We start from the raw sequence: 55301 nt of genomic DNA on the forward strand, positions 1-55301 counted from the left end.
GGTGCTTCACGGCCGTCACCGGGATTTCCGGCTCGGGCAAGTCCAGCCTGGTCAGCCAGGCGCTGCTGGAGCTGGTGGGCGCGCACCTGGGCCAGGCCACCGCGCCCAGCGAGCCCCAGGAGCAGAGCCTGGAGGATGACGTGGCGCAGGCCAGCGGCGGCCAGGTCACGGCGGGCCTGGAGCACATCCGCCGGCTGGTGCAGGTGGACCAGAAGCCCATCGGCCGTACCCCACGCTCGAACCTTGCGACCTACACCGGCCTGTTCGACCACGTGCGCAAACTGTTCGCCGCCACCGATGCGGCCCGCGAGCAGGGCTTCGACGCCGGGCGCTTCTCGTTCAACGTGGCCAAGGGCCGTTGCGAAACCTGCGAAGGCGAAGGCTTTGTCAGCGTCGAGCTGCTGTTCATGCCCAGCGTCTACGCACCATGCCCCACCTGCCATGGCGCCCGCTACAACCCGCAGACCCTGGCGGTCACCTGGCAGGGCCTGAACATCGCCCAGGTGCTGCAGCTGACGGTGACCCAGGCACTGGCGGTGTTCGAGCAGCAGCCGGCGGTGCAGCGTGCCCTGGCGGTGCTGCACGAAATCGGGCTGGGCTACCTGCGCCTGGGCCAGCCGGCCACCGAGCTGTCGGGCGGTGAGGCGCAGCGCATCAAGCTGGCCACCGAACTGCAGCGCATGGCCCGCGGGGCCACCCTGTATGTGCTCGACGAACCCACCAACGGCCTGCATCCGCAGGATATCGACCGGCTGATGCTGCAACTGGGGCGCCTGGTGGATGCCGGGCATACGGTGATCGTGGTGGAGCACGACATGCGCGTGGTGGCCCAGAGCGACTGGGTGATCGACATCGGCCCGGGGGCGGGGGACCAGGGCGGCACGCTGGTGGCCTGTGGCACGCCGCAGCAGGTGGCGGCCAGTGCCCACAGCCGTACCGCGCCGTTTCTGGCCCGGGCCCTGGGCTGAGGCGGCTCAGGCGTCGAGGCTGCGCCGAACCTTGTCCAGCAGTTCGTGGATCTGGAACGGCTTGGTGACGATGTCCATGCGCTCACCGAGAAAATGCTGCCGGTCGATGGCGTTCTCGGCGTAGCCGGTCATGAACAGCACCGGCAGGCTCGGGCGCAGCATGCGCGCGACATTGGCCAGCTCGCGCCCGTTCATGTGCGGCAGGCCCACGTCGCTGAGCAGCAGGGCGATGCTCGGGTCGGCATGCAGTTTCTGCAGGGCGCTTTCGACGTCCGGCGCCGGGGTGCAGCGGTAACCGGCATCGGTCAGCACCTCGCAGACGAAACTGCGCACCACCGACATGTCCTCCACCACCAGCACATGCTCGCCGGCGGTACTGATCACGGTGTCGGGTGTGGGTTCGGTGATGCTCAACAGCGGGCTCTGGCTGGCCGGCAGCAGCAGCGTCACTTCGGTACCGCGCCCGCCGGTGCTGCGGATCTGCACGTCGCCGGCCGACTGGCGGGCGAAGCCGTAGATGGTCGACAGCCCCAGCCCGGTGCCCTGGCCGATGGGCTTGGTGGTGAAGAACGGGTCGAAGACCTTGCCGATCACCTCGGGGGCGATGCCGCTGCCGTCGTCGCGCACCGACAATGCCACGTAGGCGCCATCGGCCAGCTTGAGGTCGTCCTGGGTGTGCGCCGCGTAGGTGCTGATCCAGATGTTGCCACCCTGGGGCAGCGCGTCGCGCGCGTTGATCACCAGGTTGAGCACGGCGTTCTCCAGCTGGATCGGGTCTACCAGGGCCACGCTGAGGTGCTCGCTCAGGTTCAGGTGCAGGCTGATGTGTTCGCCGATGGTGCGTCGCAGCAGTTCCTCCAGCGAGCGGATGTGCTGGTTGATGTCGGCCGGGCGGGGGTCCAGCGGTTGCTGGCGGGCAAAGGCGAGCAGGCGGTGGGTCAGGGTGGCGGCCCCCATGGCGGCGCCCAGTGCAGCGTCAGCGTAGGACTGCACCTTGTCGACGCGGCCCTGCTCGATGCGTTTCTTGATCAGCTCCAGGCTGGTGATGATGCCGGTGAGCATGTTGTTGAAGTCATGGGCGATGCCGCCGGTAAGCTTGCCCAGTGCGTCCATCTTCTGCACCTGCAGCAACTGCGCCTCGGTACGGGCGCGCTCGGCCACTTCCTGGGCCAGCAGGGTGGTCGCGCTGTCCAGTTCGGCGCGCTGGGTGCGTTCGCGGTGGCGCTGTTCGGTCACGTCCTCGACGAAGATCAGGCTCGACTCGCCGCTGCGGTAGGGCGACACCTGCCACTGGGTCTCGCGCAGCTGGCCGTTGACGCGCATGTGCAGCAGGCCCTTCCAGCGGTCCCGGGTGCCGAGCCTGCGCAGCAGTTCGTCGATCACCGGCTGCTGGTCGTCGGCAAAGCACTCGACCAGGGTGTCGGGGCTCAGGTTGTCCTGGATCAGCTGGGCGAACGCCTGGTTGCATTCGTGCACCTTGAGCCCGGTGCCCAGCAGCGCGATGGGCGCGGCGGTGCTGACGAAGATCTCGCGAAAGCGCGCCTCGCTCTCGCGCAGCGCCTGCTCGGTGTCGCGTACCCGCAGCAGCGTGCGCAGGGTGGCCAGCAACACCTCGGGGTCGACCGGGTGGATCAGGTAGGCGTCGGCCCCGGCGTCCAGCCCGGTGATGATGTCGCCGGTACCGATGGCGGCCGCCGATACGTGGATCACCGGCAGCAACGCGGTGGCCGGGGTGGCGCGCAGGATGCGCACGATATCGAAGCCGCTCATGTCCGGCAGGTGTACATCCAGGATCAGCGCGTCGTAGGTCTGGCTGGCAATCAGCTCCAGGCCCTCGCCACCGGTGCCGGCCTCGTCGATGCGGTAGCCATGGCATTCCAGGCGCCGGCGCAGGGCATAGCGGGTGACGATGTTGTCGTCGACGATCAGCAGGCGGATGTCAGGCTTCATCACCAGGCTCCTGGGCCAGCGCCAAGGGGATCACTACGTAGAAGGTCGAACCGACCCCGGGTGTACTCTCGACCCCGACCCGGCCACCCAGCAGCGCCGCGAAGCGCTTGCACAGCGACAGGCCCAGGCCGGTGCCACGCAGGCGCTTCTGCAGCGGCGAGTCGATCTGTGCGAAGTCCTCGAACAGCGTGTCGTGCAGCTCGCCCGGGATGCCGATGCCGGTGTCGTGCACCGCAAAGCGGATCTGGCCGTCGTCTTCCAGTTGCGACGATACCCGCACTTCGCCACGGGCGGTGAATTTCAGCGCGTTGGAAATGAAGTTGCGCAGGATCTGCGCCAGCTTCTTGTCGTCGCTGTACAGGCGCGGCAGGCCCTGGGGCTCTTCGAAGATCAGGTCGACCGCCGAGGCATCGACGATCGGCCGGAACATGCCGCGCAGGGCCGCGAACAGGTCGAGCATGTCGAACCAGGCCGGCGAGATGGTGATGCGCCCGGCCTCGATCTTGGCCAGGTCGAGCAGGTCGTCGACCATGTCGCTCAGTTCGCGCGCCGAATTGCTGACGAAGGTCACCTGCTTGTGCTGCTCGGGGCTCAGCGGGCCGTCCAGCTCGTCGCTGAGCAGGCGGGCGATGCTCAGGATCGAACCCAGCGGCGTGCGAAACTCGTGGCTCATGTACGACAGGAAGCGGCTCTTGAGGTCCGAGGCCTGGCGCAGTTGCTCGGCCTGGATATCCAGCTCGGCATACAGGGCCAGCACGCCCTGGTTGGTTTCTTCGAGTTCGGCGCGCAGGGCGTCGCCCTCTTCACGCAGCCGCGCGATCAGCGCCTGCGCCTCGGTGTCGGCAAGGGTAGGGGAATCAGCCACTTAGGGTCTCCAGGGCAACAACCAGCACGGTGACATCATCGCGGCCTCGGCAGAAGTCGCGATGCAGCACGGCGGCGATCAGTGCCGGGTGCTGATGCATGAGGCCAGGATACTGCTGCAGGTCCCAGCGCGATTGCAGCCCGTCGCTGTAGAGCACCAGCAGGTTGGCATGCACATCAGCATAGTCAAAGGGGCGCACGCGACGGAATTGCCCGCCGACGATACCCGGGTGCGAGGCCAGGCCACGACTGCTACCGGGTGCGAGCAGGTGCGCGCCGATGTTGCCGACGCCGCTGAAACGCAGCGCGCCGCTGTCGTACTGGGCGAAGGCCGCGGCGCCGCCACGGGTGCCCTGCATGTTGACGTGCATCGCCTCGAGCACCTGCGCGGGGGCGGCGAACGGGGCCTGGGCAAAGGCCTGGGTGCCGGCGTGGGCGGCCCGTTCGGCGAGCTCGCCGTGGCCCAGCCCGTCGACCACCAGGGCACTGATGCGCTGGCCGTCGTAGGCCAGGTACCAGGCATCGCCACAGGCCGGGTCGTGATGCAGGCTGTGCTGGCTGGCGCCCCAACGCAGGTCGCAGGCCGCGCTGCTGCGTGGGTACAGGCGCGCCAGCACGGCGGCGCCACGGCTGTCGGCGTACACATCGAACACATCGGCCAGGCGCTTGATCGCGCCCAGGCCGATGCCCTGGGTACCGCCGGTGGAGAACCCGTCGGCCAGGCAGTGGTGCAGGTCGAAGCCTGCACCACGGTCGATGGCGATCAGTTCCAGCCCGCTGTAGCCGCTGTTGGGCAGCACCCGCAGGTGCAGTTCACCGCGCCCGGCATGCTTGAGCAGGTTGCTTGCAAGCTCGGTGGCCAGCAGCGCGGCGCGCCCGGCGTCGGTGGCATCGAAACCCTGCTGTTCGGCCCGGCGTTGCACGCTGCGCCGTGCATGACCGACCTGGCTCTCGTCTTCTATCGGTAGCACCTGGGTCAGGCTGCCCAGGATACTCAGGCCCATCGCAGAATCGTCACGCGCGTGCCGGCCCCGGGGGCGGTATCCAGTTCGAACTCGTCCACCAGGCGCTTGGCCCCGGTCAGGCCCAGGCCCAGGCCGCCGCCGCTGGTCCAGCCATCGGTCATGGCCAGCTTGATGTCGGGGATGCCCGGCCCTTCGTCGCGAAAGGTCAGGCGCAGGCCCTTGCGATGGTCCTTCTCGACCACCTGCCAGTCCATGTGGCCACCGCCGCCATACACCACGGCGTTGCGGGCCAGCTCGCTGACCGCCGTGACCAGCTTGGTCAGGTTGATCAGGCTCATGCCGCAGCCCTGGGCCAGGGTGCGCGCCAGTTGCCGTGCACGTACCACATCCTGCTCCAGCAGGATGGGCTGGGTGCCGCTTTGCTCGGCGCTCATTGCGGTGCAGCCGAGTTGTTGAGCAGGCGCATGCCGCGCTCGGCGTTGAGCGCGGTACGCACGCCGGGCAGGGTCAGGCCCAGTTCGACCAGGGTGATCGCCACGGCCGGCTGCATGCCCACCAGCACGGTCTGCGTGTCCATGATGCGCGACACCCCGGAGATGGTGCCGATCATGCGGCCGATGAAGGAATCGACCATGTCCAGCGCCGAGATGTCGATCAGCACGCCTTTGGCCGAGGTCGCGCTGATGCGCTCGGACAGGTCGTCCTGCAGGGTCATGGCCAGCTGGTCATGCATGTCGACCTGGATGGTCACCAGCAGGAATTCGCCGATTTGCAGAATCGGGATGCGCTCCATGGCTTCAGCCCGCCTTGGCGACGGACAGGCCCAGGCGATGCAGGGCCAGCTTCAGGGCGTCGGCCAGGTTGGCCTTGGTCACCACGCCCTGCAGGTCCAGGCCCAGGTGCACGATGGTCTGGGCGATCTGCGGGCGTACACCGCTGATGATGCAGTCGGCGCCCATCAGGCGGATGGCGGTCACGGTCTTGAGCAGGTGCTGGGCCACCAGGGTATCGACGGTGGGCACACCGGTGATGTCGATGATGGCGATTTCAGAGCCGGTGTCGACGATGCGCTGCAGCAGCGATTCCATCACCACCTGGGTACGTTGCGAGTCCAGGGTGCCGATCATCGGCAGTGCCAGTACGCCGTCCCACAGCTTGACCACCGGGGTGGACAGCTCCAGCAGTTCTTCCTGCTGGCGCTTGATCACCGCCTCGCGGGATTTCTGGAAGGTGCGGATGGTGTGCAGGCCCAGGGCATCGAGCAGTTCGGACACCTGCAGCAGCTGGTTGGCCAGTTGCGCCGGCTGCTCGCTGTACTCGCGCTGCAGCAGGGCGAACAGCGGGCCCTTGAGGGAGAAGATGAAGGTGGCGGTCTGCTGCGAGTCCTGGCCGAGCAGGGCGCGGCTATGGGAGAGCTTTTCCAGGAACAGGCGCACCTCGTCCCAGGCACCGGCGTTGAGGTTGCTGGCATCGCCGTTCTGCAGGCCGGCGTGCAGCAGGTCGAGAAACTCTTCGGTCTGGCGCTTGAGGTCGTCGGCCTTGAGGTTGCGCGTGGCACCCGACGCGTCCAGCCCGGCCAGCCATTCGGCTACCAGGGAGGCCTGGTGGGTGCGGATGGCGGTGAGGGTGACAGGTTGCAGTGCAGCCATTTGGACAAGCTCCTGAGCAGGGTAGGTAAGGCACATGCGCATCTGAGTGTGCAGGCCTGATTCTAGTTCGATATTGCCTTCATCAAATTTTTTGCAGGCCCTCAGCTCCCGCTGGCGGGGCGCGGTTGCAGCATCGGGTCGTAGGGGTTGAGCTGGCGCAGCGACTCGAGCAGGGCATTGGCTGTGTCCACCTGCCGGGCCTGTTGCAGATAATGCATCAAGGCCAGCCGAACATCACGGTTAAACGGTTGTTGTTGCAGGCTGCTCCACAGTTGTTGCATTGCCGGCTCGCGCTGCCCCTGATCGTGCAGGGCCACCGCCAGCACATACCCGTAGCCGGCGTTCTGCGGGGCCAGCTGCACGGCCTTGCGCAGCGCCACCAGCGCTTGGTCGCGACGGCCCTGGCGAATCAGGGCCAGGCCGTGGGCCTGCTGCAACAGCGCCGAGTCGGGGTGCTGGCGCAGGCTGTCTTCCAGCAGCGTGCGTGCTTCGTCCTGGCGGCCATGGCTGTCCAGCCACTGCACCAGGGCCACACGGGCCGGCAGGAAGTCGGCGTCGCGCAGCACCGCGCTGCGCAGGTACGGCTCGACCGCATCGGTGCGTCCGCTGGCCTGGTACAGCAGGGCCAGGTTGAGGTTGGCTTCGGCGCGTTCGAGCAGGCTCAGCTGCACGCTTTCGTATTCGCCCAGCGCCTGCTCGAACGCCGCCTGCGCCGCGCCCAGCCCGGCTGCCCGTGCCGGCAGCAGGGCGTAGGCGGCCGCGATGCGCACGGCCAGCACCGGGTCACGCAGCAAGGGGGCCAGCGGCATGCTTCGCTGTTGCGGGGGCAGCAGCGCGGCCAGGGCTTCCACCGCCGCGGCGCGTACCTGCGGTGCGCTGTCGCCCAGGGCGCTGCGCGCCGCCTGCAGGGTACGTTCGCTCGGGTAGTTGGGCAGTTCGGCGAGCAGGGTGGCGCGGCGGATCGCCGGCAGTTCGCTGTTGGCCAGTTGCGTCAGCAGCGCCTGGGCGGCACCGGGTTTGCCGCTGCGCAGCAGGTCCAGGCTGGCAGCGTAGGCCGGTGTGTCGGAGGGCCGGTCGGCGTACCACAGCGCGAACTGCTCGCTGACGCGCTGCCCGGCACTGCCCTTGTGACACCCCAGGCAGGCATCCGGCGTGCCCAGCGCCAGTGCCTGGGCCGGTGCCGGAATGCTGAAGCCGTGGTCGTGGCGATAGTCATTGACCATGTAGAACTTGCCGGGCATGTGGCAGCTGACGCACTGCGCCGCGGGGCTGCCGGGGGCATGGTGATGGTGCTCGGTGGCGGTATAGTCGCGGGCCTTGAGCCCGGCGCCGTCGACCCCGGCCACGCCGGTCTTGCCCGCAGGGTTGTGGCACTGCAGGCACACCCCGTCGCCCGGTGCCTTGAGCTGGGTGCTGTGGGGCTCGTGGCAATTGCTGCAGCGCACGCCCTTGGCGAACATCTTGCTCTGGGTGAAGGCGCCGTACTCGAACACCTCGTCCTTGATCTTGCCGTCCAGCTCATACAGCTCGCGGGTCAGGCGGCTGGGCAGGTAGTCGTCCATCAGGCGGCGCTCGTTGTGAAAGCCATCGCCCAGCGGCGCGCGGCGCGCATGGCAGCGGGCACAGGTCTCGACTTCGGCCAGGTTGCCACCCTCCACCAGGCTCTGCTGGAAGCCGGCATGGGCAACCTGCCTGGCCGGCTTTTGCGCCGCCCACGCCAGGTGCCCGGAGGCCGGGCCGTGGCACGCCTGGCACCCCACGCCCAGGCTGTTCCAGTGGCTGTCGAAGGTGGCGCTGGCAGCGTTGAAATTGCGCTTGAAGCCGGTGGTATGGCACTCCACGCACATGAAGTTGGCATTCTGCTGCGGCTTGCTCCAGTGCAGCGGGTTCTTGAAGTCCACGCCCTGGCCGGGGTACAGGTGAAACCACTGCTGCTGGCGCGTATCCCAGGCCACCCCGAGCGCCTGCAGGTGCCCGTCGCCGGTATCGATCAGGTACTGCTGCAAAGGCTCGATGCCGAAGGCATAGGCCACCTCGAAATCCTGGGGCCGGCCGTCGGCGCCTGGGGTGTTGACCCAGAAGCGGTCGCCCTGGCGAAAGAAGCGCGTGGTCTCGCGGTCGCTCTTGAACTGCACGTCGGCGAAATTGCCCAGCACGGTCTGGGCGGTGGCCGGCTGCATCGCCAACTGGTGATGGGAACCTTGCCACTGGCGAACCTGTTCGCCATGGCAACCCTGGCAGGTGGCTTCGTCGACCAGCGCCGGGGCGGGGCTGCTTGGCGCTGGCGGGGCTGGTGGCGTGCTCTGCGCGGCCACCGGCAGGTGTGCCGGGGCACGGTCGAGGGCGAACCAGGTGCCCAGCAGGGCCAGCAGGACCGCCCCGGCCAGCACCGGCCAGAGCAGGCTGGTGCCGCGCACGGGGGGCTGTTGGGGCGGCGTAACGGCGCGCTTTTTCGACATGCAGACGTCCATGCTGTTGGGGTAAGGGGCGCTTCAATCAGGCGGCGCGCTTCACGGCATGCCCAGGAACCAACGGTAGTACGGGTTGCTGCCATCTTCTCGCATCACGCCCTGAACCTGTCGCGCCCAGGTGTCGCGCTGGCCGCGGTAGGCGCTCAGGCCCACCTGGTAGAAGCGCTGCAGGCGCTGGCGCTGGTCGTTCAGGCGCAGGCTGGCCAGGGCATCGGCGCCTTCCAGCGGCACCGGGCTGCCCAGCGCCAGCAGGGCCGGCAACACCCGGGTGATCTCGTCGCTGCGCACCCAGGGGGCGTACTCGATGCGTGGCTGGTCGTCGGTGACGGCCGGGGCCTGTGCGGCAAAGCGCTCCAGGCCGGCGCGGTCGGTGACCCAGGTGGCCAGCAGTGCGGCCGGCGAGTCCACGCCCACCTCGGCCAGGGTGCGTTGCACGGGGGGTTGCGCCAGGCGCGCGCTGATGCGCGGCAGGTCCAGGCGCACCGGCTGCAGCGAGCCGACCAGCAGCATTTCATGGAACTCGGTGGTCCACAGCGAGGCATGCGGGAACACGTCGATGAAGCTGCGCACCAGGGCACGGCTGTCGTCGATGTTCTGGGTGGGCAGCGGCAGCCACTGGGCGACCAGGCCCTGGGGGTTGAGGCGGCTGGCGGCCAGCTGGTAGAAGTCACGCGAGTACAGGTTGACCACGCCGGCTGCCGAGGGGGGCGGTGGCTCCAGGGTGATCAGGTCGTAGGGCTGCGGGCTGGCCAGCAGTTCACGGCGCCCGTCGCGCAGGCGGATGTCCAGGCGCGCATCGTCGGCGGCGTGGTAGTTGCCCTGGAACAGCGTCGAGGCGTGCACCACCGCCGGCAGCAGTTCGGCCACCACGCGTTGCTCCAGGCCCGGGTAGCGCAGCAGGGCGCCGGCGGTGATGCCGGTGCCCAGCCCGATCACCAGCGCCGAGCGCGGCTCGCCGTTGTGGATCAACAGCGGCAGCAGGGCCTGCAGGCGCATGTAGCGCAGCGACGGCATGGCATCGCCGGTGTTGGACACGCCCTGGATGTACAGGCGACGAAAGCTGCCCTGGGGCTTGTGCTGTTCGACCACGGCGACCGTGGCGCCACGGCCTTCCTGATAGAACACCAGCTCGCCGCTGCGCGCGCCGGGCAGCAGGTTGGCCAGGCGCTGGGGTGGGGTGAGCAGGGCGGTCAGGAGGCTGGCCAGGGCAATGGCGTAGAGGGCGATGAATCTGGGTTGACTGAGCGCGCCTGTTCGCTGGCAAGCCCGCTCCCACAGGGTTCGAGCAGATCCTGAGCCTGTACCTGCAGGCGCCGGCCTTGCCGGCGAAGCGGCCAGGCCTGCCCCCACCACGACCGCGATTACCCCGACCCCTGCCGCCAGCACCGCCAGCACCCCCAGGCTGCGCACCAGCCCCAGCGCGGGCACCAGCACGAACCCGCACAGCATCACCCCGGCAATCCCGCCCAGGGTGTTGAGCGCCACCACCGCGCCCACGTCGCGCCCCGCATGGCCCGGCGCGCAGGCCAGGCGCAGCGCCACCGGAAACGCCGCCCCCAGCAGCGTGGTGGGCAGCAGCACGACGCTCACCGCGACCACCGCAAAGCGGGCACTCATGCCCGCCAGTGCGCTGCCGCCCAGGCCCAGTACCAGCGCTTCGGCCTGGGTCTGCGCACTGATCAGCCAGCGCCCCAGCCCGGCGATTTCCAGCAGCGCCAGCAGCCCCGCCGCACCGATCAGCACGGCAAAGGTGGCCCACGGGTCGCGCAGCCGCTCCACGCGCCGGGCAATCAGTGCGCTGCCCAGCATCAGCCCGGCCAGGTAGGTGGCCAGCATCACCGCAAAGGCGAAGGTGCGGGTGCTCATGAACTGCACCAGGGCCTGCGACCAGATCACCTCATAGCCCAGCGCAATGCCCCCGGCCACCGCGTACAGGGCCAGGGCCAGGCGCGCCGCCGGGCTGCGCGGGGCGCTGGCGGTTACCACGGTGTCGGCTTCGACGTCCGGTGTCAGGCGCAGCAGCCACAGTGCGCCGGCCCCGGCCAGCAGGTTGAGCACGGCGGCGGCACAGGCACTGCCGCGCACCCCCAGCAGCGGGATCAGCACAAAGGCTGCGAGCAGGGTGCCGACAATCGCCCCGGCCGTGTTGGCCGCGTACAGTTGCCCGCCGGCGCGTCCGGCCGTTGCCCCTTGCGCGGTCACGGCACGCACCAGCACCGGCAGGGTGCCGCCCATCAGCAGCGCCGGCAGGGCAACCAGGCTGAACGGCAGCGCCCAGGCCAGCAGCCCGATGCTGCCCTGCAGGCGGGCGAACAACCCGGCGCTGCTGCCCAGGGCCAGAGTGGCCGCGATGCCGACCACGGCCACGGCCAGTTCGAGCAGCGCATACAGGCGCAGCGGCCGGCGCAGCCGATCGGCGTGACGCCCCAGCCACCAGCCGCCCAGCGCCAGCCCGGCGAAGAATGCGCTGATGCCGGTGGTGATCGCATGCACTTCCACCCCCACCACCAGTGACAGCTGCTTGATCCACAGCACCTGATAGATCAGCGCCGCGCTGCCGGAGACCAGCAGCAGGGTCGCTGCCAGGTGCAGTGTGCGGGGTGGAGCGCAGGCGGCGGGGGCTTTGGCGTGTCGGGAGGAGCGGCTGGCGACCGGCATCAGGGCAAGGGGCCTTGTGGTGAGTGCTGGGAATACGCCCTCGCGGGAGGGACAACCAGTGCTTGAGCCTAGCAGCAGATTGGCGGGTTGGGCGGGTATCGCAGTCGGCAAAATGCCCCGTCAGGGACGAGGCATCCGTGTGCAGCTTGCCGCCTATTGCTTGCCTTGCTTCATCTTCTCCTCGATCTTCGCGTCCACCTGCTTGCGCACCTGGTCGACGCTGAAGCTGGCCGGGTGCTGGCTGGGTGGGTAGTCGATGAAGGTTTCCAGAAACACCGAAGCCTTCATGGTGGCGATGCCGGTCAGGTAGACGTTCTTCGCCAGCCAGTCGTTGTACTGGTCAGAGACCACGTCGGCGCGCTCATACGGGTCCATGCGCAGGTTGAAGATCTTCGGCACGCGCAGGCACACGAAGGGGTCCTGCCACACTTCGAAGCCGCCGGGGCGACGCTGTTCGCAGAACACCGCCTTCCAGTCGCCGAAGCGCATCGCCACCAGGTCGCCGTCGTCGTTGAAGTAGTAGAACTCGTCACGTGCGCCCTTGGGTTGCTGGCCGGTGAGGTAGGGCAGCTGGTTGTAGCCGTCCAGGTGCACCTTGAAGTTCTTGCCACCGGCAGTCGGTGCCCAGCCCTTGAGCAGCTTGTCCTTCACGCCGGTGTCACCGGCAGCCGCCAGCAGGGTGGGGAACCAGTCCAGGCCCGAGAACATCTCGTTGGACACCGTGCCTTCCTTGATCTTGCCCGGCCAGCGGATGATCGCCGGCACGCGGAAGGCGCCTTCCCAGTTGGAGTCCTTCTCGCTGCGAAACGGCGTGGTCGCCGCGTCCGGCCAGGAGAACTGGTTGGGCCCGTTGTCGGTGGTGTAGATCACGATGGTGTTGTCGGCGATCTTCAGGTCGTCGAGGGTCTTGAGCAGCTTGCCCACGTCGCCATCGTGCTCGAGCATGCCGTCGGCGTACTCGTTGCCGGGCATGCCGCTCTGGCCCTTCATCGAGTCGCGCACATGGGTGTACACGTGCATGCGCGTGGTGTTCATCCACACGAAGAACGGCTTGTCGGCGGCCACCTGCTTCTTGATGAACTCCTCGGCCGCGCCGGTGGTTTCATCGTCGATGGTTTCCATGCGCTTCTTGTTGAGCGAACCGGTGTCCTCGATCTTGCCGTCGGCGAAGGCGTGGATCACCCCGCGCGGGCTGAAGTTCTTCACGTAGGGGTCGTTCGGGTCCTTGGGCCAGTAGGGGCGCTCGGGCTCTTCTTCGGCGTTGAGGTGGTAGAGGTTGCCGAAGAACTCGTCGAAGCCGTGCTTGGTCGGCAGGTACTCGTCCTTGTCGCCCAGGTGGTTCTTGCCGAACTGCCCGGTGGCGTAGCCCAGCGACTTGAGTGCCTGGGCGATGGTGATGTCGCGGTCCTGCAGGCCCACCGGCGCCCCCGGTGCGCCGACCTTGGACAGGCCGGTGCGCAGTGGCGTCTGCCCGGTGATGAAGCTGGAGCGGCCGGCGGTGCAGCTGTTTTCCGCGTAGTAGTCGGTGAACAGCATGCCTTCCTTGGCAATGCGGTCGATGTTGGGGGTCTGGTAGCCGACCACCCCCATCGAGTAGGCACTGATATTGGTCTGGCCGATGTCGTCGCCGAATATCACCAGGATATTCGGCTTGTCGGCGGCACTTGCTGCCCCTGTCGCGAGCCCCATCACCGTGGCCGCGACCAGCGCGAGCTGCGGTGCCCATCTGCGTATGCGAGTCATCTGACTTGCCTCCCTTTCGCCATTCGAGCCGCCCGCAGGCGACATGTCGGTTGCATCACTGCTTTGCTCGTTACCGCGTCACTGCGATTGCGGGGTGGAGGCAGGCTCGAACGGGAATACCCGGGCCCAGTCGGCCGCCATGTCCACGATTGTCCATTGCTGGCGGCGCGCTTCGTCCAGCGCCTTGTCCAGCCGTCCGACCTGCGACTGGCGGTCGTAGGCCCATTCACGTTTCGCGTCGGTGTGGTGCACCAGCCCCATGAAGCGCGGGCCCTTGCCGGCGGCGGTCCATTGCAGCATCTGCAGGTCGCCGTCGGAGTTGCCGAAAGCCAGGATCGGCCGGCGCCCGATGATCGCGTCGATGCTTTCGGGCTTGCCCGGGCCGTCATCGTTGTGCGCGATCCTGGCGGTACGCAGCAGGGCCGGCACGCCGTCGACCAGCTGGTATTCGGTGACGAAGCTGGAGCCGATCACCTGCTCGGGCGGCACGCCGTACACCTCGTCGGCGAAGGCGCGCATGAACGCGGTGTCGCCCCCGGAGACGATGTACACCTTGAAGCCCTGGCTGCGCAGGTAGTCGAGCAGCTCGTGCATGGGCTGGTAGATCATCTCGGTGTAGGGGCGCTGGTGGGTGGGGTGACGGGCCTTGGCCAGCCAGGCCCTGGCATGGCCGATGAAGGCTTCGGTGCTGACCCCGGTATGGGTCACGCCGATGATTTTCAGCAGGCCGTCCATGCCGGCGGCGGCCAGGGCCTTCTGGTCGTTTTCCAGCACCGCCTTGAACGGCTGGGTGGTCTTCCACTCGGGGTGCTCGGAGGCCATGCGGCGGATCTCGTCGAAGGCGAACAGCACCTGGAAGTAGGCGGGCTGTTCGCTCCACAGGGTGCCGTCGTTGTCGAACACCGCGATGCGTTGCGCGGGGGCCACGAACTGCGGGTCGCCCTCGCGGGTGACGCTTTCGACGAACTGCACGAGGGCGGCCCTGGCGGCGCCCTGGTGCCATGAGGGCAGCGGCGCATCGGCCTGGGCCGACAATGGCCAGTGCAGCAGCAACACCAGCAGCAGCCACCCACGAACACTCGGACTGGATTTCATCGCGACTCCCTGTTCTGCATTGGATTGAGCGGGCGCAGGCCGTGGCGCGCGGGCGCGGCAGGCTGGCGCGGTGAATGCCGTGCATGAAGCTGTGCAAGTTCGGCCTTGAGCGCAGCGAGCAGCGTATCGGGGGCGCCGTCTGCGCCGTAGCCGCGTCGCAGCAGCGCCAGCAGGGTGGTGTCGTCGGCCGTGGCCAGGCGCACGCTGCCCTGGCTGCGCCTGAACCACAGGTATAGTGCAGTGAGCTGCGGCGGATGCCTGGCCAGATCAACGGGCACCTGTTGCCATGCATGCTCGGCAGAGGCGAGGCGACGGGCCTGGCGTCGGGCCTGCCAGTGCCGCCAGCGGGCCAGCCAGGTCGGCCCGCGGCTACGCCACACCCGCCACGCCAGGCCCAGTGCCGCGAGCACCAGGGCGGCGCCGAGCCAGTGCCGCGACAGGTGCAGGCGGCCCTGCTGGCCAAGACGCTGCAGATCGTCGGCCACCGAGAACACCGGGGTGTAGGCAGGGCCGGCGCTGGCGGTGAAGGGCACGGCGGGCAGCGTTGTGCTGCGCAGGGCTTGGTCGGTGGTGCTCCACCAGTGCACCTGCACGGCGGGCAGCTGGTAGCTGCCGGGCTGCTCGATGCGGTAGCTGGCGGTGTCGATGCGCTGGCCGCCCACGACGTGGCCACGGCCATCGTCGAGGGCCTGCACCTGGGGCGTCTTGAGGTAGAGGCTCAGGCCCGGCACAGCCTGCAGCGCCGTCACCGGCAGCATCAGGCTCGGCGCGCCCTGGGCCTGCAGGGTCACGCTGCGGGTGAGGCTGTCACCCACCTTGAGTGTTCTGCTTGCCGGGTTCACCTGCTGGTTCAGGCTCAGGGCGCTGGCCACCAGCACCGCCTGGCCCGGCTCGACCCCGGCCGGCAGTTGTACGCGCAGGTGCAGCGCCGCCGTGGTGGCGCTCAGGGCGGCCGCGGCATTGCCCGGCCGGGCCGTCACGGTCAGTGCGGGAATGTCCAGGGTGCCGGCCTGCTGCACGGTGATCGGGTACAGGTAGCGCATGCCGAACCAGGTGCTGCCGTCCAGGTTCAGGGTCAGGTGCTGGGCCTGGTCGCCGGGCGGGGTGACCAGTGCGCCGGGCACGCTCAGCGTCGGCAACTGCGGGGCGCCGGTGAACCAGGTGTCGGTGAGCACGTCCAGCTGCAACTGCACGGTTTCACCTACCACTACGCTGTCGCCCCCCAGCAGTTGCGCCTGCACCCGCAACTGCGGGTCGGCGGCAAGCGCACAGCTGCACAGCAGCCAGGCCAGGAGCAGGCCGACAAGCCTCATGGCGCCCCCCTGGCAGCCTGGTCCTGCAGGCTGAACTTGCGCTTGAGAAACTGCGCGGGCGAGGTGGTGAGGTTCTGCAGCCACAGGGCGTCCGAGGTCGCCTGCGGGGTCTGCACCTGCTTGCTCGGGCCCTTGCCGGCCGGCTTGTCGAAGGCCACCTGGTCGGCCTGCACCTCTGGGGCGTTCTGCTGCGCCGACTCGGTGTCCCTCTGCAGGGCGATGGCCAGGGCGAGGTTGGCCTGGGCCTCGGCAAACCCCGGTTGCAGGGCCAGTGCCTGGCGATAGGCGGCGATGGCCTGGTCGAACTTGAAGCGGCGGGTGTAGATATTGCCCAGGTAGAAATAGGCCGGTGCGGTGTGCAGGCGCGCGAAACTGGCCAGCGCCAGGTCGTAGTCGGCCCCTTGGTAGGCGGCAATGCCCTTCCAGTAAGGGTCCTGAAAGTGCGCCGCCGCGGCGGGCAGGTGGTGATGTTCGAAGGCCCAGCGACCCTGCTGGTCGGGGGTCATGAATGCATCCACCAGGGCATTGGCGCGCGCCCCGTCCGGGGCCAGCACCAGGCCCAGCAGCAGGCACGCGCTCCAGTTCAGGCTCCAGCCGCGGCGGATGCACAACAGGGCGATCAGCAGCAGCGGCCAGCACAGCCAGTAGCCGGCGTCTTTCCAGCGCAGCTGCTGGCTGGCCGGGTCGGCGTCGGCGAAGTGCTGCTGGGCATGGGCCTCGATCCAGTCCAGGTCGTCATCGTCGAGGGTCAGGCTGCCCAGTGGTGCATCCAGCGCCCTGGCCAGCTGTTCGAGGCCGGCCTTGTCGAAGCGGCCCAGTTGCGGCCGGCCGTTGCTGTCGGTGCGTGGCTGACCGTCGGCGCCCCTGACCAGGCCGCCATCGCTGCTGCCCACCGCCAGCACCAGCACCTGCAGCAGGCTGGCGTCCAGGGCCTTGCCCAGCGGGGCCAGTTGCGTGGTGTCGGCACCGTCGGTGAGCAGCACCAGGGTGGCGGGGCCGGGCTCGGCGGCGATCAGTTGACGGGCCAGCGCCACCACGGCCAAAACGTTCTTGCCAGGCTGTTCGATCAGGTCGCTGCCCAGCGCCTGGATGAAGCTGTCGAGCAGCGCCGGGTCGCGGGTGGGGGGCAGCACCAGGTGTGCGCTGCCGGCATAGGCGATCAGCCCGGTGGCTGCGCCCTGGCGGCGTTGCACCAGGCTGTGCAGCTTGTGCTTGGCGGCCTCCAGGCGGGTGGGCGAGAGGTCGCTGGCGTCCATCGAGCCGGACAGGTCCAGGGCCAGGATCAACGGCGCGCGGTTGTCGAGAAACTGCGGGCGGTCCTGCTCCCAGGTGGGGCCGGCAGCGGCCAGTGCGCCGAGTGCGAGCAGGGCCGCCAGCAGGTGTATGGGGCGAATGCGGTGCCGGTCGTGGCCGTCCATGCGCAGGTGCGCCAGCAGTTGCGGGGCGATGCTCACGTTCAGCGCCTGGCCGCGCTGGCGGCGCCAGGCCAGCACCAGCAGCACGGCGGGCAGCCAGAGCCACAGCCACAGCGGGCGCAGAAAATGCAGGTTGTTCAGGTCAATGTCCATGCGCGGGCGCCTCCACTGGCAGGCGCCTGCGCCACCACGCTGCCGCCAGGGCGAGCAGGTGGTACAGCGTCAGGAGCAACAGGGCCGCGCCCAGCGGCAGCCAGAACAGGTCGCGCTTGGGTTGGTGGCTGTAGGTCTTCACCGCGTGCGGGGTGAGCGTGTCGAGGGTGGCGTACACCTGTTGCAGGGCATCGCGGTCCTGGGCCCGGAAGAACTGCCCGCCGGTGACGGTGGCGATCTGCTGCAAGGTCGGCAGGTCGACCTTGGCCTCGGCTTCGGCCTGCGGGTCGCCGATACCGATGGTATGGATCACCACCCCGCGGGCCGCGGCGATCTGGGCGGCGTGGGCGGGGGTGATGGCGCTGCTGGTGTCGTTGCCGTCGGTCAGCAGGATCAGCACCTTCTGCGGCTCGTGAGCCTGCTCCAGCAGCTTGAGGCTCAGGCCGATGGCATCGCCGATGGCGGTGTTGGGCCCGGCCATGCCGACGTCGGTCTGCTGCAGCAGGATCGACAGGCTGGCGTGGTCCAGGGTCAGCGGAGCCTGGGCGTAGGCGCCGCTGCCGAACACCACCAGGCCGAGACGGTCCTGCTGGCGCCTGGCGATGAAGTCGGCGACCACCGCCTTGACCGCGCTGATGCGCGAAACCGGTTTGCCGTCGGCGTTCTTGAGGTCGACGGTCTGCATCGACTGGGAGATGTCGATGGCCAGCATCAGGTCGCGTACCGGTGCCTGGTGCTCGATGGGGGGCTCGACCAGCACCGGGCGTGCCACGGCCAGGCACAGCAGTGCCCACACCAGCCAGTGCAACAGCAGCTGCCAGCGATTGGCCAGGCCACCGGGCAGGCGCGGACGCTGCCCGGTGGCCTGGCTGATGGCCTCGAAGAACGGTACGCGCAAGGCGCTGCGGGCTTCCTGATAGGGCGGCAGGTAGCGGTAGCCGAGCAAGGGCAGCGCCAGCATCAGCAACAGCCAGGGGTAATCAAGCTGCCACATGATGATGCTCCACCCAGTCGCGGCTGTAGCCCAACAGCGCTGACGCATCGATTTCGTGCAGGCGGCTGTCGGGGGCATAGGCCAGCTGCGCCAGTTGCCAGGCGAAGTCGGCGGGCAGCGGGGTGCGTGAATGGCTCACCAGAAACGCCTGCCAGTCGGCGGCATGCAGCGGGGCCACGGCCGGAGCCTCGGGCATCGACAGGGCCACGCGCTTGAGCAGCTCGGGCACTTCGCGCAGGGCCTGCACGCGCCGGGTTTGATCTGCCATTGCCTGTTCCAGCTGGCGCAGGCGTGCCAGGGCTTGGCGGCGGTAGCGGTCGCGCTGCCAGCGGCGCAGGCGCAGCGCCGCCCACAGCACCAGCCCGGCCAGCAGCAATGCCGCCAGCAGCGCCCAGCCCCAGGTTTGTGGCCAGTAGCTGACGGCGGGCGGCAGCGCCAGCTCCTTGAGCTGGTCGACGCTGGGCACTGGCGCGCTCATGCCGGTGGCCTGCGCAGCTTGCCCAGTTCCATGCGCAGCTGTTGGGCGGCAGGCAGGGCGGTGCTGAACATCAGCAGCGGCACCTGGCTGCGGCGCAGCATCTGCGCCACGTCGTGCAGGCGGCCACTGAGAAACTCGCTCAAGGGTTTGTGCACCTGACGCCGCTCCACCGCCAGCTCCACCTGCAACTGACCCTGGGTCACCAGCAGGCGCCCCTGGCGTGGCAGGTCGAGGGCCAGCGGGTCGTAGACCTGCAACGCGATCACGTCGTTGTGGGTACGCAGCTGGCGCAACTGATGCAGGGTGCGTTCGCCGGCACCGGCGAAGTCGCTGATGAAGCAGATCAGGCAGTCGTGCGCGGCCAGCGCCAGGCAGCGCTGCAGGACTGTGTCGAGGCCGTGCGCAGCATCGCCATCGGGAACATCTGCCGACAGCGCCTGGTTGAACTGTGCGGCTCTGGCGCAGATCGCCTGGACCCGGCTGCGGCTGCGCAGCGGCGCCAGGTATTCGATGCGGGTGTCGTCGAACAGCAGGGCGCCGACCCGGTCGCCTGCCGCCAGCGCGATCCACGCGCACAGCGCGGCCAGTTGCGCGGCCAGCGCCGACTTGAAGCTGACCTGCGAGCCGAAGAACATCGACATACGCTGGTCGAGCACCACCAGCACCGGGCGGTCGCGTTCTTCGGTGAAGGTGCGTACCACCGGCGTGCCGGTGCGCAGGCTGGCCCTGCAGTCGAGATGGCGCAGGTCGTCGCCGGGCTGGTAGCGGCGCAGCTCGTCGAAGTTCAGGCCGCGCCCGCGCAGGCGCGAGGCGTGGCTGCCGGCCAGCACGCTGGCCCTGGGCTGGCGCGCCAGAAAGCTCAGGCCGCGGGCATCGAACGCCAGCGCCATCAGCTGCGCCAGCGATACGTAGACGTGCCCGTCGGGTTGCTGCGCCGGTGCTGGCATATGCGGTCCTCAGGCCGGGATGGCCACCTTGTCGAGCAGGCGGTCGAGTACCTCGCTGCTGGTCACGCCGTCAGCCACCGCGTCGTAGCTCAGTTGCAGGCGATGGCGCAGCACCGGGTGGAGCATGGCGCGCACGTTGTCGGGCGAGACGAAGTCCTGGCCCTGCAACCAGGCATCGGCGCGCGCGCAGCGGTCCAGGCCGATGCCGCCGCGTGGGCTGGCGCCCAGCTGCAGCCAGCGCGCCAGGTCGGCGTCGTAGTCGGCGGGGTGGCGGGTGGCGTTGACCAGTGCGATCAGGTAGCTGTCGATGGCCGGGGCCACGTGAATGGCCGCCACTTCCCGGCGGGCCTGGAAGATTACCTCCTGGCCGAGGCTGAAGCTGTCGCTGGCCGCCTTGGCCGCCGCCCGCTGTTCCTCCTGGCGCAGCAGTTGCAACACCTGGCCTTCATCGGCCGGCGCGGGGTAATCCAGCAGCACCTTCATCAGGAAGCGGTCCATCTGCGCCTCGGGCAGCGGGTAGGTGCCTTCCTGCTCGATGGGGTTCTGGGTGGCGATCACCATGAACAGGTCGGGCAGCCTGTGACTGGTGCCGGCTACGGTGATCTGGCGCTCTTCCATGGCTTCGAGCAGCGCCGCCTGCACCTTGGCCGGGGCGCGGTTGATCTCGTCGGCCAGGATCAGGTTGCCGAACAGCGGGCCGGGCTGGAAGCGCACCTGGTGCTGGCCCTCGACCTGTTGCAGCACCTCGGCGCCGGTGATGTCGGAGGGCAGCAGGTCGGGGGTGAACTGGATGCGGCTCATGCGTGCATCCAGGTGCCGGGCCAGGGCCTTGACCGTGCGGGTCTTGGCCAGGCCCGGCAGGCTCTCGAGCAGCACGTGCCCGTTGGCCAGCAGGCCCACCAGGATCTGGCGGATCACCTGGTCCTGGCCCAGCACCGAGGCGGCGATAGCGGCGTGCAGGGCATTGATGTCGGTGAGGGCGCTCATGGGCATTCCTTTGGGTCGGGTGGGTTCACCATGGCGCAGGCACCACGATGAACTGCACGTTGCTGCCGACGTATTGCGGCTGGTACCAGGTGGCGCCGCAGTGCTGGTAGGCCACGCCGTTGGCGACCACCGACACGCAGTCCGGCGGTACCTCGGCCACCTGGGTGCCGATGGCGATGGCCGTGGCAGTGGTGGCACCGACCACGGCAGCGGCGGCCCAGGGGTGATACCAGTCGTCCGGGTGCGGCGGTGGCGGCATCGGGCCGGGGCCGGGCGGGTGAGGGCCCGGGCCCGGTGGATGCGGTGGCGGGCCCGGTGGGTGCGGCCCAGGGCCGGGCTGCGGATGCGGAGGCGGCGCCGGGTGGGGCGGCATCGGCTGCGGATGCGGGGGCATCGGGTGCGGCATGGGCTGGTAATGCGGCGGCGGGGGGGCGAAATGGCCGCCCCCGGCGTGATAGGGCACCACGAAGGTACGCCCGCCACCGCCGCCGCGCAGTTGCCAGGCGTCGGCCATCAGCGGTGTCAGCAGGCAGGCGCTCAGGCCCAGGTGCAGGCAGGTACGCAGTGGCGTCATGGCTGGCGGCCCTCGTTCGGTTCGCGCAGCGGCACCGCCACGGCCTTGGCCGGCGGGGTGAAGTCGAAGGCTGCCGGGTTGATGGGCGTGCTCAGGTCCCAGTCGAAGGTCACGCTATGGCGCGGGCGCTCGGGGTCGTCGCGGCGGGTGATCATCAGCTTGCACGGCAACGGCTGCGCGCCTTCGCGTAGCCACAGTTGCCAGTCGATGTCGGGCTGGCGGAACACGTAGTGGGTACAGGCCTGGCCGTCGAGGGATTCGCTGCCGATCAGCGTGGCCTGGGTGATGCCGACCTCTTTCGCGGTCTGGGCGTTCCAGCGGAACAGGTCGGCCAGCGGCAAGGTGATGGCGTAGCGCTCGCTCAGTTGTCCGAGCAGTTGCTCGATGGTCGCCGGCGCCGCGCCTTTGCTGTAGTAGCCATGACGACCGTCATACAGGGTGAACTGCTTGCCGTCGTAGAAGAACTGGCGCGCCGCCGAGCCCTGGTCGACGCTGACGAACAGCTTGTCGGGCTGGCGGGCGAGCACCTGGGTGTGGTGGGTGAAGGTCACCGTGGGGCCGCTGTCGAGTTGCTGGTCGGTTTCGCTGCGGGTGCTCAGGCTGAAGGCCTGCAGGCGGTGCAGGTAACTGCCCATGTTCGACAGCGCGGCCAGGGCCCTGGGGTCGAGCGGGTCGGCAGCCTTTGCCAGGGCCGGCAACAGGGCCAGCAGGGCCAGGCAGGTGAGTCGGTGCGAACGCTTCATCAGGCCTCCCATGGTTACCAGGCGTAGTTCAGGCGCAAGGTCCAGGTGTTCACATCGGGTGAGCCGGTACGTTCGGACACGGTGTCGGTGTAGGCGATCAGGCCACCGAACTGCGGCGAGAGCATGAAGCCCAGGCTGGCACCGACCAGGGTGTTGGCCTGCTTGTTGTCCTGGTTTTCGCCGTTGATGCGGGTTTCGCCGCCGAAGCTGTAGGTGGCGTCGAGGGAAGCCCACAGGCCGCGGTTGATGGTGTAGCTGTAGTGGCCTTCGACGGCATACAGCGGTTTCTGCTCCAGCTTGTTGTCGCCCAGGTAGTCGTCGTTGTCGCCGAACAGCGAAACCCAGGTGTTGACCTCCAGCCAGGTGGGGCCGATGGGGTGGCCGAAGCCGATTTCGGGTTTGACCACCCAGCGGTTGGCGCCGATGTTGATGACGCGGTTCTTGGCGTAGTCGCCATTGGGCACGGTGAGCCATACGGCGCCGGTCATGAAGGTTTCCGGGGTCCAGCTGGCGAACTCCTCGGCGGTCAGCGCCGGGCCGCCGAAGAAGTTGTGGGCGAACACGATCTGGGTGTCGCCCATGCCGCCGTTGTGCTTGGTGCCATTGAAGAAACGTGCATCGTCGAACGAGGCCGACACGTCGGCGTATGGCTGCACCAGCTGGATCGCGCTGTTGCGTCCGTCGATGCTGAACGAGCGCGCCAGGCGCAGGATGTAGAGGTCGGCATCCAGGGACAGGCCGTCGATGGGCAGGGCGGTGTCGATCGGGGTGTTGGTGTCGATGCGGTTGTAGTAGCCGAACACCATGTTCAGGTCGATCGGGATGTTCTGCCAGTCACGCGCGTTGTCGGCCTGCACCAGCAGCGGCGCGCCACTGAGCACGAGCACCGGCAGGTAACGCAGGACAGGTCGGGTATGCATGGTGGTGCTCCTTCAATTGAACGCACAGGGTGCTGGCTGCCGGAGGGTCCGGTCGTGGGCTGGCTACTTGCCGAAGGTCACGTTGAGGCCGGCGAACACGGTGAACTGCGGCAGGCCGTCACCTTTCTTTTCCACTGTCCACTGCGGCTCGATGAAGGCGTTGAGGATGTTGCTGCCGGCCTTCCAGGCCTTGCCCACGCCCAGCCCCAGCGGGATGTAGTGGGTGTCGTTCTTCAGGTCGAAGGTCCAGGTACCGGTGGAGCGCAGGTACCAGCCCTTGGGCAGGTTGTGGATGATGAAGGGCTGCAGGGTGGCGGTTTCGACGTGGGCGCGGTCATGGTCGCCGGCAAACGAGCTCTGGTACTGCACCAGCGCACCGAGCAGCCCGCGTGGCGAGGCGTCGATGGCCACCGCCGCCAGCCCCGCCTGCCACTTGCCGGTGCCCAGCTCGTCGTGCTCGGCAGTGGGGGCGGTGAGCTGCGGGCCGATGCCCAGCTGCACGCCTTCGGTCTTGAGCAGGAAGATGTCGAACAGGTTGAGGTCGCCGATGCCGGTGCTGTAGCCGCCGTGGGGGTCGGGTCGGGTGCTGATGGGCAGGGTGGCGCGCAGCAGTTGCGGTACCGGCAGCAGTTCGCCAGGGGCGACCGGCAGGGTGCCGCGCACCAGAAAATCGTTGGTATGCACGTTGCTGTCGTACACCGAGGGGGTGTAGTAGTCCTGCAGGTTCAGGCCCGGTGCCAGGTTGAGCGGGTTGTTGCTCTTGTTGGCGGTTTCGGCGTTGTCCGCCAGGGCGTGCTGCAGGAACAGCAGGGCGCAGGGCAGTACGAGACAAGTGGCGGTGGTCCTTTGCATGACGGTGGTGCCTGTTCAATATTGCGCTTCTGGGCAGGGGCCGGCCTTGCCAGCGAGGCAGGGGCCCCAGGGGGCGAATGGGCGCGTACGCTGGCGCCGGCACCACCGGCGACCACAGGGTCACTGATACTTGATGACGATGCCCTTGAGCTTGCGTCCGTCGATGGAGCGGATATCGCGGTCCCAGAGCGGGCCACTGACATAGGCCGAAACCGGCTGGATGCGGTCGTAGACCACCACGACGGCGTCGCCGCCGATACTGGCGGCCTGTTCGCGCAGCTTCTGCTCCACGTCAGTGATCGGTGGCGGCGGGGACACGCTGGCATCGACCACGATCTCGCCCAGGCGGACATGGGGGCGGGTCGGTTCGCTGCGCAGTACCTCGACCGTAGCCGCGGCGGTGGGCGAAGGATGGGGCGCCCCGACGTACTGTGTGGTGCGGGCATCGATGCTGCTGCAGCCCGCCAGCCCGGCCAGCACCAGGCCCAATGCAAGAACGCTCATGCAACGTGGTATCGACATGCTTCGACTCCGTCCGAAGTATTAATACGCTGTAACAACGTTCCAATGAAAATAGCCGCACTTGAGCGGGCCGCAAGTGACGGGCGGCGAAAGTGCGGGTTTGTTACCATCGCGTTCTTTTGGGTCGGGGCATGTCCCGACAACGCTCAGGAGTACGCAATGATCCTCACCACCACTGGCACTGTCGAAGGGCGCGAAGTCGCGGCCTACCTGGATGTAGTCAGCGCCGAATCGGTGCAGGGCATCAACGTGGTACGCGACATCTTCACCAGCTTTCGCGACTTTTTCGGCGGCCGTTCGCAAACCCTGGAAAGCGCCCTGAAAGAGGCGCGCATCCAGGCCACCGACGAAATCCGCCAGCGCGCCCGCAGCCTGCAGGCCGATGCAGTGATCGGCCTGGATTACGAAATCAGCATGCCGTCGGCCCGTGGCGGCATGGTGGTGGTGTTCGTCACCGGCACCGCGGTCAAACTCAGGTAGCCATAGGCCACTGGTCGGGTGTGACAATAAGTGACCAGGCAGTCTTCAAATGTCCGGCTAGTCTCTGAAAGCAACAGGTCACTATTTCCTAGGCATTCATCTGCGTGCCGGTAGTGATCCACAGCAGGGGAGCCGGGTATGAAGGAATCGTATTTCGAAGACGATGGTGACGAGTTTCCCATCAACAGCCAGGTGCGTTGCGGGCAAGCAGCGTTCCAGCTGGGGTTTGCCAACATGACCCTGGAAGACGCGCCGGTACGTGTGCGCTCCACGGTGCCACCGCGCAGCGAGCGCCGCCGGTTTCTGCCGGGCCTGCGCAAGAAGTAGCCACGACGCCGAAGAGGCCCCGCCATCCAGCCTGTGCTGCGGTGTGTGGGGCTTTTTCATGCAAGTTGTAGGCTATTTCGCAAACAGACGACCGGTACGCTGAATCTGCCGTTTTATGCGGCTTTCTTGACCTCGCTCAATGGGGCGACGGCTGTCGCTAGCCCCCTTGGCGGTTGTATGCCTTACTGTCGGTTCGAACGAACAAGGAGCAGTGCGATGCGCATCAGGGAAGAGACTTATTGGGCGTGGGCCGACTCTCAGCTGCACAGCCGCAGCCATGACGAAGAACTCAGCGATGGCACCAGCATCGACGTGCAGGTGCGGTTGTCGCGCACCGGGGCCACGCAGATGTTCCTGGGGGTGTACGGGCGCCGGGGCAAGGCGCTGTTCGAGGAGTACTACCCCTCGTGCCCGGGAGAAACCATGAGCCGTGCGCTGGTACGCGGCGTGGACCGGGCCCGGGCGTTGGCCACCGACGCCGTGCCGATGGAGCACCCGCGGTTTCGTCGTCAGGCCTGATGCCTGCGGTTACGCCCTGTCGTGGCGCACAGGGAATGTGCGCAGACGGTGGGGCGAGCCAGAGCCGCGATGAGGCGATAAGGCACGCATGAAAAAGGCGACCCGAAGGTCGCCTTTTTCAATTCGCCTGGCTCAGCACAGCCGGTCGATCACCTTCACGTCCTGGCGCTCGCGGATGGCGGGCCATTCCTGTTGCAGGGTCTCCAGCACCTTGGCGACAAACGCGGTGTCTGCCGCTGCCTTCTTGCCGACGTAGCCCTTGCCACGGCGGAACATCCTGAAACGGGCGCGCATTTCACGCTTCGCATCGATCGCCTCTTCGACAGTGTGCGGCGGCATCTTGTCGATGTGCACGTCACCTGTGGCACTGACCCACAGCAGGTGGTCATCGAGGCTGTCCTTGCGGGCAGCGAACAGCTGAGCCAATTGGTCGATGGTGGGTTGGTTGTTCAAGTTGATCATAAAGCCCCCTATTACCTATTCGTCGTTGGTGAGTTCAAACCTGCGCTACTTCATGTAGCGATCTACCAAGGCTGCTACAGCAGCGTCGCAACAGGGGCTTTCTTCACTCTGCCTTTTGGACAGTCCCTCTCCACGGACAGCCCGAAACCGCTCGAACTGTCTGGAACACCCTTTGCCAGCGCTCCCGATCAGGGAGACGGCCTCATCATGCAAGGGGCAACGAATGCCGTCAATAGGTTTTGTAGTGATTTTTTTTATTCACTACAAATGACCGGTCAGTCTTTTTCGAGCTTACGGGTCGCCGCGCCACAGGCTGTTGGAATGTCCTACAAAGCGCTCTGGTCAGGGCGTCTTGGCCATGTATTGACCCGGGTCAGCGCGTACCGGCCAGGCGCTGGGGATGATAGGGGCCTGTTTTGTTGCCAAAGAAGTCCTGCCCATGAGTACCCCCGCCAATCCTCCCGCAGCGCCTGGCGCTCAACCCCTGTTGCCCGTGGGCCTGCTGCTGGGCATCGTCGCGCTGGTCGGCGTGCTGCTGTTGCCGCTGCCGGCCGATCTGCCGGTGGCCGGTCACCGCGTGCTGGCGATCCTGGCCTTTGCGGTGGTGATCTGGATCACCGAGGCGGTGTCGTACGAAGCCAGTGCGATCATGATCACCTCGCTGCTAGCATTTTTGCTGGGCACCGCACCGACCCTTGCCGACCCGTCGGTGATCTACGGCTCGTCGGCAGCCGTGAGCATGGCCCTGACGGGCTTTGCCAACCCGGCATTGGCGCTGGTGGTGGGGGCCCTGTTCATCGCAGCGGCGATGACCCACACCGGGCTGGACCGGCGCATCGCGCTGGTCACGCTCAACCGTGTGGGCGTGAGCACCCGACGCATTCTGCTGGGGGCGATGGTGGTGATCATCCTGCTCAGCCTGGTGGTGCCCAGTGCCACGGCGCGCAGTGCCTGCGTGGTGCCGATCATGATGGGCGTGATCGCTGCGTTCGGCGTGAACAAGCGCTCCAACATCGCCGCCGGCATCATGATCATCGTGGCCCAGGGCACCAGCATCTGGAACATCGGCATCCAGACCGCAGCCGCGCAGAACCTGCTGACGGTCGGCTTCATGGACAAGATGCTCGGTGCACGGGTGTCATGGATCGACTGGCTGATCGCCGGGGCGCCGTGGGCGTTGATCATGTCGGTGGTGCTGATCGTGCTGGTGCTCAGGATGCTGCCCCCCGAGAGCGACAGCATTCCCGGCGGCAAGGCGGCGGTAGCCGAGCAGTTGCAGGCGCTGGGGCCGATGAGCGGGGCGCAGAAGCGTCTGCTGGGGGTGTCGCTGCTGTTGCTGCTGGCCTGGGCCACCGAGGGCAAGCTGCATCACTTCGACACCACCTCGACCACCTACGCCGGGTTGGTGCTGCTGTTGCTGCCGCGCTTCGGGGTGATGACCTGGAAGGATGTGCAGGCGCGTATTCCGTGGGGCACGGTGATCGTGTTCGGCGTCGGCATCAGCCTGGGCACCACCCTGTTGACCACCCAGGCCGGGCAATGGCTGGGCGGGCAGGTGGTGGCCAATACCGGGCTGGATCAATTGGGCACGCTGGGGGTGTTCTCGATTCTGGCGGCGTTTCTGATCGTGATCCACCTGGGCTTTGCCAGTGCCACGGCGCTGACCTCGGCGCTGCTGCCGATACTGATCGCGGTGCTGCAGACCTTGCCGGGGGATTTCAGCCGCCTGGGCATGACCATGGTGCTGGGGTTTGTGGTCAGCTACGGGTTCATCCTGCCGATCAACGCACCGCAGAACATGGTGTGCCTGGGTACCGAAACCTTCAACGCGCGGCAGTTTGCCAAGGTCGGGATCGTGGTGACGCTGGTGGGGTACGGGTTGATGCTGGTGTTCGCCGCAACATGGTGGCACTGGCTGGGCTGGATGTAGAGGGGCCGTTGCAAGCGGCAAGCGGCAAGCGAGGCCGAGCCAGCTTGCCGCTTGCAGCGATGCTCATCAGAAGTTCGCCGGGGTGTTGGCGCTGATGATCTCGGCTTCGTCCTGGCCGATGTTCTTGAAGCTGTGGGGCAGGGTGGTGGGGAAGTAGTAGCCGTCGCCGGAGTTCAGCACGCTGACCTGGCCGTCTACCCGCAACTCGATGGTGCCACGGGTCACCAGGCCGCATTCCTCGCCCTCGGTGTGCACGATCGGCTCTTCGCCGGAGTCGGCGCCGGGCGCATACAGCTCGCGCAGCATGCGCATCTGCCGACCTTCGACACTGGCGCCGACCAGCAGCATGCGCAAGCCACCACTGCCCAGGTCGGGCTGCTCGTTGGCGCGGAACACGAAGCGTTCTTCGCGCGGCGGTTCGTCGAAACTGAAGAACTCCGCCAACGACATCGGGATGCCTTCCAGCAGCTTTTTCAACGAGCTCACCGATGGGCTGACGCGGTTCTGCTCGATCTGTGAAATCGTCGAGTTGGTCAGGCCGCTGCGCCTGGCCAGCTCCCGTTGCGAGAGCTTGGTGCGTTCACGTACCAGTTTGAGTCGTGTCCCCGTGTCCATAGCCGCCTTGATGTCAAAAATAATGGGCGACGCATTAAAACACATTCCGTCGCCGAACCCGCCTACTGGCGTGCAGGCACCGGCCACAAGGCGATCAACAGCAGCAGCAAGGCGGCCATCAGGTACGGCAGGCGCGGGTCCAGGGCATAGATCAGGGTGCCGGCCAGCGGCCCGATCACCGTGCCCAGGGCCTGTGCCGCGCCCACAGAGCCTGCGGTCGCGCCCTGTTCACCGGCATCCACCGCGTTCGCCGCCAGCGCCTGGAACGCCGGGAACACCCAGCCCATGCCGGCCGCAGCGACGAAGTAGCACGCCCACAGCATGCCCACGCTGTCGGCCAGGGCGCCGCTGGCAAAACCCAGCGCACTGATGCAGCCGCCCACGCGGATCATGCGCAGCGGCGGCCATTGCAACTTGCTCACCAGCACCTGCGAGAAGATCAGCGCCGCACCCACCATGGTCAGGGCAATGCCCGCCGCCTGGGCGGCATCGGCAGGCGCCAGGCCCAGGCGGTCAAGGGCAAAGAAGCCTACGGTGATCTGCGCCAGCGACACGCACAGCATCGCCACGAAGGCCACCGTGAGCGGGCGAAGCAGGCGCGGGTCGGTCAGGCTGACGGGGCGGGGCGGTTGCCTCAGGTGCAGCTCCTGACCCTTGAGCTTGAACTGCAGTACCAGCAATGCCAGCAGTGGCAGCACCGACATCGCATAGAACGGCAGGCTCAGGCTGTGGCGCGCCAGCAGCGCGGCCAGTGCCGGGCCCATCACCAGGCCCACGGCGTTCGCCGCACCCAGCGAGGCCATGGCGCGGGCGCGCTGTTGCGGTTGCATGTTGTCGGCAATCAGCGCGGCGCAGCCGACCGGCAGGGCGGCATAGAACGCACCGATCAGGCCGCGGCCGATCACCAGTGCGGCAAAGGCCAGGGAGGTGGCCGGCAGGTAGCGCAGTGCGCCATCGATGAACAGGCACAGGGCCCAATAGGCCAGGGTGAACCCCGCGGTGCCCACCAGCAGCACCCGGCGGCGACCGAAGCGGTCGCTGGCCCGGCCCCAGGGGCGCGCCAGCAGCATCCACACCACCCCGGCTACCGTGACCGCCGCCCCCGCCTGCCAGGCTGCCAGGCCCAGCACGCGGGCGATGGGGCCGATCAGGGCGACGAAGGCCATCATCGCCATGGTGCAGGCCATGTTGACCACCATCAGCGGACGCAGGTCGAAGGCGGGGGTTTTGAGCAGCGGGGGTTGCTGGGCGGTGTTCATGGCTATCCAAGGCAGAGGAGCAAGGCGGCCATTGTGCCGCAGCTGTCCCCAAGGCTAAAGCCTGTAAACGATAGTAATAATCATTTAATTGACTTCAGCCTTGTTGCTGTGGGTTAGAAGTCGCCTTGCAGGGTCACCATCAGGTTGCGCGGCTCGCCATAGAAGTTGCCCCAGCCAGCGGCGCCGACGCTGCTGTAGTAGTGCTTGTCGAACAGGTTGTTGCCGTTGAGGGCCAGGCTCCAGTTGTCATCCAGGCGATAGCCGATGCGGGCGCTCCACAGGGCGTAGCCGGGCTGCACCATCTTGGTGTTGCGGTCCACGAAGTGGTTGGCACTCTGCGCGCTGACCCCGCCGCCCACGCTCCAGCGCTGCAGGGCGCCGTCCAGGTCGTAGTTGGTCCACACCCGCGCCATGTGCCTGGGCACGTAGCTGGCGGTGAAGGTGGCGTCCTGGCGGGTGTCGTCGATGCGCTTGAGGTATTCGACCTGGGTGTAGGTGTAGCCGGCCAGCACCTGCAGGCGCTCGATCAGTTCACCGCTCAGCTCGGCTTCGAAGCCCTGGGCGCGCACCTTGCCGCTGTCGGTGTAGCAGAAACCGTCGGACGACCCGCCGCATACCGTGTTGTAGTCAGCCTCGGCGCGACCCTGCTCGGTGTTGCGGAACAGGTTGAAGGCGCCATTGAGGCGACCCTGGTACCACTCGGCCTTGACCCCCACCTCATAGCTGGCACCGGTCTTGGGCTTGAGCGAGCTGCCGTCGGCCTTGGTGTAGGTGCTTTGCGGCTGGAAGATGTCGGCGTAGCTGGCGTAAACGGACCAGGTGTCGTCCAGGTCGTAGATCAACGCGGCGAACGGCGTCACCTGGCCGTTCTCCTGGCTGCGGTTGCGCTGCCAGTAGTCCCAGGCCTGGGTGTAGCTGTCGCTGCTGTTGCGGTACCAGCTGACGCGGCTGCCGAGTACGGCGGTGAGGGGCTCGGCCAGCTTCAGGCGCAGGGTGGCGTAGGTGCCGAACTGACGGGTGTCGGAGGTCACCGGAATCGGCCCGCCGCGGTAGGACTCCTTCTCGTAGACCGAGTCACCCGGCTTGGGGATGTGCGGGTTGGGGTTGAACGGGTTCTGGGTGACGCCGTACAGCTCGGTCAGGTTGATCAGTTCGTAGCGGTCGCGGCCCTTGGAGCGGCTGGCGTTGGCGCCGACGATGATCTCGTGCTCCAGGCCCCAGGCCTGGAAATGGCCGTCCAGGTTGGCGTCGAAGCCGTAGTCGTCCTGGTCGTAGTCGAACAGCCCGGAGTACAGCTTCGAGGCGCCCTGGGTACTGCCCACCGGCACGGTGCCTTCGCCCATGGCGTATTGCATGTTCTGGTCGTTGTGGGTGTACATCGAGGCGACCTTGAGCGCCCAGTCTGCGTTGAAACGGTGGGTGAGGTCGGCGAACAGGCTGGTTCGCTCGCTGTCCCAGTGGTTCCACGACGCGCCCAGGCAGGTGGAGCGCGACAGCTTCAGGTCGCTGCCGTCGCTGTAGCGCGGCAGGCCCTGCCAGCAGGGCTTGGCGTCGAGCTTTTCGTAGGCCAGGCCCAGGCCCAGGGTGGTGTCCTCGTTCAGGTCGTAGTCCAGTGCGCCGTACACCACCTGGTCTTCGCGCTCGCCGATGTCGTAGAAGTACTTGCGGTCCTGCTGGGCGACCACGGCGCGCCCGCGCAGGGTGCCGGCGTCGTTGAGCGGGCCGCCGGTGTCGACCTGGGCGCGGTAGTTGTCCCAGGTGCCGGCCGACAGCGTGACGTGGGTGGCGGCCTTGTCCTGGCCGCGCTTGCGAATGAAGTTGACCCCGCCGGCCGAGCTGCCGGCGCCTTTCATCATGCCGGCGGCGCCGCGCATGATCTCGACGCGGTCGTAATAGGCCATGTCGCTGGAGAAGCTGTTGGCCTGCACGTAGTTGCCGCCCACATCCAGCGGTACGCCGTCGTACTGGTACTGGCCGGCGATCATGAAGCCGCGCGAGTAGAAGTACTTGCCGCCCATGGGCGAGTCGTGAACGGTGATGCCGGGGGTTTTCTCCATCACCTGTTCGAGGCTGGTGAGGTTCTGTTCGTCCATCATCTTGCGCGTGATGACCGTGACCGACTGCGGGGTTTCGCGCAACGAATGCTGACCCTTGCCGATGCTGACGCTGCGCACGGTGTAGCTGTCGGTGCTGTCGCCGGTGCTGCTGGTGCGGGTGCCGTCGACATTGGTGGCGCCTAGTTCCAGGGCGCCGTTGCTGCTGGGGGCCGGGCGCAGCGAGTAGCTGCCGTCGCCTTGTGGGAAAGCTTGCAGCCCGCTGCCGGCCAGGATGCGGCCGAGGCCGTCGAGGGTGGCGTACTGGCCTTGCAGGCCGGGGCTCTGCTTGCCGCGGGTGAGGGCGGCGTCGTAGGACAGGTTGAGGCTGCTGGCGGCGGCGAAGGCGCCGAGCACGCTGGCCAGCGAACCGGCCGGAATGTTGTAGGCCGTGCGGCTGCTGCTGACTTCATCGGCCATCGCCGAGGGGGCTGGCAGCACGCTGGCGGCCATGGCGGCGGCCAGCAGGTGGGCGGGGAGCAGGCGGGGGGAACGGGGTGACATGGGGGCCTCGTCGGATGCAGAAGGGATGCGCGAAAGGGGGTGTTTCAGACAAGGCGGATGAGAATGAGAAAAGGTACCGCGGGGGGAGGAATTTTTTTTGCTGCATCAAACACTGCGCTGTGCAGGTCAAGAGCCGGCCAGACAAGGCCGGCGCCTACATCACCCGCACCCAGTACCGACCATGCCGCTCGATTCGCAAATCGAACGAGCGCGCCAGCGCCGACAGCGCTGCATCACTGTCGGTCAACGAGAAGTTGCCCGACACACGCTGCTCTGCCAGCTGCGGCGCATAGGTCAGCAACCCCGGCCGGTACCGCCCCAGCTCGTCGAGCAGATCACCCAGCCGCCAGTTCTCCACCACCAGTTGCCCCAGGCTCCACGCCGCCTGGGCCGCCGCCAGCTGCGGGCTATCCACCCACTGATCACTGAACCCGCACGCCTGCCCGCTCTCCAGGCGCTGCGCCTCCCCCAGCAAGGGGCTGACCCGCACCGCATGCTCGAACACCTCGACCTCGCTGCGCCCGGCCTGCTGCGCCACGCTGAAGCGCGTGCCCAACGCCTGCACCACACCCTGCGCGGTCTGCACCCGCAACGGCCGCTGCTGCACATCCTTGCCACTGGTAAGCAGGATCCGCCCGCGCACCAGCTGAATCAGCCGTTGCCGGCTGTCGAAGCGGATGTTCACCGCCGACGCCGTATCGAGCACCAGCTGGCTACCGTCGGCCAGGGTGACGCTGCGAATTTCACCCGTGCCACTGTGCACGTCCGCCAGCAACGCCTGCGCCGGAGTACTGCGGTAGCTGGCCCAGCCACCCAGCCCCAGCCCGGTCGCCAGCAGCAGCCCCTTGACCACGCCGCGGCGGGTCAGGCCCTGGGCTTCGGCACGCTTGAAGGCATCGAACGCCAGCCCACCCGGCACACTGGCCAGTTGCCCATGCAACTGCTCGACCCGGGCCCAGGCCCAGCCGTTCTGCGGGGCACTGTCCAACCATGCCCGCCAGGCCCGTTCCAGGCCGGGGCTGGCATCGCCGGCCATGCGCTGCACATGCCAGCGGGCGGCTTCCTTGAGCGCCTGGCGCTGCGCTTCGCGGTCGTTGCTCATGGCTGCTCGTCGAAGGCGAGCAGCAGGCAGCGCTCGGTGGTCTTGTACATGTACTTCTTCACCGAACTGAGCGAAACGCCCAGCGCCGTGGCGATTTCGCCATAGGTCATGCCCAGCCAGTTGGCCATCAGGAACGCCTGGCGCGCCTTGGCGCCGCACCCGGCCAGCAGGCGGTCGACTTCGCGCAGGGTCTCGAGAATCAGCAGGCGCTCTTCCAGCGAGATCTCCTCGTACACCGGCTGGGCGGCCAGGGCCTCGAGGTAGGCCTGTTCAAGCTTCTGGCGCCGGAAGTGGTCGATCATCACCCGCCGCGCCACGGTCGCCAGGTAGCTGCGCGGCTCGCGCAGCAGGCGCACCAGCTCCAGCGACTCGGACGAGGCGAGGATGCGCACGAAGGTGTCCTGCATCAGGTCGGCGGCGCGCTGCGGGCAGCTCAGGCGCCGGCGCAGCCAGTGCTGCAACCACAGGTGATGGTGCTGGTAGAGCTGGCCGACTTCGGCGTTGGCGGGTGAGGTGGGGGCGCTCATCCTGGCGACTTCCGGGGAAAAAGGATGCAGATGATAAGCATTCCCAAGAATGTTAGGAAGAGGGCAGGTGAAATAGCGCTGGGCGCATCGCGGGTCAAGCCCGCTCCCACGGGGTCTGCACCGTCCTGCAAGGCAGCGGTGTGCCTGTGGGAGCGGGCTTGCCCCGCGAAAGGGCCGCCACGCGGCCCCTTGGCGATTACCACAACGCCAGCGTATACCCCACGATCAAGCGGTTCTCGTCGATATCGCTGGTCAACCCGCCACTGGAACGGAACGTCGCATTGCGCAATCGCACGCTCACGTTCTTCAGCGGCCCGCTCTGCACCACATAGGCGATGTCGGTGTCGCGCTCCCATTCCTTGCCGCCGCTCACCGTCGCGGTCTGGATATGGTTGCCATTCACATAGCGGGTCATGAAGCTCAGCCCCGGCAGCCCCAGCGCGGCGAAGTTGTAGTCGTAGCGCGCCTGCCACGCATCGGTTTCGGCCTTGGTGAACACATTCACCGTCACCAGGTTGACCGAGTACGGGTCCAGCCCCGGGTAGGCGAAGTCGCCGTCCCCCGAGAGGTTCTGGTAGCCCAGGCCGAATTTGTGCGCGCCCACGCCCAGGGTCAGCATGCCGTTGAAGAAGCGGTTGTCGATGCGCCCGCCGTCCACCCGCGCAGCGGAACGCAGGTTGGCGCTGCCTTGTTCGCGGGTGTCGAAGTAGCGCAGGTCGCTGCGCAGGCTCACGCCTTCGGCCAGCGGCAGGTCATGCACCAGCCCGGCGTAGTGCTGGCGGTAGAGGTCGTGCATCTGTGCGTAGTAGTAGCTCAGCGCCAGATTGGGGCGCAGTGCGTAGGTGCCGCCTGCCAGGTCCAGGTGGCTGCTCTGGACACCGGCATAGCTCATCTGGTCGTTGCTCGAGGAGTCGCGCAGGTTCTGTTTTTCCAGGCGGCCCACGTTCAGGGTCAGGCCGTCGATGTCCTGCGAGGTCAGCAGGCTGCCGTTGTAGGTCGAGGGCAGCAGGCGCACGTCGTTGATCGAGGCAACCGGCAAGGTGGGCTGCAAGGTGCCGAGCTTGAGCACGCTCTTGCCCAGGCGCAGCTTGGCGGTCAGGCCCAGTTCGCTGTAGTCGTGCGCCGGCTCCTGGCTGGCGCCGAACGGCAGCAGGCCGGTGCCCCGGTGCGCCTTGCTGGAGTCGAGCTTCAGGCCCAGCTCGCCCAGCGCATCCAGGCCAACGCCCAGGGTGCCTTCGGTGTAACCCGATTCCATGCGCAGGATGAAGCCCTGGGCCCATTCCCGCGCCTGGCTCTGGGGCGCGGTGTGCTGGCGAAAGTCGCGGCTGAAATAGAAGTTGCGGGCCTCCAGGCTGGCCTTGCTGTCCTGGATGAAATCGGCCTGCACAAGCAACGGCGCAAGCGCGGCGCACAGGCCGGCGCTGGCCGTCAGGGGACGGCGGGAAAACGACATGCAATCTACCTTTTGTTGTTGTTCTGGCGGCAGCCGCTGCTGCGGTGCGGGCATATAATTAACATATTATCTTTTTGCTCCGAAAGCCTTTGCAGGCTTGCGAGCGAAAAAAGTTAACGTGTTAACGTTATGCCCGTTGCCAGGTAGGTTGCCTGTTGCTGCGCCGCCGCGCTCAGCGCCCCGGCCACATGCTGCGCAACACGCCATCGCGGCGGACAAAACCGTGTACCAGTGCGGCGGCGATATGCACCAGCACCGTGGCAAACAGCAGGTACGCCAGCCAGCCGTGCAGGGCGCGCAGCAGGGCGTACAGGCGCAGGTCGTGGGGCGCGATGGCCGGCAGTTGCCACGGCAGCGGGTAGCCACCGGCCGATTGCATGCCCCAGCCGATCAGCGGCATGCCCAGCATCAACCCGTACAGCAGCAGGTGCGAAGCCTTGGCGGCCCACTGCTGCAGGCGTGGCAGGTCGCTGGGCAGGGGCGGGGTGGCGTAACGCAGGCGTGTGGCGATGCGCAGCACCACCAGCACCAGCAGGGCCAGGCCGATGGCCTTGTGCAGGCTGACCAGCCAGGGGTGGCGGGGCGAGAGGTCGGCGACCATGCTCACGCCGACAAACAGCATCGTCAGGATCAACACGGCCATCAGCCAGTGCAGCAGGCGCGCCAGCGGGTGGAAGCGGGTGGACGGGTGCAGGTTCATGGGTGGGCCCCCAGGGCGGTTTCGCGGCTGCGCCGGTTGAAGGATTCGGCATAGGCGGCCGAGCGGGCGGCCAGGATCGGGTCGGCCGAGGCCTGGATGCCGTCGGGCAGTATCAGCGGGTCGAAGTTCAGGTCACGGCATTCGCCCTGCTCGGGCGCATCGATGTGGTCGATCACCAGGGTGCCGGCATCGACCTGCTGGCGGGTGACGGGCCAGGGGCGCGCGGGGTCGTCCACCGGGTCGTCGGCGCCGGCCAGGGTCAGGCGCAGGGTCCAGCGCAGCGGGCCCTTGGCCAGGCGTTGCTGCAGGTCGTGCTGAAGGAAGTTCCTGTCGTCGACCTGGGCTGGCAACGGGGCGAAGTCGCTGTGCGGCTGCAGGCTCCAGCGCACGTACTGCACCTTGCCCGCCGCATCCACCAGGCGAAACGCGTTGATGCTGTTGAAGGCCGAGCTGGCAAAGCTGTCGGAGGGCTTGTAGTCCCTGGCCCACTGGCGGAAGGCAGCGCTTTCGGGATGCCTGGCGAAAAACGCCTGCAAGGCCGCCGGGTCCGGCTTGCCGGTGGCCGGGTCGGGCGTCGAGGCCAGCACCTGTTCGTAGAACCCTGCGGCATCGCTGACGGCCAGCACTGGCGGGGTGTTCATGCCGGTACGCCAGCGCTGACCGTCGTCGCTGCTGAACTGCAGCGCCAGGCTGCGGGTGGCGACACTGGCGTCGGCGCTGAACGGGTTGGCGCCGCCGATGGCGAAACGTCCGATCACCGGCACTCTGGATTGGCTGAACACCCGGGCCCGCGACCAGCTGGCAGCCTGGCCGCTGCTGTCGAAATAGCCGCTCACGCACAGGCCCTTGGCGTGGTTCTTTCGATAGCCGGGGTAGTGCCCGGCCTGGGCCTCGAAGGTGTCGATGATACGTTGCGGGGTCAGGCGCTGCGGGCCGATCCAGCCGGCAGCGTAGGCAAAGCTTGCGCCCAGGGCGGCGATACCCAGGCCGATGACGGCCAGGCGCAGGGTGCGGGCGCGACCGTTTAACGGAGTGCTCATGGCGGCGATCCGGTCAGTGAATGAGCCGGTACGACGCACCGCACCAGGTTTTATTCCACGCCGGCGGGAATAAATTTCGGCGGCGAGCGTCTGCCTCGTACACTGACTGCCAGCCGCCCAGAACCCCGACCATGAACGATCTTGATGACGACCAGTTGCGCGACATGCTCCAGCGCCTGCGCCGCTTTGCCTTGTGGCTGACCCGTGAGGCCAGCAGCGCCGACGACCTGGTGCAGGCCACGGTGGAGCGCGCCCTGAGCCGGCGCGGCCAGCAGCGTGGCGATGACAGCCTGCGCGCCTGGCTGTTCGCGATCCTGTACCGGCTGTTCATCGACGCCAAGCGCCGCGAGCGCCGGCATGCCCGTTGGCTGGCGTGGTTCGGGCGCGACGAGGCGGTGGGCAGCAGCACCGAGGATATCGTGCTCGCCGAGTCGGGCCTGGCCGCATTCGCGCGCCTGCCCACCGAGCAACGGGCGCTGTTGCTGCTGGTGAGTGTCGAGGGTCTGAGCTACAAGGAGGCCGCCCAGGCCCTGGACGTGCCCATCGGCACGGTGATGTCGCGCCTGTCACGGGCGCGTGCGGCAATGCGAGAACTGGCCGAGGGCAATACGCCGCCCCCGGCATTGCGGAGGTTGAAATGAGCCGGCTGATCCCGTCCGAAGACGAGTTGCACGCCTATGTCGACGAACGCCTCGAGACGGCGCGCCGCCGCGAGGTGGAACTGTACCTGGCAGCCCACCCCGAGCAGGCGGCGCGGGTCGAGGGCTGGCGCGCCGATGCACGCCTGCTGCGCACCGCCTTGGCCGGGCTGGCTGAGCAGCCCGCGAACCCGCGGCTCGACCCGGCAGCCGTGCGCCGCGCCGTGCGCCAGCGCCATCGCCGCCAATGGGCCAGCGCGGCGATGCTGCTGGTGGCACTGGGCATCGGTGGCCTGGGCGGCTGGCAGGCGCGCGAGTCGAGCCTGCAGGCGGGCCTCGCACCGATGGCCGATGCCGTGCAGGCGCACCGCCTGTTTGCCCAGTCGGGCACATTGGACCTGAACGTGCAGCGGCCGGGGCAATTGCAGGCCTGGCTGGGCGAGCACTTTGCCCAGGCAGGGCAGTTGCCGGACCTCTCGGCCTATGGCTTCACGCCGGTGGGCGCGCGGTTGCTCAGCAACGAGCAGGGGCCGGCGGCGCTGCTGCTGTTCCAGGATGCCAGCGGCGAGCGGGTCAGCCTGTTCCTGCGCTCGCCCGGCGAGCACTATGCGCGCATGCCCAGTGGCGAGCGGGTGGACGGCGAGTTGCAGGCCCGCTACTGGTCGCAGGGCGCCTACAACTACGCGCTGGTCAGCCCGGCAGCAGAGCCGCGTGCCGCGCAGTTGCGCCAGGCACTGGGGATTGCCCTGTAGCGGGTGCGAACAGGTCCATGAAGTGGCGTGCCTGCGGGGTACTCTGCTCCCCCGGGCACACCATGTACAGGCCCAGCGGCGGGGTGTCGTGCAGGGCACAGAAGTGCACGCCGTCCTGACGGTTGGCCCGCGCCGCCGCCTGCGGCACCAGGGCCACGCCGAACCCGCAGCCCACCAGGCTGACCAGTGTCTGCATCTGCGCCGCCTGCTGGCTGATGCGCGGGGTGAAGCCAGCGCGTTCGCACAGGCTCAGCATCTGCTGGTGAAAGCCGCTGCCCAGGGCCGGCGGGGTGAACACGAAGTCTTCGTCTGCGGCCTCGCCCAGGTGCACCGGGCCACCGTGGGCCAGTCGGTGCCCGGCAGGCACCGCCAGCAGCAGCGGCTCGTCGAGGATCAGCCGGCTGTGCAGGCGCTCGCTCAGCCCCGGCAACTGGCGCATGAAGGCCACGTCCAGTTCACCACCCAGCACGCCCTCGGCCAGTTGCGCCGAGGGTTGCTGCTGCAGGCTCAGGCGCACCTTGGGCCACTGCGCGCGAAACCGGCGCAGGGCCTCGAGCAGCGGCGGGTAGCCGGCCAGTGCCAGGCTGCCGATGCGCAGGTGCCCGCTGACCCCGTCGGCCACCTCGCGGGCGTGTTCGGCGCCCTGGTCCAGCAGGCTCAGGGTGGCGCGCGCGGTCTCGACGAAGGCCTGGCCGGCGCCGGTCAGGCACACCCCGCGCGAGTGACGTACCAGCAGTGTGCAACCGAGCTTCTGTTCCAGCCGCGCAATCGCCTGGCTCAGCGGTGGCTGGGCCATGTGCAGGCGTTCGGCGGCGCGGTGGATGTGCAGTTCTTCGGCAACGACGATGAACTGGCGTAACAGGCGGGTCTCGATCATGGCGGCGTCCCTGGCGCGGTGTGATATCTGACGGGTATCGGAACCGGCCTTCGATAATATTCAACTTTGCGCGGCGCGCTCGATAGGCTCGACGACTTTACAGGAGAGCGCCCATGAACTTCACCCATCGCACCTTTCTCGTCACCGGCGCCGCCCGCGGCCTGGGGCTTGCCTACGCCAGGGCCCTGGCCGAACGTGGCGCGCGGGTGGTCATTACCGACCGCGGCGCCGACCGCGCCGGCTGCGGCACCGACCCCGGCCCGGTCGAACGGGCGGCCCAGGCCCTGCAGGCGGCGGGGCACCAGGTACTCGGGCACTGCGCCGAGCTGGCCGATGAAGCGGCCTGTGAGGCGCTGGTGGCACGCACTGTGGAGCAGTTCGGCGGCCTCGACGGGGTGATCCACAACGCCGGCTGGGTGGGGTACCAGCCGATCGAGCAGGTGGATGCAGGCTTTGTCGAACGCGCCCTGGCGATCAACGTGCAGGCGCCCTTGTGGCTGTGCAAGCACGCCTGGCCGCACCTGAAGGCCAGCGCCGCGCCGCGGGTGGTGCTGACGACCTCCGACCGGGCCATGTATGCGTGCTACGCGCAGACCGGGCTGGCGGCCTATGCCGCCGGCAAGATGGCGCAGCTGGGCATCATGAATGCCTTGAGCGAAGAGGGCGCCGCACACGGCATTCTGGTCAACGCGGTTTCGCCGGTGGCGCGCACGCGCATGTGGGGCGAGGAGGGCGAGCCGGATGACCTCAAGCCCGAGTGGGTGGTGCCGGGGGTGGTGTACCTGGTGTCGGACGCATGCCAGGTGACGGGGCAGGTGCTGCGCGCCAGCAACGGGCAGTTCGTGGCCACGCGCTTCGAGGAGCAGGCGGGGGTCACCTACCCGAGGGATCTGCGCGGGGTCGAGGCGCAGCAGCCCGAGCAGGTGGCGCAGTGCTGGGCGGCGCACGGAATCTGAGGCATCGCCGGGGGATCGCGCCTACTCTTTCAGGCAGACCGTTTGCCATTGCGACCGGCCACCTGATAAAACCTGTATGCAGCATTGCGTCAGGCGTTAATACCCCGATGCCACAGCCGTTCGCTGGCGTCGTACATATGGAATCCAGAATGACCCCAAGACACGTAATCAACGCATCTGTCAGCCCCAAAGGCAGCCTGGAGACACTCTCCCAACGTGAAGTGCAGCAACTGAGCGAAGCCGGTTCCGGCAGCATCTACACCCTGTTCCGCCAGTGCGCCCTGGCCATCCTCAATACCGGCGCCCACGTCGACAACGCCAAGACCATTCTCGACGCCTACAAGGACTTCGAAGTCCGTATCCACCAGCAGGACCGCGGCGTGCGCCTTGAGCTGCTGAACGCGCCGGCCGACGCCTTCGTCGATGGCGAAATGATCGCCAGCACCCGCGAAATGCTGTTCAGCGCCCTGCGCGACATCGTCTACACCGAAAGCGAACTGGACCGCATGGGCATCGACCTGGAAAGCTCCCAGGGCATCACCGACTATGTCTTCCAGCTGCTGCGCAACGCGCGCACCCTGCGCCCGGGCGTGGAGCCGAAGATGGTGGTGTGCTGGGGCGGCCACTCGATCAGCACCGAGGAATACCAGTACACCAAGAAGGTCGGCCACGAGCTGGGCCTGCGCAAGCTGGACATCTGCACCGGCTGCGGGCCGGGCGTGATGAAGGGGCCGATGAAGGGCGCCACCATCGCCCACGCCAAGCAGCGCATGAGCATCGGCCGCTACCTGGGCCTGACCGAGCCGGGCATCATCGCCGCCGAGGCGCCGAACCCGATCGTCAACGAGCTGGTGATTCTGCCGGACATCGAAAAGCGCCTGGAAGCCTTCGTGCGCGTGGGCCACGGCATCATCATCTTCCCCGGTGGCGCAGGCACGGCCGAGGAGTTCCTGTACCTGCTGGGCATCCTGATGCACCCGGAAAACCGCGACCTGCCGTTCCCGGTGATCCTCACCGGCCCGCGCAGCGCCGAGGCGTACCTGCAGCAGCTGCATGATTTTGTCGGCGCCACCCTGGGCGAGGCGGCCCATGCGCTGTACGAGATCATCATCGATGACCCGGCCCAGGTGGCGCGGCAGATGACCGAGGGGCTCAGGCAGGTCAAGCAGTTCCGCCGCGAGCGCAACGATGCGTTCCACTTCAACTGGATGCTGAAGATCGAAGAGGGCTTCCAGCGCCCGTTCGACCCGACCCACGCCAACATGGCCAGCCTGCAGCTGAGCCGCGACTTGCCGGCACACGAGCTGGCGGCGAACCTGCGCCGGGCGTTCTCCGGGATCGTGGCGGGCAACGTGAAGGACAAGGGCATTCGCCTGATCGAGGAGCATGGGCCGTACGAGATCCATGGCGATACCGCGATCATGCAGCCACTGGACAAGCTGTTGCAGGCGTTCGTGGAGCAGCATCGGATGAAGCTGCCGGGTGGGGCGGCGTATGAGCCGTGCTACCGCGTGGTGAGTTAAGGCCTATCGCGGGTCAAGCCCGCTCCCACAGGTGGCAGATGATCCTGTGGGAGCGGGCTTGACCCGCGATCGCCGGCGACGCGGTGTTCAATTCTGCTGCAAGCGCCTGAGCACCAACCCGGTCAGCTCATCGATCATCGGCCGGAACGCTTCGGCCGTGCAGTGCTGCCCGAGCATCACGGTGCGTGTGGTGAGGTGCGAGAACAGCGCATCGAACAGCACGTGCGGCAGTTCCGACAGCGATGCATCCGCGGCCACTGCCCCTTGCCCGCGCTGGCCTTCGAGCAAGCGCAGAATCAGCGAATGCCACACCTGCGGGCCATGCTCGTACCAGGTCTGGCCCACTTCGGGCACATGCGCCGTGCCATTGACCACCAGGCGGTAGAACGCCACGTGCCGCGGGCTGGTGACCACCGCCACCAACTGGTCGAGGATCAGCCGCAGCCCCTCGGCCAGCCCCACGGTGCTGGTGTCCAGCTGGCGCAGGTCGATGATGAAGTCGTCGCACAGGTACTCCACCACCGCCACCAGCAGCTCGTTCTTGCTGCCGAAGTAGCGGTAGATGGTGGCCTTGGAACCGCCTGCCGCGGCTACGATGGCGTCCATGCTGACGCCATCGTAGCCGTGCTCCAGAAACAGCTCGCTGGCGGTCACCAGCAGGTTGCGCCTGCGCTCCACACTTCGGCTCGTAGGGGAAGTCGGGGCACGGTGCAACGGGGTCATGGGCGCTACTCTTTGTCAGGGAGCGCGTACGCTATCACGTAATCCCCGCGATCTGGAGACTGGCGCGCACCGCCGGCCACCACCACCACGTACTGACGGCCCGAGCGCGGCGACACGTAGCTCATCGGTGTGGCCTGGCCGCCGACCGGCAGGCGACCCTTCCACACTTCCTCGCCCGTGGCGATGTCCAGTGCCCGCAGGTAGTAGTCCTGGGTACCGGCATAGAACACCAGCCCGGCACCGGTGCTCACGCCGCCGCCCAGGGTGGGCATGCCCAGCGGGATCGGCAGGTTGGCACGCACGCCATTGATCACCGCGTCCTGCACCGTACCGGCCGGACGTTCCCAGACCTGCTTGCGGGTTTTCAGGTCGATGGCGGCGAACACGCCCCATGGCGGGCTCTGGCAGGGGATGCCCAGTGGCGAGTTGAAGGCCTTGTGGTCGATCACGAACGGCGTGCCGTCCATCGGGTAGGTACTGCCCACGCCGTGCCCGGACTTGAGGTGCGACAGGTCGACGTTTTCACGCTTGACCAGCTTGACCACCTGCGGGATGCGGATGTCGTTGAGGAACAGGTAGCCGTTGCGCTCGTCGATGGCCGCGCCGCCCCAGTTGAAGCCACCGTAGTAGCCCGGGTAGATCAGGGTGTCGCGGGTGCTCGGTGCGGTGAACTCACCCTCGTAGTTGAGTTCGCGGAAGTTGATGCGGCACATCAGCTGGTCGAAGAAGGTCGCGCCCCACATGTCCTGTTCGGTCAGCGGTTCGGCGCCCAGCGCCGGCATGCCTACCGAGTAGGGTTGGGTCTTGGCTACCCAGTCGCCTTCGGCATGGGCCTGGGGCACGGGTTTTTCGACCACGTCGGCAATCGGCTTGCCGGTGCGACGGTCGAGCAGGAAGATCTGCCCGCGCTTGGTCAGTTGGATCAGCGCGGGGATCTTGCCGCCCTTGCCGTCCGGCACGTCGTACAGCGCCGGCTGGGCAGCCACGTCGTAGTCCCAGATGTCGTGGTGCACGGTCTGGAAGGTCCAGCGCTCGCGGCCGGTGGCCATGTCCAGGGCAACCACGGCAGACGAGTATTTCTCGGTCAGCGCCGGGCGATCGCCACCCCAGAAATCGGGCTGCTGGTTGCCGGTAGGCAGGTAGACCAGGCCCAGTTCGTCATCGAACGCCGGGGTGGACCACATGTTCGGCGTGCTGCGGGTATAGGTTTCGCCCTCCGGTGGCAGCTTGGTGATGGCCGGGTTGCCCAGGTCCCACGCCCACACCAGTTCGCCGGTGTCGGCGCTGAAGGCACGCACCACGCCTGACGGTTCGTCGGTGGAGCGGCCATCGAAGACCCAGCCGCCGAGGATGATCAGGTTGCGTGCCACGGTGGGCGCGGAGGTGTAGGCGTAGTACGGCACGCCTTCATCCACCAGGCCCAGGCCCTGGGTCAGGTCGACCGAGCCCTTGTCGCCGAAGTCTTCGCACGGCTTGCCGGTGTCGGCGTCGATCTCGATCAGCCGTGCATCCATGGTGACCTGCACGATGCGCTTGGCGCACACACCACCCGTGGCGCGTGGGGCGGGTGCCAGGTCAGCGAACTGGAACGGCTTCTGGACCTTGGCCGGCTCGTAGTAGCCAAGGCCGCGGCAGCGGTTCCAGGTCTTGTCGTTGGCGGGCTTGGAGTCGAAAGTCCAGCGCTCCTTGCCGGTGTCGGCATCCAGCGCGATGACCTTGCTCAACGGGGTGCAGGTGTACACCGTGTCGGCGATCTGGATCGGCGTGTTCTGCGACTCGGAGGCGCCTTCGGCGATCTCGCCGGTGCGGTAGGTCCAGGCCACCTGGAGCTTGTCGATGTTGCCCTTGTTGATCTGGTCCAGCGGCGTGAAGCGCGTGCCCTGCGGGCCGTTGCTGTAGTGCTGCCAGTCCTGGGGGGGGGCGGCCGTGGTGGCCGGGGTGTCGAGCACAGGTTCCGTGGTGGCGTGCATGACCCCGTGCGGCACGAAGGTCGAGGCGCCGCCGGCCACCAGGGCCAGCCCGAACAGGGCGGCGCACGCATGGCTGAGGCCACGTTGACGGCCGCCGGCCAGGTACGGATGCAACACCGCCGCCACCAGGCCGATCACCAGGAACGGCGCCAGGCGCGGCACCAGTGGCCAGAAGCGCAGGCCGACTTCCCACAGCGACCAGATGACGGTGGCGCCGAACACCAGCGCCATCAGGCCGGCGCCCAGCGGCTTGCGCCGGGCATAGAGCACACCGGCCAGCAGCATGCCCAGGCCGGCCAGCAGGTAGTACCACGAGCCGCCGAGGGTGGCCAGGCGCACACCGCCGACCGCCAGGGCCAGGCCGCTGAGGCCGAGCAGGGTACCGAAGATGTAAAAGGCAAGGCGAGTTGAAGCAGGGGCAGGGGCCCCCGGGTTATCTGTGTTTTTCATTCCTGTTTGTCCATGACACGACCCCAGCTGCGCGGGCATGGGGGCGTGGATTCATGTTTAGTACTGTACGGTACAGTTTTATTTTGAACCTGTTCAGGCGGCAATGAAAGACAAAATGTCGCACCGGTGAAATTTTTTGTGACAATCCTCGGGATCAGGATGAACAGCAAGGGGAGTGCAGGCATGGTGTTGCAGGTGGTGGCGAGTACGCCCAGGACGGTGGTGGTGATGCCGGATGCGGTGTTGGCGCCGTGGGTGAACCAGGCGTTGATCGACAGCTTTGTGCTGCACCAGCCGTTTTTGCCGTGGGCCAAGGCCGCACCGGCGTTGCAGGACACGCGCAACAACCTGCGCCAGGCGTTGCTGGACCACGCGCGGGTGGCGGCCGAGAAACGTTACTTCATTCTCACGGCCGATCAGACCGCGGTGATTGGCTGTGCCGGCCTGTATCCGGACCCTGCGGGCGAGCATGCGCATGTGCTGGGGTACTGGGCCAACGTCGGGTACAGCGGGCAGGGGTTGATGAGCGAAGGCATCGGCGCGCTGCTGGCGGCGCAGGATTTCGGCACCTTGCGCCTGACCGCGGCGTCGGTGAACGGCGCCAGCCATGGGCTGGCCAGGGCGCTGGGGTTCGAGGTGGTGCGGGTGGTGGAGGGTGTGCGCGATACACCGTGGCATGGGGTGCATGACACCTGGATATTCGAGCGCAGGGTTGAGGGATGATTGAGGCGGGGCTGCCTTGCAGCCCATCGCGGGTCAAGCCCGCTCCCACAGGTATTGCGATGTTCCTGGGGCCGGCGCAGTACTTGTGGGAGCGGGCTTGACCCGCGATGCGGTCAGAAGGTGGCGCGCACGCTCAGGCGCAGGTTGCGCGGCTCGCCGTACCAGCCCTGGCTGTAGAAGCCGATCTGCTCGTAGTAACGCTTGTCGAACAGGTTGTCGACATGCGCACTCACACTCAGGTGGTCGTTGAGGGCGTAACGGCTCATCAGGCTGACCAGCGTGTAGCCGCCTTGCTCCAGGTCGGTGAAACCGCCCGGCATCGCCACGTCGCTGCGTGACACGCCACTGCGCCACGTCGCGCCACCGCCCACGGTCAGCTTGTCCAGCACACCGCCCAGACGGTAGGTGCTGAACAGCTTGGCCTGGGTGCGCGGGTGGTTGGTGTTGATCGCCTTGTCGTCGGCATTGCGGGCAATGAAGTGGGTGTAGCTGGCCGACAGGTTCCACTGCTCGGTGAGCTGCCCGGCCAGCTCCAGGTCGAAGCCGTCGACCCGCGCCCCGGTGCCGGCCTTGTACGCCTGCTCATTGGGGCGCCCCTCCACGTTCGCCCCCGGGATCGCTTCGGCCAGGCCCTCCTGCTGGGTACGGTACACCGCCAGCGCTGCGTTCAGGCGACCGTCCAGGTAGCCGGCCTTGATGCCGGCCTCGTAGCTGTCACCGGTCACCGGGTCGAGGATGCTGCCGTCCGGCCCGCGCGCGTTCTGCTGGTTGAAGATGCTGGTGTAGCTGGTGTACAGGCTGTAGGTCGAGTTCAGGTCATACACCAGCCCCGCGTAGGGCGTCACTTCGTTGCGGTAGCGGTACTGGCGCAGGCTGCCGTAGTAGTCCTGGTCGATTTCCCAGTTGCTGACCCGTGCGCCGAGTATCAGGTGCAGCGGGTCGGCCAGCGACAGGCGCGTTACCGCGTAACCCCCGTTCTGCCGGGTGTGGGTGGCATCGCCCGAGGCACGCACGTTGGACCAGGCGGGCTCGGCAATGTGGTTGCTGTTCCAGTCCATGAAGTTGCCGGTATCCGGTACCGTGCCCAGCGGCCTGAACTGGTCGATGGTCAGGTCGTCGTCGATGCTCATCGCACCGAACGCCAGCTCGTGGCTGCGGCCCAGCAGCTGGAACGGCCCGCTGGCGGTCAGGTGCCAGTCGTCACGGGTGCGTTCGCCCTCGTACTTGAGGAAGCTGGCCGACATGCCGCGCCCGGTTTCGCGGTCCGGGTAGCCGCCGCGGTACAGGTAGCGCATGCGGTAGTTGCCTTCGAAGCGGCTGTAGGCGGCGCGCAGCTTCCAGTCGTTTTCCAGCTGGTGCTCGAGGTCGACGAAGGCGGTGGTGGACTCGGTGCCGAAGTAGCCCCACTTGGTGTTGTTGGCCGCCGATCGGCCGAAGTCGGTACGCCCGCCGTCCTTGTAGAACAGCGGAAAGCCGCTGCCCATGCCGTCGGTTTCGTTCTTCTGGTACTCCAGGCGGGTGGTCAGCCGGGTGCGCGGGCCCAGTTCGCTGCTGACCACGCCGTACAAGGTGCGCGAGCCGTAGTCCAGGTAGCTGACGTGGCTGTCCTTCTGCGAATAGGCGGCCACCACCCGCGCGGCGATGCGCCCGTCCTCGGTCAGCGGGGCCGACACGTCCACATCACCCCGTCGCTCGTCCCAGCGCCCGATGCCCGCCGAGCCGCTGGCGGCGAACTCGGGCAGCGGGCGCTTGCGCACGAAGTTGACCGCCGCCGACGGGCTGCCGGCGCCGGTCAGCAGGCCGGTGGAGCCGCGCACGATCTCGACGCGATCATAGATGGCCGAGTCCATCTCGGTGGCGCCGAAGTTCCAGAAGCCGTTGATCGGCGAGGCCAGGCCGTCGAACTGGAAGTTGTCGATGGTGAAACCACGCGCCGAGAACGACAGGCGATTGCTGTCGTTGCGCACATGGGAAATGCCCGGCGCGCTGTCGAGAATCTGCGCGGTGTTGCTCAGGCCCTCGTCCTCGATCTGCTGGCGGCTCACCACGCTGACCGACTGCGGGGTTTCGCGGATCGACATCGGCAAGCCGATGGCGGTGGACATCGCGCCGGTGGTGTAGCTGGCGCTGCCTTCGGTGGTCTGCGGCCGGTACGCCTCGCCCTGTACGTCGGTGGCCTGCAGTGTCAGCACCGGCTTTTCGGCGGACTCCTCGGCACTGGCCATCAGGGAGACAAAGGCCCCGCCCAGCAGGGCGATACGCACGCTGCTGATCGGTCGGGTAGAGGGGGCAAGGCGGCGCTGCATGGGAATCGTTCTCCGCAGAGTATCGTTATCGTCTGCGTATTATTCACAGTTGCTCGCGGGGCCACGTTTGGCAGATGCCAGACTGCTTATGGGCGCTGCCAAAGCGTGCGTCGGGTGGGGAACTTCAGGCGGTCTCGCGGGGGGCGTGGCCAAAGCGCTGGCGAAACGCGGTGGCGAAATTGCTGGCGTGGCGGTAGCCGACATGGTGGGCGGCCTGCTGGATCTGCCAGCCCTGTTCGAGCAACTGGCGGGCCTGGTCGAGGCGCCGGTTGCGCAGGTAGCCGAACACCGTTTCGCCGTACAGCGCGCGGAACTTGCTGCGTAGCGAGCTGCTGCTCATGCAGGCCAGGCGCGCCAGTTCGGTGAGGTCGTGCTCGTCGCCGGGCTGTTGGTGCAGGTGCTCGCGCACCCGTTCGAGCATCAGCCGGTCGCGTGGGCACAGGCCCGGCGAAGGGGCCGGCAGGCTGTCGAAACTGGCCAGGCCGTGGCTGAGCAGTTGCAGGCTCAGGCCCTGGCACAACAGGTGCTGCAGGGTGCCTTGCCAGCGACCGGACAACATGTCTTCGATGCCCGCCAGCAAGTGCGCGGGCAGGGTCCAGCAACTCAGGGCCGAGCCGTGGCCGCGCAGGCGAGCCTCGATCAGCTCGGCCAAGGCCTCTTCGCCCACATCCTGCGGGCGGCGCAGCGACAGGTTGAGCCCGCGCAGGTGCGCGCCACCGCGGTGCAGTGCCGACATCGGCCGGCCATCGCCGCACAGCGCGGTGATGCAGGCGCCTGGTTGCAGGGGCTGGGTGCGGGTGTAGGTGATCGAGGCCTGACCCTGAAGTACCAGCGCGAGGGTCAGGTCGGGCATGTCCAGCGAATCGGCGCGGTAGGTGTGGAAGGCCTGCACGTCGGAGTTCACCAGGCTGAAGCCGGGAGCCAGGCGATGTTCGCTGATATGGCCCTGCATCAGGCACGGATCGTCCTCGCCGCCGTCGCCTTCGGGCAGGCTATAGTGCACGTCGTAGCGCTGGCCCAGGGCATGGAAGTCGCTCAGCAGGTAGCGGGTGGGCGCGGACAAGACAGGGCTCGGGTGTCGAAAAAAGGAAGGCGATAATAGCATTCATTCTCAAATGCAGGGTGGCTGGAGTGGGGCGGTGATGAGCGAAACATGTCAGGTGCGCCAAGCACTGGAAACGGATGCGCCGGCGATCAGCCGGGTGATTGTCCAGGCCTTGCGCACGAGCAACAGCCAGGATTATTCGTCGGCGGTGATTGCGCGGGTGGAGCAGAGTTTTTCCCCCGAGGCGCTGCTGGGGTTGATGGCGCGCCGGCAGGTGGTGGTGGCGCAGTTGGGCGGGCAGGTGGTGGGTACCGCGAGCCTGGAGGGGGACGTGGTGCGCACGGTGTTCGTGGCGCCGGACCGGCAGGGGCTGGGCATCGGTCGGGCCTTGATGCTGCATGTTGAAGAGCTGGCCGGTGCGTCGGGGGTGCAGGCGCTGCGGGTACCGTCCTCGCTGACGGCGCAGGCGTTCTATGCGCGGTTGGGGTATGCGGTGGTACGCGAGGTGGTGGAGGGGGAAGAGCGCACCATCGTGATGGCCAGGGCGCTGGGCAGGTGACACCGCGTCGGGGCATTCGCCGGCAAGGCCGGCTCCTACAGGCTGTGCAGGAGCCGGCCTTGCCGGCGAAGCAGGCGCGTCAGAACTGCGGCGTGTACTTGACGCTGAACATCATGTTGCGCGGCTCGCCGTAGTTGTTGTTGCCGCCGAGCTGGTTGTAGCCCGAGGCAATGTAGTGTTTGTCGAACAGGTTGTTGGCGTTGACTGCCACAGTCACCTCAGGCGTCAGCTGATAGGCCAGGCGTGCATTCCACACCGTGTAACCGGGCACATCAAACGTACTCTCGTAACCCAGTGTGTGGCTCTGGCTGCTGAAGCCCAGGCCCGCGCTTACGCGGCTCCAGTCGCCCGGCAAACGGTAGTCGCTCCATACCCGCAGCATGTGCTTGGGGGTCCACTGGTTGAAGACCTTGCCTTCGTTCTCCGGGTCTTTGATGTACGTGGTGGTGGTGTAGGTGTACCCGGCGAACAGCTGCAGGTCGGGCATCACTTCGCCACTGATTTCGGCTTCGAAACCCTGGCTGCGCACCTTGCCGGACGCTTTCGAGCAATCGCCGGAGCCACATTGCGCAGAAGCGTCGGTGATCGCTCGGTTGTTCTGGTCGTAGCGGAACACGGCGAACGAGGTGTTGACCCGGCCATCCATCAGTTCGCCCTTGAGGCCCACTTCGTAGTTGCTGCCGACAATCGGCTTCAGCACCGATTGTGCGGCATCGAGTTCGCTCTGCGGCTGGAACACGTCGGTGTAGCTGGCGTAGGCCGCCCATTCCTGGGTCAGGTCATAGATGATGCCGGCATAGGGGGTAACCACACCGGTTTCGGTCATGACGCTTGGGTCAGCGACCGTCACCGTGTTGCCCTGTGTGATGACTGAGGAGTAGCGGAAGTCGTACCAGCTCACGCGTGAGCCAAGCACTACGGTCAACGGCTCGGCCAGCTTGACCCGCCAACTGCCGTACAGGCCTTTCTGGCGCACGTCATATTCGCTTGCGGTGGCTCGGCCGCCGTCACGCATCAGGCTGTCGTAGCTGGGTTTGGGGCGGTCGTGGTCGATATCGAAGATATTGCCGCCGTTGATGAAGGTGCGCGCGAACACATCGTCGGTCTTGAGCTGGGAATAGTTGCCACCCAGGATGAGTTCCTGTTGCAGCCCCAGCGTCTCGAAATGGCCGTTGACGTAGGCGTCCAGACCCACCTTGGTCGAGTCGAAGTCGGTGTACCAGTTGGCATACTGGACACCGCTGCCGTCAGGATTCAGCCCTTGGCCGGTGGTTTGCACCCGCTGGTGCAGCGAGTCGTTGCTCTCGCTCATGTACACGGCGGCGGCATGCACCTTCCAGTCGTCGTTGAAGCGGTGGTCGAGGTCGGCAAACACCGTGGTCACGTCGATTTCCGAGTGGTTCCAGCGCGCGCCGGTATAGGTCGAGCGCGGCACGTCCACAGGGCGTCCGTCGGCATAGCGCGGCAGGCCACGCAGCATGGGCCGTGAGGTGTTGTCCGAGTAGCTCACGCCCACACCCACGGTGGTGTCCGGGCTCAGGTCGAAATCCAGCGCGCCGTACAGCGAGTGGGTCTTGCTCCACTCGTAGTCGATGAACGACTGGCTCTGGTCTTCGTCGGCGACGAAGCGCCCGCGGATCGTGCCCTGCGGGTTCAGCGGGCCGCCAGCGTCCAGTTGCAGGCCGTAGTGGTCCCAGGAGCCGGCCTTGCCGGTGACGGTCACGGTGGGTTTGTCCTGCCCGCGCTTGCGCACCAGGTTGATCGCGCCGCCCGGGCTACCGGTGCCCTGCAGCAGGCCCGAGGCACCGCGCAGGAACTCGATGCGGTCGAAGAAGATCAGGTCCTGGGTCGCCCAGTTGCCCAGCGAGTAGGTGTTGCGCGGAATCGGCACGCCGTCGTACTGCCAGTCGTCGATCTGAAAACCGCGCGACATCAGGATCATGCCCTTGCCCACGCCTTGCTGGCCGACCAGGCCGGTGGTCTGGTTGGCGGCGTCCTTGAGGTTGGTCAGGCCCTGGTCGTCCATCTGCTTGCGGGTCATGACGCTGACCGACTGGGGGATTTCCTTGAGCGTGTGTTCGCCCTTGCCGATGGTGGTGACCCGCGCTGCGTAGGAGTTCGAGCCTTCGGTGGTGGCCAGGTTGCGCACCTCGGTGATGCTGGTGGCGCCCAGCTCCAGTGCGCCTGCGGTGTCTACCCCCGGCACCACGCTGAAGTGGCCGCTGCCGGTCACCAGCAGTTGCAGGCCGCTGCCGGCCAGTGCGGCCTGCAGGGCCTGCTCGGCGCTCATCTGCCCACGGACGGCCGGGGCCTGTTTGCCCTGCACCAGGGCCGGGTCGAGGGAGATGATCTGGCCGCTCTGGCTGGCGATGGCATTGAGCGTGGCGGCGAGCGGGCCGGCCGGCAGGTTGAACGCAAGTGCCTGCTGCTGGGCAGACACGGCGCAGCTCAGGGTGGCCAGGGCAACGGCGACGGGGAGGGCGCGGGACCAAGGGTTGAGCACGGAATTCTCCTGATTGTGTGTGCAGTCAGGAGATAGGTGGGATGAGAAATGAAAACCGGACACAAATGCGATTGTTTTTCATAAAAACTTTTCAGAGGGTTCTCGGGCTCAGCTTTTCGGGCCGATCAGGGTCAACCACGGGCCGTAGTGTCGTACCTCGATCGGCAGTGTTTCGGCCAGCGCACCGAAGCTGCGCTGCGGATCGTTGAGCGGGAACACCCCTTGCACGCGCAGGTTGCGCACCTGCGGCGCGACCCGCACGAAGCCGCGGGTGTAGGGGCGCAGCGCGTCGACCACTGCATCCAGCGGGTCATCCAGTACATTCAGGTGCCCGTTCAGCCAGTCGGCGCGGTGACGCTCGTCACGGCCCAGACGCTCGATGCGCTGGGCGTGCAGCAGGGCGGCCTGGCCTTCCTGCAGGTCCAGTTCGCTGCCATCGTGCAGGCGTGCGCGCACCGCATGCTGCAGCACCACCACGCGGGTGGCGTCGGGCTGCTGGCTGACCAGAAAGCGCGTGCCCAGCGCGCGGATTTCGCCCTGGGCGGTGCGCACGCGCAGGGGGCGCTGCGGGTCGGGTGCCACTTCAATCACCAGTTCGCCCTGGCGCAGCAGCACCAGGCGCTGGTGGGCATCGAATTGAAGGTCGACGGCAGTGCTAGCGTTCAGGCTCAGCTGGCTGCCGTCTTCCAGTTCCAGGGTGCGCCGCTCGCCGGTACCGGTGTGCAGGTCGGCCATCAGCGTGGTGCCGACCTCGCTGCGCGCCGCCAGCCACAACCCGCCGCCCAGCAGGCCCAGCCCGCCGATGGCGCGCAGCACATCGCGCCGGGAGGTGCCGGGCTGCATCAGCACGCGCCGGGCTTCGCCGGCCTGGCCGGGCAGGCGCTGGTCCAGCGCCCGCACGGTGCCGAACGCGCCACCCAGGCGCTCCTGCAGCCGGCCCCAGGCCTGGGCATGGGCCGGGTCGCTGTTGAGCCAGGTATCGAAACGGGCGTGCAGGCGGGTGTCGTTGCGGTCGGCGCTCAGGCGCACCATCCAGTCGATGGCCTGCTCCGCGGCCGGGTCGAGGCGGGCCTTGCTCATGGTGCCATCTCGGCCAGGTAGCACTGGCGCAGGGCCTGTTTCATGTAGCGGCTGACGGTGCGTTCCGACAGCGCGAGCTTGCGCCCGATCTCCACATAGCTCAGGCCATCGAGCTGGCTGTAGAGGAAGGCTGCCTTGACCACCGCGGGCAGGCCGGTGAGCGCTTGGTCGATGGCCACCAGCGCTTCGACCAGCAGCAGTTGTTCCTCCGGGGAGGGCGCTACCTGCTCGGGCAGGCTCGACAGGCGTTCCAGGTAGGCATTTTCGAGTTGGCGGCGGCGGTGGCGGTCGAAGATCAGCCGGCGCGCGATGGTCGACAGAAAGGCCCGCGGTTGCTGGATGCTGTCCGGATCAACCCGCGCCACCAGCAATTGGCAGAACGCCTCGGCAGCCGTGTCTTCGGCGTCGGCGCGGTTGCGCAGGCGCTTCTGGATGTGTTGCAGCAGCCAGCGGTGGTGGTCGCTGAAGAAGAAGCCGAGCTTGGAGGAAGGCGTGTGCACCGGGAACGACTCGACAGTGAATGTGAATAGTTCTCAATACTACAGTGTCACAATGCCTGTGTGTAGCCTGCGCGGGGGTGCAATCGCGCGCGGGTTGCGCCAGGGCGCGTTGCCGGCTCTGCCGGCAACGCGCCCCAGGCATGGCCGTCAGGCGGCGGCCTGGGCTTGCAGCACCAGTTGCCCGTCGACCTCGACAACCAGCCCGCTGGCGACGAACAGTGGCACCAGGCGTTTGTGTAGCTGTGGCTCGACGAAGGCCTTGATGGCGTCCAGGTCCAGGTTGCCGCTGACATCCAGTTCGGCCTTGGTGTAGGACAGCCAGGCTTTTTTCAGGACCATCAGCACATCGCTGGCGGTGGTGGTGGCGAAGCGGCGATGGGTGACCTGGCCCTGGAAGTCGAAGGTATGGGCGAAGGCGTAGCCGCTCTCGTCGCCCTTGTTTTCCAGGCAGCGGCTGCATGCGCAGGCGCCGTCGGCGAATGCGGCGCGCAGGTAGGTGTTGAAGTCCACCACGGGTTTGAGGCCCAGGCGCTTGTCGACTTCGAACAGGTCCCCGGTCATGTTCGCATCAGCGTTCAACGTCATTTCCTCACAGTCATCCAGTTGGGTTTGCAGGGCGGCACAATACCAGCCTGGGCTGCCAGTGGGTACTTGCGCAGGGATGTCGCGGGTTCAGCTAAGCACTACGACGTCTGGCCCACTCATCCACCACATCCCCCATCGTCCGCGCCGTACCATCGACTATCCACGCCATCAACGGCCGGTCGAACCTGAAATCCTCGCCACACTGCTCACGCATGAACCGCCGCACGTTCTGCGTGTTGCGGTAATCCTCGCCCACCGGTGTATCCCGGGTAATCACCCCGCCATGCCAGTCAAAAGCCATACCGTGTCTCCTTGCGTCGTTTGAGGGTTTCACTGGGCAACTCCTTGAACAGCGCCTGATAACTGCTGGAAAACCGCCCCAGGTGCCAGAACGACCAGCGCATTGCCACTTCCGCCACGGTGTGGCCGCGCGCGGTCAGCAGCTCGCGGTGCGCGCCATTGAGGCGGCGCAGGCGCAGCCAGTGGCTGGGCGTGATGCCGGTGTACGCCTTGAACGCATGCTGCAACTGACGCACCGAACTGCCGGCCACCTGCGCCAGTTGCAGCAGGTTCAATGACTCCTCCGGCGAATCCGCCGCCCATTCGCTGACCTTGCGCATGATGGTGCGCTCCTCGGTGCGCCGCCACAGCTCGCCGCGGTCCAGGCACACCGAGGCGGTGTCGAGAATGTACAGACAATCGTCCAGCAACTGCCTGGCCAGCACCTGCTGGCACGGCGCGTCCTCGCTCTGCGAGAGGCGCGTCAGGGTACTGCTCAGCCAGCCGCTGAACAAGGCATTGCGCTGGGAATTGAGCGGTGCCATGAACAGACCTTCGAG

52 protein-coding genes (2 of these 52 only partly in view) are annotated in these 55301 nt (G+C 67.3%); 11 read left to right on the top strand and 41 right to left on the bottom strand.

Annotated elements, in window-relative coordinates:
* Positions 1-968: the 3' portion of an excinuclease ABC subunit UvrA gene (locus tag ACPRTJ_RS19825; RefSeq protein ID WP_196932455.1), read on the top strand. The gene continues 1672 nt to the left of window position 1, outside the view; the window shows 968 of its 2640 coding nt (coding positions 1673-2640); the start codon falls outside the window, past its left edge; it ends in the stop codon at positions 966-968.
* Positions 969-974: 6 nt separating this feature from the next.
* Here the strand turns inward: ACPRTJ_RS19825 and ACPRTJ_RS19830 are convergent, their stop codons facing one another.
* From ACPRTJ_RS19830 to ACPRTJ_RS19930, 21 genes are all read right to left on the bottom strand, one after another.
* Positions 975-2918 (bottom strand): response regulator, encoded by a 1944-nt coding sequence (locus ACPRTJ_RS19830; protein ID WP_054915145.1) that lies wholly within the window; start codon positions 2916-2918, stop codon positions 975-977.
* Positions 2908-3783 (bottom strand): sensor histidine kinase, encoded by an 876-nt coding sequence (locus ACPRTJ_RS19835; RefSeq protein ID WP_043861201.1) that lies wholly within the window; start codon positions 3781-3783, stop codon positions 2908-2910. Before ACPRTJ_RS19835 ends, ACPRTJ_RS19830 begins: the two co-directional genes overlap by 11 nt.
* On the bottom strand, positions 3776-4786 hold the full coding sequence (locus ACPRTJ_RS19840) for an ATP-binding protein (RefSeq protein WP_426427217.1): 1011 nt from the start codon (positions 4784-4786) through the stop codon (positions 3776-3778). Before ACPRTJ_RS19840 ends, ACPRTJ_RS19835 begins: the two co-directional genes overlap by 8 nt.
* Positions 4777-5181, bottom strand: coding sequence for an anti-sigma regulatory factor (locus tag ACPRTJ_RS19845; RefSeq protein ID WP_043861202.1), 405 nt, complete (start codon positions 5179-5181; stop codon positions 4777-4779). Before ACPRTJ_RS19845 ends, ACPRTJ_RS19840 begins: the two co-directional genes overlap by 10 nt.
* Positions 5178-5540: an STAS domain-containing protein gene (locus ACPRTJ_RS19850; RefSeq protein WP_043861203.1), complete on the bottom strand. Its 363-nt coding sequence runs from the start codon at positions 5538-5540 to the stop codon at positions 5178-5180. Before ACPRTJ_RS19850 ends, ACPRTJ_RS19845 begins: the two co-directional genes overlap by 4 nt.
* Positions 5541-5544: 4 nt before the next feature.
* The gene (locus tag ACPRTJ_RS19855) at positions 5545-6396 is read right to left on the bottom strand and encodes an STAS domain-containing protein (protein WP_054915144.1); all 852 of its coding nucleotides are present in this window, start codon (positions 6394-6396) and stop codon (positions 5545-5547) included.
* A 101-nt stretch (positions 6397-6497) separates the two neighbouring features.
* Positions 6498-8855: a cytochrome c3 family protein gene (locus ACPRTJ_RS19860; protein ID WP_426427218.1), complete on the bottom strand. Its 2358-nt coding sequence runs from the start codon at positions 8853-8855 to the stop codon at positions 6498-6500.
* A 51-nt stretch (positions 8856-8906) separates the two neighbouring features.
* Positions 8907-11525, bottom strand: a complete 2619-nt coding sequence (locus ACPRTJ_RS19865) for a fused MFS/spermidine synthase (protein ID WP_426427220.1) — start codon at positions 11523-11525, stop codon at positions 8907-8909.
* Positions 11526-11678: 153 nt separating this feature from the next.
* Positions 11679-13268 carry an arylsulfatase gene (locus tag ACPRTJ_RS19870; RefSeq protein WP_043859768.1) on the bottom strand — a complete coding sequence of 530 codons (1590 nt, stop codon included), beginning with the start codon at positions 13266-13268 and terminating at the stop codon, positions 11679-11681.
* A gap of 78 nt (positions 13269-13346) precedes the next feature.
* Positions 13347-14363, bottom strand: coding sequence for an HAD family hydrolase (locus ACPRTJ_RS19875; RefSeq protein ID WP_426427223.1), 1017 nt, complete (start codon positions 14361-14363; stop codon positions 13347-13349).
* On the bottom strand, positions 14360-15676 hold the full coding sequence (locus tag ACPRTJ_RS19880) for a hypothetical protein (protein ID WP_426427224.1): 1317 nt from the start codon (positions 15674-15676) through the stop codon (positions 14360-14362). Before ACPRTJ_RS19880 ends, ACPRTJ_RS19875 begins: the two co-directional genes overlap by 4 nt.
* Positions 15673-17244: a VWA domain-containing protein gene (locus ACPRTJ_RS19885; RefSeq protein ID WP_278929031.1), complete on the bottom strand. Its 1572-nt coding sequence runs from the start codon at positions 17242-17244 to the stop codon at positions 15673-15675. The genes ACPRTJ_RS19880 and ACPRTJ_RS19885 overlap by 4 nt, the downstream gene beginning before the upstream one ends.
* Complete coding sequence (locus ACPRTJ_RS19890) at positions 17234-18238, bottom strand: vWA domain-containing protein (protein ID WP_426427226.1); 1005 nt, start codon at positions 18236-18238, stop codon at positions 17234-17236. Before ACPRTJ_RS19890 ends, ACPRTJ_RS19885 begins: the two co-directional genes overlap by 11 nt.
* Positions 18225-18716, bottom strand: coding sequence for a DUF4381 domain-containing protein (locus ACPRTJ_RS19895; RefSeq protein ID WP_426427227.1), 492 nt, complete (start codon positions 18714-18716; stop codon positions 18225-18227). The genes ACPRTJ_RS19890 and ACPRTJ_RS19895 overlap by 14 nt, the downstream gene beginning before the upstream one ends.
* Positions 18713-19663: a DUF58 domain-containing protein gene (locus ACPRTJ_RS19900; protein ID WP_043859762.1), complete on the bottom strand. Its 951-nt coding sequence runs from the start codon at positions 19661-19663 to the stop codon at positions 18713-18715. Before ACPRTJ_RS19900 ends, ACPRTJ_RS19895 begins: the two co-directional genes overlap by 4 nt.
* A gap of 9 nt (positions 19664-19672) precedes the next feature.
* On the bottom strand, positions 19673-20650 hold the full coding sequence (locus tag ACPRTJ_RS19905; protein WP_104572646.1) for an AAA family ATPase: 978 nt from the start codon (positions 20648-20650) through the stop codon (positions 19673-19675).
* Positions 20651-20675: 25 nt separating this feature from the next.
* Positions 20676-21224 (bottom strand): hypothetical protein, encoded by a 549-nt coding sequence (locus ACPRTJ_RS19910; protein ID WP_426427229.1) that lies wholly within the window; start codon positions 21222-21224, stop codon positions 20676-20678.
* Positions 21221-21967, bottom strand: a complete 747-nt coding sequence (locus ACPRTJ_RS19915; protein WP_258659390.1) for a DUF2092 domain-containing protein — start codon at positions 21965-21967, stop codon at positions 21221-21223. The genes ACPRTJ_RS19910 and ACPRTJ_RS19915 overlap by 4 nt, the downstream gene beginning before the upstream one ends.
* Before the next feature lie 14 nt (positions 21968-21981).
* On the bottom strand, positions 21982-22887 hold the full coding sequence (locus ACPRTJ_RS19920; protein ID WP_043859780.1) for a transporter: 906 nt from the start codon (positions 22885-22887) through the stop codon (positions 21982-21984).
* 63 nt (positions 22888-22950) lie between these two features.
* Positions 22951-23739, bottom strand: coding sequence for a hypothetical protein (locus ACPRTJ_RS19925; RefSeq protein WP_058541250.1), 789 nt, complete (start codon positions 23737-23739; stop codon positions 22951-22953).
* A 120-nt stretch (positions 23740-23859) separates the two neighbouring features.
* Positions 23860-24243 (bottom strand): hypothetical protein, encoded by a 384-nt coding sequence (locus tag ACPRTJ_RS19930; protein WP_370409155.1) that lies wholly within the window; start codon positions 24241-24243, stop codon positions 23860-23862.
* 177 nt (positions 24244-24420) lie between these two features.
* Here ACPRTJ_RS19930 and ACPRTJ_RS19935 point away from each other — a divergent pair, with 177 nt between their 5' ends.
* From ACPRTJ_RS19935 to ACPRTJ_RS19945, 3 genes are all read left to right on the top strand, one after another.
* Entirely contained in the window at positions 24421-24741 is a 321-nt protein-coding gene (locus ACPRTJ_RS19935) for a YbjQ family protein (RefSeq protein WP_043859777.1), read from the top strand.
* A 138-nt stretch (positions 24742-24879) separates the two neighbouring features.
* Complete coding sequence (locus ACPRTJ_RS19940; RefSeq protein ID WP_043859776.1) at positions 24880-25068, top strand: hypothetical protein; 189 nt, start codon at positions 24880-24882, stop codon at positions 25066-25068.
* Positions 25069-25284: 216 nt separating this feature from the next.
* A complete protein-coding gene (locus tag ACPRTJ_RS19945; protein ID WP_043859775.1) occupies positions 25285-25587 on the top strand; it encodes a hypothetical protein in 303 nt (100 codons plus the stop codon).
* Between the two features lie 132 nt (positions 25588-25719).
* Here the strand turns inward: ACPRTJ_RS19945 and ACPRTJ_RS19950 are convergent, their stop codons facing one another.
* Positions 25720-26049 carry a hypothetical protein gene (locus ACPRTJ_RS19950; RefSeq protein WP_043859774.1) on the bottom strand — a complete coding sequence of 110 codons (330 nt, stop codon included), beginning with the start codon at positions 26047-26049 and terminating at the stop codon, positions 25720-25722.
* A 439-nt stretch (positions 26050-26488) separates the two neighbouring features.
* Here ACPRTJ_RS19950 and ACPRTJ_RS19955 point away from each other — a divergent pair, with 439 nt between their 5' ends.
* Positions 26489-27979, top strand: a complete 1491-nt coding sequence (locus tag ACPRTJ_RS19955; protein WP_054915142.1) for a DASS family sodium-coupled anion symporter — start codon at positions 26489-26491, stop codon at positions 27977-27979.
* Positions 27980-28045: 66 nt separating this feature from the next.
* Here ACPRTJ_RS19955 and ACPRTJ_RS19960 read toward each other — a convergent pair whose 3' ends face one another.
* From ACPRTJ_RS19960 to ACPRTJ_RS19995, 8 genes are all read right to left on the bottom strand, one after another.
* Positions 28046-28594, bottom strand: coding sequence for a cupin domain-containing protein (locus ACPRTJ_RS19960; protein ID WP_043859772.1), 549 nt, complete (start codon positions 28592-28594; stop codon positions 28046-28048).
* Positions 28595-28656: 62 nt separating this feature from the next.
* The gene (locus ACPRTJ_RS19965; RefSeq protein WP_058541248.1) at positions 28657-29853 is read right to left on the bottom strand and encodes an MFS transporter; all 1197 of its coding nucleotides are present in this window, start codon (positions 29851-29853) and stop codon (positions 28657-28659) included.
* 113 nt (positions 29854-29966) lie between these two features.
* Positions 29967-32450, bottom strand: coding sequence for a TonB-dependent siderophore receptor (locus ACPRTJ_RS19970; protein ID WP_196932448.1), 2484 nt, complete (start codon positions 32448-32450; stop codon positions 29967-29969).
* Positions 32451-32604: 154 nt separating this feature from the next.
* A complete protein-coding gene (locus ACPRTJ_RS19975; protein ID WP_426427232.1) occupies positions 32605-33552 on the bottom strand; it encodes a FecR domain-containing protein in 948 nt (315 codons plus the stop codon).
* Positions 33549-34079, bottom strand: coding sequence for a sigma-70 family RNA polymerase sigma factor (locus tag ACPRTJ_RS19980; protein ID WP_054915138.1), 531 nt, complete (start codon positions 34077-34079; stop codon positions 33549-33551). Before ACPRTJ_RS19980 ends, ACPRTJ_RS19975 begins: the two co-directional genes overlap by 4 nt.
* Before the next feature lie 196 nt (positions 34080-34275).
* Positions 34276-35532 (bottom strand): OprD family porin, encoded by a 1257-nt coding sequence (locus ACPRTJ_RS19985; protein WP_426427233.1) that lies wholly within the window; start codon positions 35530-35532, stop codon positions 34276-34278.
* 172 nt (positions 35533-35704) lie between these two features.
* A complete protein-coding gene (locus tag ACPRTJ_RS19990; RefSeq protein ID WP_058541244.1) occupies positions 35705-36232 on the bottom strand; it encodes a cytochrome b in 528 nt (175 codons plus the stop codon).
* Complete coding sequence (locus ACPRTJ_RS19995) at positions 36229-37272, bottom strand: catalase family peroxidase (RefSeq protein WP_100633362.1); 1044 nt, start codon at positions 37270-37272, stop codon at positions 36229-36231. Before ACPRTJ_RS19995 ends, ACPRTJ_RS19990 begins: the two co-directional genes overlap by 4 nt.
* A gap of 131 nt (positions 37273-37403) precedes the next feature.
* Here ACPRTJ_RS19995 and ACPRTJ_RS20000 point away from each other — a divergent pair, with 131 nt between their 5' ends.
* Together ACPRTJ_RS20000 and ACPRTJ_RS20005 are read left to right on the top strand one after the other, a co-directional pair.
* Positions 37404-37913, top strand: coding sequence for a sigma-70 family RNA polymerase sigma factor (locus ACPRTJ_RS20000; RefSeq protein WP_043860914.1), 510 nt, complete (start codon positions 37404-37406; stop codon positions 37911-37913).
* On the top strand, positions 37910-38662 hold the full coding sequence (locus ACPRTJ_RS20005; protein WP_088515176.1) for an anti-sigma factor family protein: 753 nt from the start codon (positions 37910-37912) through the stop codon (positions 38660-38662). Before ACPRTJ_RS20000 ends, ACPRTJ_RS20005 begins: the two co-directional genes overlap by 4 nt.
* On the opposite strand, the gene ACPRTJ_RS20010 is transcribed toward ACPRTJ_RS20005, so the two are convergent.
* Complete coding sequence (locus tag ACPRTJ_RS20010; protein WP_043860912.1) at positions 38601-39539, bottom strand: LysR substrate-binding domain-containing protein; 939 nt, start codon at positions 39537-39539, stop codon at positions 38601-38603. The two genes, ACPRTJ_RS20005 and ACPRTJ_RS20010, sit on opposite strands and share 62 nt — an antisense overlap.
* A gap of 113 nt (positions 39540-39652) precedes the next feature.
* Between ACPRTJ_RS20010 and ACPRTJ_RS20015 the strand changes: the two genes are divergently transcribed.
* Positions 39653-40495: an SDR family NAD(P)-dependent oxidoreductase gene (locus ACPRTJ_RS20015; protein ID WP_213605836.1), complete on the top strand. Its 843-nt coding sequence runs from the start codon at positions 39653-39655 to the stop codon at positions 40493-40495.
* A gap of 149 nt (positions 40496-40644) precedes the next feature.
* The gene (gene ppnN, locus ACPRTJ_RS20020) at positions 40645-42018 is read left to right on the top strand and encodes a nucleotide 5'-monophosphate nucleosidase PpnN (RefSeq protein ID WP_043860910.1); all 1374 of its coding nucleotides are present in this window, start codon (positions 40645-40647) and stop codon (positions 42016-42018) included.
* Positions 42019-42105: 87 nt separating this feature from the next.
* On the opposite strand, the gene ACPRTJ_RS20025 is transcribed toward ppnN, so the two are convergent.
* Positions 42106-42741: a TetR/AcrR family transcriptional regulator gene (locus ACPRTJ_RS20025; RefSeq protein ID WP_043860909.1), complete on the bottom strand. Its 636-nt coding sequence runs from the start codon at positions 42739-42741 to the stop codon at positions 42106-42108.
* Between the two features lie 5 nt (positions 42742-42746).
* Positions 42747-45161: a membrane-bound PQQ-dependent dehydrogenase, glucose/quinate/shikimate family gene (locus ACPRTJ_RS20030; RefSeq protein WP_426427234.1), complete on the bottom strand. Its 2415-nt coding sequence runs from the start codon at positions 45159-45161 to the stop codon at positions 42747-42749.
* 159 nt (positions 45162-45320) lie between these two features.
* On the opposite strand from ACPRTJ_RS20030, the gene ACPRTJ_RS20035 reads away from it, so the two are divergent.
* Entirely contained in the window at positions 45321-45884 is a 564-nt protein-coding gene (locus tag ACPRTJ_RS20035; protein WP_052504230.1) for a GNAT family N-acetyltransferase, read from the top strand.
* A 113-nt stretch (positions 45885-45997) separates the two neighbouring features.
* Here the strand turns inward: ACPRTJ_RS20035 and fauA are convergent, their stop codons facing one another.
* Together fauA and ACPRTJ_RS20045 are read right to left on the bottom strand one after the other, a co-directional pair.
* A complete protein-coding gene (gene fauA, locus ACPRTJ_RS20040; RefSeq protein ID WP_426427235.1) occupies positions 45998-48190 on the bottom strand; it encodes a TonB-dependent alcaligin siderophore receptor FauA in 2193 nt (730 codons plus the stop codon).
* Between the two features lie 124 nt (positions 48191-48314).
* Positions 48315-49253, bottom strand: coding sequence for a helix-turn-helix transcriptional regulator (locus ACPRTJ_RS20045; protein ID WP_353228189.1), 939 nt, complete (start codon positions 49251-49253; stop codon positions 48315-48317).
* A 79-nt stretch (positions 49254-49332) separates the two neighbouring features.
* Here ACPRTJ_RS20045 and ACPRTJ_RS20050 point away from each other — a divergent pair, with 79 nt between their 5' ends.
* On the top strand, positions 49333-49794 hold the full coding sequence (locus ACPRTJ_RS20050; RefSeq protein WP_426427236.1) for a GNAT family N-acetyltransferase: 462 nt from the start codon (positions 49333-49335) through the stop codon (positions 49792-49794).
* 79 nt (positions 49795-49873) lie between these two features.
* Here ACPRTJ_RS20050 and ACPRTJ_RS20055 read toward each other — a convergent pair whose 3' ends face one another.
* The 6 genes from ACPRTJ_RS20055 to ACPRTJ_RS20080 all read right to left on the bottom strand — a co-directional run.
* Positions 49874-52297: a TonB-dependent siderophore receptor gene (locus ACPRTJ_RS20055; RefSeq protein ID WP_426427237.1), complete on the bottom strand. Its 2424-nt coding sequence runs from the start codon at positions 52295-52297 to the stop codon at positions 49874-49876.
* Positions 52298-52405: 108 nt separating this feature from the next.
* Positions 52406-53377, bottom strand: coding sequence for a FecR domain-containing protein (locus ACPRTJ_RS20060; protein ID WP_054915125.1), 972 nt, complete (start codon positions 53375-53377; stop codon positions 52406-52408).
* The gene (locus ACPRTJ_RS20065) at positions 53374-53877 is read right to left on the bottom strand and encodes a sigma-70 family RNA polymerase sigma factor (protein WP_104572636.1); all 504 of its coding nucleotides are present in this window, start codon (positions 53875-53877) and stop codon (positions 53374-53376) included. The genes ACPRTJ_RS20060 and ACPRTJ_RS20065 overlap by 4 nt, the downstream gene beginning before the upstream one ends.
* A 147-nt stretch (positions 53878-54024) precedes the next feature.
* Positions 54025-54462 (bottom strand): hypothetical protein, encoded by a 438-nt coding sequence (locus ACPRTJ_RS20070; protein WP_054915124.1) that lies wholly within the window; start codon positions 54460-54462, stop codon positions 54025-54027.
* Positions 54463-54553: 91 nt separating this feature from the next.
* A complete protein-coding gene (locus tag ACPRTJ_RS20075; RefSeq protein WP_043860901.1) occupies positions 54554-54763 on the bottom strand; it encodes a DUF6434 domain-containing protein in 210 nt (69 codons plus the stop codon).
* A protein-coding gene (locus ACPRTJ_RS20080; protein WP_054915122.1) for a helix-turn-helix domain-containing protein crosses the window boundary here: on the bottom strand, positions 54753-55301 show its 3' portion. It continues 366 nt past the right edge of the window; 549 of the gene's 915 nt are visible here — the last part of the coding sequence; the start codon falls outside the window, past its right edge; its stop codon occupies positions 54753-54755. Before ACPRTJ_RS20080 ends, ACPRTJ_RS20075 begins: the two co-directional genes overlap by 11 nt.

The sequence above is a fragment of the Pseudomonas palmensis genome (assembly GCF_049942755.1).
Classification (GTDB): Bacteria; Pseudomonadota; Gammaproteobacteria; order Pseudomonadales; family Pseudomonadaceae; genus Aquipseudomonas; species Aquipseudomonas palmensis.

Bases quoted from the DNA above. Each gene is read 5' to 3' on its own strand.
- ACPRTJ_RS19925 (WP_058541250.1), bottom strand. From the start codon at position 23,739: ATGCAAAGGACCACCGCCACTTGTCTCGTACTGCCCTGCGCCCTGCTG.
- ACPRTJ_RS19990 (WP_058541244.1), bottom strand. From the start codon at position 36,232: ATGAACCTGCACCCGTCCACCCGCTTCCACCCGCTGGCGCGCCTGCTG.
- ACPRTJ_RS19895 (WP_426427227.1), bottom strand. From the start codon at position 18,716: ATGAGCGCGCCAGTGCCCAGCGTCGACCAGCTCAAGGAGCTGGCGCTG.
- ACPRTJ_RS20015 (WP_213605836.1), top strand. From the start codon at position 39,653: ATGAACTTCACCCATCGCACCTTTCTCGTCACCGGCGCCGCCCGCGGC.
- ACPRTJ_RS19905 (WP_104572646.1), bottom strand. From the start codon at position 20,650: ATGAGCGCCCTCACCGACATCAATGCCCTGCACGCCGCTATCGCCGCC.
- ACPRTJ_RS19940 (WP_043859776.1), top strand. From the start codon at position 24,880: ATGAAGGAATCGTATTTCGAAGACGATGGTGACGAGTTTCCCATCAAC.
- ACPRTJ_RS20060 (WP_054915125.1), bottom strand. From the start codon at position 53,377: ATGAGCAAGGCCCGCCTCGACCCGGCCGCGGAGCAGGCCATCGACTGG.
- ACPRTJ_RS20025 (WP_043860909.1), bottom strand. From the start codon at position 42,741: ATGACCCCGTTGCACCGTGCCCCGACTTCCCCTACGAGCCGAAGTGTG.
- ACPRTJ_RS19890 (WP_426427226.1), bottom strand. From the start codon at position 18,238: ATGTGGCAGCTTGATTACCCCTGGCTGTTGCTGATGCTGGCGCTGCCC.
- ACPRTJ_RS20075 (WP_043860901.1), bottom strand. From the start codon at position 54,763: ATGGCTTTTGACTGGCATGGCGGGGTGATTACCCGGGATACACCGGTG.
- ACPRTJ_RS19945 (WP_043859775.1), top strand. From the start codon at position 25,285: ATGCGCATCAGGGAAGAGACTTATTGGGCGTGGGCCGACTCTCAGCTG.
- ACPRTJ_RS19900 (WP_043859762.1), bottom strand. From the start codon at position 19,663: ATGCCAGCACCGGCGCAGCAACCCGACGGGCACGTCTACGTATCGCTG.
- ACPRTJ_RS19840 (WP_426427217.1), bottom strand. From the start codon at position 4,786: ATGGGCCTGAGTATCCTGGGCAGCCTGACCCAGGTGCTACCGATAGAA.
- ACPRTJ_RS19950 (WP_043859774.1), bottom strand. From the start codon at position 26,049: ATGATCAACTTGAACAACCAACCCACCATCGACCAATTGGCTCAGCTG.
- ACPRTJ_RS19875 (WP_426427223.1), bottom strand. From the start codon at position 14,363: ATGAAATCCAGTCCGAGTGTTCGTGGGTGGCTGCTGCTGGTGTTGCTG.
- ACPRTJ_RS19980 (WP_054915138.1), bottom strand. From the start codon at position 34,079: ATGAGCGCCCCCACCTCACCCGCCAACGCCGAAGTCGGCCAGCTCTAC.
- ACPRTJ_RS20030 (WP_426427234.1), bottom strand. From the start codon at position 45,161: ATGAAAAACACAGATAACCCGGGGGCCCCTGCCCCTGCTTCAACTCGC.
- ACPRTJ_RS20010 (WP_043860912.1), bottom strand. From the start codon at position 39,539: ATGATCGAGACCCGCCTGTTACGCCAGTTCATCGTCGTTGCCGAAGAA.
- ppnN (WP_043860910.1), top strand. From the start codon at position 40,645: ATGACCCCAAGACACGTAATCAACGCATCTGTCAGCCCCAAAGGCAGC.
- fauA (WP_426427235.1), bottom strand. From the start codon at position 48,190: ATGCAGCGCCGCCTTGCCCCCTCTACCCGACCGATCAGCAGCGTGCGT.
- ACPRTJ_RS19910 (WP_426427229.1), bottom strand. From the start codon at position 21,224: ATGACGCCACTGCGTACCTGCCTGCACCTGGGCCTGAGCGCCTGCCTG.
- ACPRTJ_RS19915 (WP_258659390.1), bottom strand. From the start codon at position 21,967: ATGAAGCGTTCGCACCGACTCACCTGCCTGGCCCTGCTGGCCCTGTTG.
- ACPRTJ_RS19995 (WP_100633362.1), bottom strand. From the start codon at position 37,272: ATGAGCACTCCGTTAAACGGTCGCGCCCGCACCCTGCGCCTGGCCGTC.
- ACPRTJ_RS19970 (WP_196932448.1), bottom strand. From the start codon at position 32,450: ATGTCACCCCGTTCCCCCCGCCTGCTCCCCGCCCACCTGCTGGCCGCC.
- ACPRTJ_RS19865 (WP_426427220.1), bottom strand. From the start codon at position 11,525: ATGCCGGTCGCCAGCCGCTCCTCCCGACACGCCAAAGCCCCCGCCGCC.
- ACPRTJ_RS19870 (WP_043859768.1), bottom strand. From the start codon at position 13,268: ATGACTCGCATACGCAGATGGGCACCGCAGCTCGCGCTGGTCGCGGCC.
- ACPRTJ_RS20005 (WP_088515176.1), top strand. From the start codon at position 37,910: ATGAGCCGGCTGATCCCGTCCGAAGACGAGTTGCACGCCTATGTCGAC.
- ACPRTJ_RS19850 (WP_043861203.1), bottom strand. From the start codon at position 5,540: ATGGAGCGCATCCCGATTCTGCAAATCGGCGAATTCCTGCTGGTGACC.
- ACPRTJ_RS20035 (WP_052504230.1), top strand. From the start codon at position 45,321: ATGAACAGCAAGGGGAGTGCAGGCATGGTGTTGCAGGTGGTGGCGAGT.
- ACPRTJ_RS19860 (WP_426427218.1), bottom strand. From the start codon at position 8,855: ATGTCGAAAAAGCGCGCCGTTACGCCGCCCCAACAGCCCCCCGTGCGC.
- ACPRTJ_RS20070 (WP_054915124.1), bottom strand. From the start codon at position 54,462: ATGACGTTGAACGCTGATGCGAACATGACCGGGGACCTGTTCGAAGTC.
- ACPRTJ_RS19975 (WP_426427232.1), bottom strand. From the start codon at position 33,552: ATGAGCAACGACCGCGAAGCGCAGCGCCAGGCGCTCAAGGAAGCCGCC.
- ACPRTJ_RS20050 (WP_426427236.1), top strand. From the start codon at position 49,333: ATGAGCGAAACATGTCAGGTGCGCCAAGCACTGGAAACGGATGCGCCG.
- ACPRTJ_RS19960 (WP_043859772.1), bottom strand. From the start codon at position 28,594: ATGGACACGGGGACACGACTCAAACTGGTACGTGAACGCACCAAGCTC.
- ACPRTJ_RS19845 (WP_043861202.1), bottom strand. From the start codon at position 5,181: ATGAGCGCCGAGCAAAGCGGCACCCAGCCCATCCTGCTGGAGCAGGAT.
- ACPRTJ_RS20000 (WP_043860914.1), top strand. From the start codon at position 37,404: ATGAACGATCTTGATGACGACCAGTTGCGCGACATGCTCCAGCGCCTG.
- ACPRTJ_RS19880 (WP_426427224.1), bottom strand. From the start codon at position 15,676: ATGAGGCTTGTCGGCCTGCTCCTGGCCTGGCTGCTGTGCAGCTGTGCG.
- ACPRTJ_RS19955 (WP_054915142.1), top strand. From the start codon at position 26,489: ATGAGTACCCCCGCCAATCCTCCCGCAGCGCCTGGCGCTCAACCCCTG.
- ACPRTJ_RS19965 (WP_058541248.1), bottom strand. From the start codon at position 29,853: ATGAACACCGCCCAGCAACCCCCGCTGCTCAAAACCCCCGCCTTCGAC.
- ACPRTJ_RS19935 (WP_043859777.1), top strand. From the start codon at position 24,421: ATGATCCTCACCACCACTGGCACTGTCGAAGGGCGCGAAGTCGCGGCC.
- ACPRTJ_RS19855 (WP_054915144.1), bottom strand. From the start codon at position 6,396: ATGGCTGCACTGCAACCTGTCACCCTCACCGCCATCCGCACCCACCAG.
- ACPRTJ_RS19920 (WP_043859780.1), bottom strand. From the start codon at position 22,887: ATGCATACCCGACCTGTCCTGCGTTACCTGCCGGTGCTCGTGCTCAGT.
- ACPRTJ_RS19885 (WP_278929031.1), bottom strand. From the start codon at position 17,244: ATGGACATTGACCTGAACAACCTGCATTTTCTGCGCCCGCTGTGGCTG.
- ACPRTJ_RS19930 (WP_370409155.1), bottom strand. From the start codon at position 24,243: ATGAGCGTTCTTGCATTGGGCCTGGTGCTGGCCGGGCTGGCGGGCTGC.
- ACPRTJ_RS19830 (WP_054915145.1), bottom strand. From the start codon at position 2,918: ATGAAGCCTGACATCCGCCTGCTGATCGTCGACGACAACATCGTCACC.
- ACPRTJ_RS19985 (WP_426427233.1), bottom strand. From the start codon at position 35,532: ATGTCGTTTTCCCGCCGTCCCCTGACGGCCAGCGCCGGCCTGTGCGCC.